General features: G+C 62.9%; 51 protein-coding genes (1 of these 51 running past the window's edge). 29 read left to right on the plus strand and 22 right to left on the minus strand.

Annotated features, from left to right (window positions below; genetic code table 11):
• A protein-coding gene (mnmC, locus tag AB6809_RS19640; RefSeq protein WP_371027005.1) for a bifunctional tRNA (5-methylaminomethyl-2-thiouridine)(34)-methyltransferase MnmD/FAD-dependent 5-carboxymethylaminomethyl-2-thiouridine(34) oxidoreductase MnmC crosses the window boundary here: on the minus strand, positions 1–821 show its start. The gene continues 1189 nt to the left of window position 1, outside the view; the window shows 821 of its 2010 coding nt (coding positions 1–821); its start codon is at positions 819–821; the stop codon falls past the left edge of the window.
• A gap of 414 nt (positions 822–1235) precedes the next feature.
• On the opposite strand from mnmC, the gene AB6809_RS19645 reads away from it, so the two are divergent.
• A complete protein-coding gene (locus tag AB6809_RS19645) occupies positions 1236–1514 on the plus strand; it encodes an HU family DNA-binding protein (protein ID WP_006050811.1) in 279 nt (92 codons plus the stop codon).
• A gap of 132 nt (positions 1515–1646) precedes the next feature.
• Here AB6809_RS19645 and AB6809_RS19650 read toward each other — a convergent pair whose 3' ends face one another.
• The gene (locus AB6809_RS19650; RefSeq protein WP_371027006.1) at positions 1647–3014 is read right to left on the minus strand and encodes a GTP-binding protein; all 1368 of its coding nucleotides are present in this window, start codon (positions 3012–3014) and stop codon (positions 1647–1649) included.
• A gap of 144 nt (positions 3015–3158) precedes the next feature.
• Entirely contained in the window at positions 3159–3605 is a 447-nt protein-coding gene (locus tag AB6809_RS19655; RefSeq protein ID WP_006050809.1) for a lytic transglycosylase domain-containing protein, read from the minus strand.
• 519 nt (positions 3606–4124) lie between these two features.
• On the opposite strand from AB6809_RS19655, the gene gspD reads away from it, so the two are divergent.
• The 3 genes from gspD to gspF are packed head-to-tail and all read left to right on the plus strand — an operon-like array spanning position 4125 to position 9248.
• Positions 4125–6470 (plus strand): type II secretion system secretin GspD, encoded by a 2346-nt coding sequence (gene gspD / locus AB6809_RS19660; protein WP_114156633.1) that lies wholly within the window; start codon positions 4125–4127, stop codon positions 6468–6470.
• Entirely contained in the window at positions 6467–8026 is a 1560-nt protein-coding gene (gspE, locus tag AB6809_RS19665) for a type II secretion system ATPase GspE (protein WP_053858917.1), read from the plus strand. The genes gspD and gspE overlap by 4 nt, the downstream gene beginning before the upstream one ends.
• 4 nt (positions 8027–8030) lie before the next feature.
• Positions 8031–9248 carry a type II secretion system inner membrane protein GspF gene (gene gspF, locus AB6809_RS19670; RefSeq protein ID WP_006050806.1) on the plus strand — a complete coding sequence of 406 codons (1218 nt, stop codon included), beginning with the start codon at positions 8031–8033 and terminating at the stop codon, positions 9246–9248.
• A 60-nt stretch (positions 9249–9308) separates the two neighbouring features.
• Here the strand turns inward: gspF and AB6809_RS19675 are convergent, their stop codons facing one another.
• Positions 9309–9722: a type II secretion system protein N gene (locus AB6809_RS19675; protein WP_006050805.1), complete on the minus strand. Its 414-nt coding sequence runs from the start codon at positions 9720–9722 to the stop codon at positions 9309–9311.
• A gap of 157 nt (positions 9723–9879) precedes the next feature.
• Between AB6809_RS19675 and gspG the strand changes: the two genes are divergently transcribed.
• The 8 genes from gspG to AB6809_RS19715 are packed head-to-tail and all read left to right on the plus strand — an operon-like array spanning position 9880 to position 15909.
• Positions 9880–10344, plus strand: coding sequence for a type II secretion system major pseudopilin GspG (gene gspG / locus AB6809_RS19680; RefSeq protein ID WP_006050804.1), 465 nt, complete (start codon positions 9880–9882; stop codon positions 10342–10344).
• Positions 10335–10874, plus strand: coding sequence for a GspH/FimT family pseudopilin (locus AB6809_RS19685; protein ID WP_371027008.1), 540 nt, complete (start codon positions 10335–10337; stop codon positions 10872–10874). The genes gspG and AB6809_RS19685 overlap by 10 nt, the downstream gene beginning before the upstream one ends.
• A gap of 1 nt (position 10875) precedes the next feature.
• Complete coding sequence (gene gspI / locus AB6809_RS19690) at positions 10876–11310, plus strand: type II secretion system minor pseudopilin GspI (protein WP_029971197.1); 435 nt, start codon at positions 10876–10878, stop codon at positions 11308–11310.
• Positions 11288–11995, plus strand: coding sequence for a type II secretion system protein J (locus AB6809_RS19695; protein ID WP_371027009.1), 708 nt, complete (start codon positions 11288–11290; stop codon positions 11993–11995). Before gspI ends, AB6809_RS19695 begins: the two co-directional genes overlap by 23 nt.
• A gap of 1 nt (position 11996) precedes the next feature.
• On the plus strand, positions 11997–13157 hold the full coding sequence (gene gspK / locus AB6809_RS19700; protein ID WP_006050800.1) for a type II secretion system minor pseudopilin GspK: 1161 nt from the start codon (positions 11997–11999) through the stop codon (positions 13155–13157).
• 28 nt (positions 13158–13185) lie between these two features.
• Positions 13186–14607: a type II secretion system protein GspL gene (gene gspL, locus AB6809_RS19705; RefSeq protein WP_006050799.1), complete on the plus strand. Its 1422-nt coding sequence runs from the start codon at positions 13186–13188 to the stop codon at positions 14605–14607.
• The gene (locus AB6809_RS19710) at positions 14604–15107 is read left to right on the plus strand and encodes a type II secretion system protein M (RefSeq protein WP_006050798.1); all 504 of its coding nucleotides are present in this window, start codon (positions 14604–14606) and stop codon (positions 15105–15107) included. The genes gspL and AB6809_RS19710 overlap by 4 nt, the downstream gene beginning before the upstream one ends.
• Positions 15108–15129: 22 nt before the next feature.
• Entirely contained in the window at positions 15130–15909 is a 780-nt protein-coding gene (locus AB6809_RS19715; protein WP_371027011.1) for a type II secretion system protein N, read from the plus strand.
• Between the two features lie 522 nt (positions 15910–16431).
• Here the strand turns inward: AB6809_RS19715 and AB6809_RS19720 are convergent.
• On the minus strand, positions 16432–18021 hold the full coding sequence (locus tag AB6809_RS19720; protein ID WP_371027013.1) for an efflux transporter outer membrane subunit: 1590 nt from the start codon (positions 18019–18021) through the stop codon (positions 16432–16434).
• A 177-nt stretch (positions 18022–18198) separates the two neighbouring features.
• Positions 18199–18624, minus strand: coding sequence for a hypothetical protein (locus tag AB6809_RS19725; RefSeq protein ID WP_371027014.1), 426 nt, complete (start codon positions 18622–18624; stop codon positions 18199–18201).
• A 217-nt stretch (positions 18625–18841) separates the two neighbouring features.
• Here AB6809_RS19725 and AB6809_RS19730 point away from each other — a divergent pair, with 217 nt between their 5' ends.
• Together AB6809_RS19730 and AB6809_RS19735 are read left to right on the plus strand one after the other, a co-directional pair.
• On the plus strand, positions 18842–19402 hold the full coding sequence (locus tag AB6809_RS19730; protein ID WP_371027015.1) for a MarR family winged helix-turn-helix transcriptional regulator: 561 nt from the start codon (positions 18842–18844) through the stop codon (positions 19400–19402).
• Between the two features lie 131 nt (positions 19403–19533).
• Entirely contained in the window at positions 19534–21132 is a 1599-nt protein-coding gene (locus AB6809_RS19735) for a DHA2 family efflux MFS transporter permease subunit (protein WP_006050793.1), read from the plus strand.
• Between the two features lie 19 nt (positions 21133–21151).
• Here AB6809_RS19735 and AB6809_RS19740 read toward each other — a convergent pair whose 3' ends face one another.
• The 4 genes from AB6809_RS19740 to ada form a co-directional block, all read right to left on the minus strand.
• Positions 21152–21685, minus strand: a complete 534-nt coding sequence (locus tag AB6809_RS19740; RefSeq protein WP_371027047.1) for a hypothetical protein — start codon at positions 21683–21685, stop codon at positions 21152–21154.
• A gap of 136 nt (positions 21686–21821) precedes the next feature.
• Positions 21822–23438: a glutamate--cysteine ligase gene (gene gshA, locus AB6809_RS19745; RefSeq protein ID WP_371027017.1), complete on the minus strand. Its 1617-nt coding sequence runs from the start codon at positions 23436–23438 to the stop codon at positions 21822–21824.
• A 318-nt stretch (positions 23439–23756) separates the two neighbouring features.
• Positions 23757–24674 carry a DNA-3-methyladenine glycosylase gene (locus AB6809_RS19750; RefSeq protein ID WP_371027018.1) on the minus strand — a complete coding sequence of 306 codons (918 nt, stop codon included), beginning with the start codon at positions 24672–24674 and terminating at the stop codon, positions 23757–23759.
• Positions 24671–25846 (minus strand): bifunctional DNA-binding transcriptional regulator/O6-methylguanine-DNA methyltransferase Ada, encoded by a 1176-nt coding sequence (ada, locus tag AB6809_RS19755; RefSeq protein ID WP_371027019.1) that lies wholly within the window; start codon positions 25844–25846, stop codon positions 24671–24673. The genes AB6809_RS19750 and ada overlap by 4 nt, the downstream gene beginning before the upstream one ends.
• Before the next feature lie 417 nt (positions 25847–26263).
• On the opposite strand from ada, the gene AB6809_RS19760 reads away from it, so the two are divergent.
• A complete protein-coding gene (locus tag AB6809_RS19760; protein ID WP_371027020.1) occupies positions 26264–26689 on the plus strand; it encodes a VOC family protein in 426 nt (141 codons plus the stop codon).
• A gap of 36 nt (positions 26690–26725) precedes the next feature.
• Here AB6809_RS19760 and AB6809_RS19765 read toward each other — a convergent pair whose 3' ends face one another.
• Entirely contained in the window at positions 26726–27280 is a 555-nt protein-coding gene (locus tag AB6809_RS19765) for a YaeQ family protein (RefSeq protein WP_107710105.1), read from the minus strand.
• Between the two features lie 141 nt (positions 27281–27421).
• Complete coding sequence (locus tag AB6809_RS19770) at positions 27422–28399, minus strand: LysR family transcriptional regulator (protein WP_371027021.1); 978 nt, start codon at positions 28397–28399, stop codon at positions 27422–27424.
• Positions 28400–28546: 147 nt separating this feature from the next.
• On the opposite strand from AB6809_RS19770, the gene AB6809_RS19775 reads away from it, so the two are divergent.
• From AB6809_RS19775 to AB6809_RS19795, 5 genes are all read left to right on the plus strand, one after another.
• Positions 28547–29995, plus strand: a complete 1449-nt coding sequence (locus AB6809_RS19775) for an aldehyde dehydrogenase family protein (protein ID WP_371027022.1) — start codon at positions 28547–28549, stop codon at positions 29993–29995.
• A 145-nt stretch (positions 29996–30140) separates the two neighbouring features.
• The gene (locus AB6809_RS19780) at positions 30141–31145 is read left to right on the plus strand and encodes an arabinose ABC transporter substrate-binding protein (RefSeq protein ID WP_006050617.1); all 1005 of its coding nucleotides are present in this window, start codon (positions 30141–30143) and stop codon (positions 31143–31145) included.
• 91 nt (positions 31146–31236) lie between these two features.
• The gene (araG, locus tag AB6809_RS19785) at positions 31237–32805 is read left to right on the plus strand and encodes an L-arabinose ABC transporter ATP-binding protein AraG (RefSeq protein WP_371027023.1); all 1569 of its coding nucleotides are present in this window, start codon (positions 31237–31239) and stop codon (positions 32803–32805) included.
• A gap of 99 nt (positions 32806–32904) precedes the next feature.
• Positions 32905–33909, plus strand: coding sequence for an L-arabinose ABC transporter permease AraH (gene araH, locus AB6809_RS19790; protein ID WP_006050615.1), 1005 nt, complete (start codon positions 32905–32907; stop codon positions 33907–33909).
• A 39-nt stretch (positions 33910–33948) separates the two neighbouring features.
• On the plus strand, positions 33949–35682 hold the full coding sequence (locus AB6809_RS19795; protein ID WP_029971179.1) for an IlvD/Edd family dehydratase: 1734 nt from the start codon (positions 33949–33951) through the stop codon (positions 35680–35682).
• 275 nt (positions 35683–35957) lie between these two features.
• On the opposite strand, the gene sap1 is transcribed toward AB6809_RS19795, so the two are convergent.
• A complete protein-coding gene (gene sap1 / locus AB6809_RS19800) occupies positions 35958–36296 on the minus strand; it encodes a surface attachment protein Sap1 (RefSeq protein ID WP_006050613.1) in 339 nt (112 codons plus the stop codon).
• Between the two features lie 467 nt (positions 36297–36763).
• Here sap1 and AB6809_RS19805 point away from each other — a divergent pair, with 467 nt between their 5' ends.
• A complete protein-coding gene (locus AB6809_RS19805) occupies positions 36764–36976 on the plus strand; it encodes a hypothetical protein (RefSeq protein WP_006050612.1) in 213 nt (70 codons plus the stop codon).
• Positions 36977–37040: 64 nt separating this feature from the next.
• Here AB6809_RS19805 and AB6809_RS19810 read toward each other — a convergent pair whose 3' ends face one another.
• Positions 37041–37466: an HIT family protein gene (locus AB6809_RS19810; protein WP_107710107.1), complete on the minus strand. Its 426-nt coding sequence runs from the start codon at positions 37464–37466 to the stop codon at positions 37041–37043.
• A 257-nt stretch (positions 37467–37723) separates the two neighbouring features.
• On the opposite strand from AB6809_RS19810, the gene AB6809_RS19815 reads away from it, so the two are divergent.
• Positions 37724–38056: a hypothetical protein gene (locus AB6809_RS19815; RefSeq protein WP_006050610.1), complete on the plus strand. Its 333-nt coding sequence runs from the start codon at positions 37724–37726 to the stop codon at positions 38054–38056.
• A 104-nt stretch (positions 38057–38160) separates the two neighbouring features.
• Here the strand turns inward: AB6809_RS19815 and AB6809_RS19820 are convergent, their stop codons facing one another.
• From AB6809_RS19820 to mnmE, 3 genes are all read right to left on the minus strand, one after another.
• The gene (locus tag AB6809_RS19820) at positions 38161–38322 is read right to left on the minus strand and encodes a hypothetical protein (protein WP_006050609.1); all 162 of its coding nucleotides are present in this window, start codon (positions 38320–38322) and stop codon (positions 38161–38163) included.
• A 243-nt stretch (positions 38323–38565) separates the two neighbouring features.
• A complete protein-coding gene (locus tag AB6809_RS19825; protein ID WP_371027024.1) occupies positions 38566–39777 on the minus strand; it encodes a tyrosine-type recombinase/integrase in 1212 nt (403 codons plus the stop codon).
• Between the two features lie 171 nt (positions 39778–39948).
• Positions 39949–41343 carry a tRNA uridine-5-carboxymethylaminomethyl(34) synthesis GTPase MnmE gene (gene mnmE, locus AB6809_RS19830; protein ID WP_371027026.1) on the minus strand — a complete coding sequence of 465 codons (1395 nt, stop codon included), beginning with the start codon at positions 41341–41343 and terminating at the stop codon, positions 39949–39951.
• 384 nt (positions 41344–41727) lie between these two features.
• On the opposite strand from mnmE, the gene AB6809_RS19835 reads away from it, so the two are divergent.
• Positions 41728–42135, plus strand: coding sequence for a transcriptional regulator (locus tag AB6809_RS19835; protein ID WP_006050606.1), 408 nt, complete (start codon positions 41728–41730; stop codon positions 42133–42135).
• A gap of 108 nt (positions 42136–42243) precedes the next feature.
• On the opposite strand, the gene yidC is transcribed toward AB6809_RS19835, so the two are convergent.
• The 4 genes from yidC to rpmH form a co-directional block, all read right to left on the minus strand.
• A complete protein-coding gene (gene yidC / locus AB6809_RS19840) occupies positions 42244–43902 on the minus strand; it encodes a membrane protein insertase YidC (protein WP_371027027.1) in 1659 nt (552 codons plus the stop codon).
• Between the two features lie 30 nt (positions 43903–43932).
• Entirely contained in the window at positions 43933–44163 is a 231-nt protein-coding gene (gene yidD, locus AB6809_RS19845; protein WP_006050604.1) for a membrane protein insertion efficiency factor YidD, read from the minus strand.
• Between the two features lie 112 nt (positions 44164–44275).
• Positions 44276–44773 (minus strand): ribonuclease P protein component, encoded by a 498-nt coding sequence (locus tag AB6809_RS19850; protein ID WP_006050603.1) that lies wholly within the window; start codon positions 44771–44773, stop codon positions 44276–44278.
• Between the two features lie 14 nt (positions 44774–44787).
• The gene (gene rpmH, locus AB6809_RS19855; protein ID WP_004198824.1) at positions 44788–44922 is read right to left on the minus strand and encodes a 50S ribosomal protein L34; all 135 of its coding nucleotides are present in this window, start codon (positions 44920–44922) and stop codon (positions 44788–44790) included.
• Positions 44923–45304: 382 nt separating this feature from the next.
• Between rpmH and dnaA the strand changes: the two genes are divergently transcribed.
• From dnaA to gyrB, 3 genes are all read left to right on the plus strand, one after another.
• Positions 45305–46933, plus strand: a complete 1629-nt coding sequence (gene dnaA, locus AB6809_RS19860) for a chromosomal replication initiator protein DnaA (RefSeq protein WP_029971174.1) — start codon at positions 45305–45307, stop codon at positions 46931–46933.
• Between the two features lie 236 nt (positions 46934–47169).
• Positions 47170–48273: a DNA polymerase III subunit beta gene (dnaN, locus tag AB6809_RS19865; protein WP_006050601.1), complete on the plus strand. Its 1104-nt coding sequence runs from the start codon at positions 47170–47172 to the stop codon at positions 48271–48273.
• Between the two features lie 113 nt (positions 48274–48386).
• Positions 48387–50858 (plus strand): DNA topoisomerase (ATP-hydrolyzing) subunit B, encoded by a 2472-nt coding sequence (gyrB, locus tag AB6809_RS19870; protein WP_006050600.1) that lies wholly within the window; start codon positions 48387–48389, stop codon positions 50856–50858.
• Between the two features lie 158 nt (positions 50859–51016).
• Here the strand turns inward: gyrB and AB6809_RS19875 are convergent, their stop codons facing one another.
• Positions 51017–52072 (minus strand): DUF4365 domain-containing protein, encoded by a 1056-nt coding sequence (locus AB6809_RS19875; protein ID WP_371027034.1) that lies wholly within the window; start codon positions 52070–52072, stop codon positions 51017–51019.
• Positions 52073–52581: 509 nt separating this feature from the next.
• Between AB6809_RS19875 and AB6809_RS19880 the strand changes: the two genes are divergently transcribed.
• Genes AB6809_RS19880 through AB6809_RS19890 form a run of 3 tightly spaced genes read left to right on the plus strand, consistent with a single transcriptional unit; the run spans position 52582 to position 56226 of the window.
• Entirely contained in the window at positions 52582–53280 is a 699-nt protein-coding gene (locus AB6809_RS19880) for a TnsA endonuclease N-terminal domain-containing protein (protein ID WP_371027035.1), read from the plus strand.
• Positions 53261–55249 (plus strand): Mu transposase C-terminal domain-containing protein, encoded by a 1989-nt coding sequence (locus AB6809_RS19885; RefSeq protein ID WP_371027036.1) that lies wholly within the window; start codon positions 53261–53263, stop codon positions 55247–55249. The genes AB6809_RS19880 and AB6809_RS19885 overlap by 20 nt, the downstream gene beginning before the upstream one ends.
• Positions 55246–56226: a TniB family NTP-binding protein gene (locus AB6809_RS19890; RefSeq protein ID WP_371027038.1), complete on the plus strand. Its 981-nt coding sequence runs from the start codon at positions 55246–55248 to the stop codon at positions 56224–56226. Before AB6809_RS19885 ends, AB6809_RS19890 begins: the two co-directional genes overlap by 4 nt.
• Positions 56227–56523: the final 297 nt, after the last annotated feature.

A 56523-nucleotide genomic window follows, 5' to 3' on the forward strand; every position in this document is an offset into this window, starting at 1 on the left:
GCGAGACCGCCGCCGATCACGACCGCATGCCGTTCGCCAGGCGTGAGCGCTCCGAGCGGTCCGAGCGGTCCGAGTGGCGAGGGCGGCTCGTGACGACGCACGCGCCAGCGAGGCGCGAAGCGGCCGACCAGCATCGCGCGCTTCCAGCCGAAACCTTCGACCTTGCGATACTCGAAGCCGCATTGAGTCAGCGCCCGCTTGATGTCGCCGGCGCTCGTGTAAGTGGCAAAGGTCGCGCCGTCGTCCGCGAGCCGCGCAAGCGACTTGAAGATGGCGAGCGTCCAGAGCTCCGGGTTTTTGGCGGGCGAGAAGCCGTCGAGGTAAAACGCATCCGCGCGCAGCCTGAGATTCGGCAAGCTCTGCTCTGCGTCGCCGAAAACGAGTGTGAGAACCACGCGCCCGTCCTCGAATTCCAGCCGATGCGTGCCCGGCACGAGCATCGGCCACTCGCTCGCGAGCGTGTCGGCGAGCGCCGCAATCGACGGATCGGCAATGGTCGCGGCATACGCGCGGCGCAGATCGGCGAGCGCGAACGGATGCTTTTCCGTCGAGACGAAATGGAGCCGCTCGCAACGCGACGGGTCGGCGCGCCAGGCGGCCCACGTCGTGAGGAAGTTGATGCCCATGCCGAAGCCCGTCTCCAGCACCGTGAAAACGCGCCGGCCCTGCCAGCGCTCCGGCAGCGCGTTGCCGCGCAAGAAAACATGATCGGCCTGCTCGAGACCGCCGACGGCGCTGTGATAGATGTCGTCGTAGAGAGGCGAAAAAGGCGTGCCGTTGTCCCGGAACGAGAGGACGGCTGGGATCAGCGGATCGGTCATGCGCGACGCAAAGTGAGGCCCCAACAAGCGGGTCCAACGTTACCGCCAGCGCGCGCGGCTCGCCGGGCGGCGAAATAGACGCGCCGAGCGTTGGCAAAAACCAACGTCAAAGCCCCGTCCACACTGGGTTTCGGGCTTCTCAGCGAGGCCGGATCAGCAAAAAGTGCCGTTTCCTTGCTGTATCTGTTCCAAAACCGCGTAATTCTTCGAAACCCTTGTCCTGATTGGGTTTGCGCTGCGCTATCATAGCAAGCGCCGCGAAGGGAGCGGCAGCACGGCCGACGGACACTCGCTGTCCGGCGCTTTTGATCTGGAGGGGCTCCGGAGCCGTAGCTGCTCGATGGCGCGGCGCGCGCACGTATAATCGGCGCGTTCGCGCTGTTCGTGTCAACCTAAACTCAGAAAGGAACCTTAATGAACAAACAGGAACTGATCGACGCTGTCGCAGGACAGACGGGCGCCAGCAAGGCTCAAACCGGTGAAACGCTGGACACGTTGCTTGAAGTGATCAAGAAGTCTGTGTCGAAGGGCGACGCGGTCCAGTTGATCGGCTTCGGCAGCTTTGGTTCGGGCAAGCGCGCAGCGCGTACAGGTCGCAACCCGAAGACGGGCGAAACCATCAAGATTCCGGCCGCAAAGACCGTCAAGTTCACGGCAGGCAAGGCGTTCAAAGACGCAGTCAACAAGCGCTAAGCAGATTACTGCCAGGCAGTTGACACCCGCCAACGGCGGGTTTTTTTTTGTCTTTTGCGTTTGGAGGGGGCGCGCCGCGGCGGAGAGTGCGGCGCGCGTGGTTGCTACTGTCGAGGCGGTTGAAAGAGCCGCTTAGTCGTGGCGATGTGCTGTTCCGCCGTGGCCGTGGCCATCGTGATCATGGTCGTCGTGGTCGTGACCATGATGATGACCGTGATCATGATCATGATCGTCGTCGAAGTCCCACGCCGGAAACGGATCGGCGAACTGTTGCCAGTCTTGCGGTCCCACGGCGTATTCGTCGTCGGTCAGCAGGCACGCGTCGAACTTCGCCGACCACAGCGCCGGGTCGATGCCCACGCCGATCATCGCCAATTCCTGGCGACGGTCGCCAATACTGACGTCGTCCGGCGCGCCATACCAGTCGGCGGCAATTTCGGCGGCGAGCTCGTCATCGGCATCGGGCCATTCGCTGCGGTCCTGAGCCGCCCACCACATGCCTGCGGGACCGTGCCGGCAAGCGCCGCCCGCCTGCGACAGCGAACCGGCGATGTCGTTACGCGTCGCGAGCCAGAAGAAACCCTTGCTGCGCAAGACGCCTTTCCATTCCTCGTGCAGCAGCGCCCACAGCCGCTCCGGATGGAACGGACGGCGCGCGCGATAAACGAAGTTGCCGATGCCGAACTCGTCCGCTTCGCTGTGATGGCCGTGGCCGCGTTCGTCTGCGTGCTTCTCGGCCTGGTTGAGCAACGCGATCGCGCCGGGAGCGTTCGCCGTCTCGTCGAAATCGAAGCGGTCGGTGTTGACGATCTGCTCGAGCGGCACGGCGCCGAAGCGGCTCACCACTTGCACCGCGCGCGGATTGATGCGCGCGAGGATGCGTTGCAGGCGCGTCAGCTCGTCGGCGGTCACGAGGTCGGCCTTGTTCACGACCAGCACGTCGCAGAACTCGACCTGCTCGATCAGCAGTTCCACGAGAGTCCGGTCGTCTTCGTCGCTCGCGGCGATGCCGCGTTCGGCGAGCGCATCCGCGGAGCCGTAGTCGTGCAGAAAATTGGACGCGTCGACCACCGTGACCATCGTATCGAGCCGCGCGAGCTCGGCGAGCGGCGCGCCGTCATCGTCATCGTCGGCGAAGGCGAAGGCGAAGGCGAAGGCGAAGGTCTCGGCGATCGGCATGGGTTCCGCCACACCGGCCGACTCGATCAGTATCGCGTCGAAGCGCTTTTCGGCGGCCAGCCGTTTCACCTGGGCGAGCAGATCGTCGCGCAGCGTGCAGCAGACACAGCCGTTCGACAGCTCGACCATGTTTTCTTCGCTATGCGACAGCGCGGCCGGATCGCGCAAAAGCGTCGCGTCGATCTTGACGGCGGCGAGATCGTCGACGATCGCGGCGACGCGCAAGCCGGCGCGATTCGCGAGGATGTGATTCAGGAGCGTGGTCTTGCCGGCGCCCAGAAAACCGGAGAGCACGGTGACGGGCAGTGGCGGCTGGTTCATCGCAGTACGGAAAATCGGGAGGATTGGAAGGCGTGCCGGGCGCCGCATTGCTGCGCGAGTCTAGCCGCGGTCCAGCGGACGCTCGAGCGCCGGCGGCAGCACGAAGCCGCATTGTGCATCAAATCGGAAACGGCGAGCGGTCGATCAGCGTGACGCCGGCATCAGGTTCCACTTGCGTAGAATTGCGGCGATCTGTTGAGCGTACTTGTCGCGCAGCGCGGGCGTCTCGGAGTGATAAGCGCCGATGGCTTGCCACGTATTGCCGTACTTGTTCATCTGCCGGCGCAGATGCCACGCGGCGATGTACACGTTCTTGCACGGCTCCATCAGCGTGCCTTGCGAGATGCCGTATTGCGCGAGCGTGGGCAGATGAATCGAGTTGATCTGCATTACGCCATAGTCGGTCGAGCCGTTTGCGTTTTTGTGCTGCGCGTCCGGACGGTTATGCGACTCCTGCCAGGCGATCGCACGCAGAATCAGCGGGTTCACTTTCTGATATTTCGCGGCTTCGTCGAAGCAATCGGCGCGTGCCGTCCCGGCCGAAGCCAAGATGGTAATTCCTGCCAGAAAGGTGACGAAGCTTCGTTTCATCGGTCAAGACGACTGGGGCAAACCGCAAGGGTAAGGGATCGTAAGGGCTCGTATCAGCCATTGTTCAGCCGGGACTAGCCGGTGGGCGCAATCTGGCCGGGGCATTGACGGAAGATGCGGGAAAACCCGTGTTCGCAACGGCGATCCGACGGCTTGAACGGCTCGTATGATACCGGCAGGCCGTGACCCGTCAAGTTGGCTAACAGACATAAGAGCGCGGAAACACTAGGTTTTCTTGCCGCTTTCAGTCCGCAGTGCTTTCGCTTTCAAGGCCCGCCGAGCGGGCCCGAACGTTTAGGGAAACTCACTGAGGCTTTCCTTTTGTGACAAATCCGACATGAAAAACTGTTACTGTTCCTTCTTTTCGGACATCGGATGGCCAGCATTTTAGGGCGGCTTTCGCCCACCTGGCCCGCCGGCAGACCGACCGACCGGCGGTTTGCTCCCGTGTCCGCGCTGCATGACCGCCGGCGGCCTGCGCTGCCGGCATCGACATTACATTCCATGAGAAGAAATCGTATGGCTTTGCGTCGCGTCGCAACGGCGTTGTTGTTGGCTGGCTTGATCACTGCGCAGACCGCACAGGCGCAGGTGACATTGAACTTCGTCAACGCCGATATCGACCAGGTCGCGAAGGCGATCGGCGCGGCGACCGGCAAGACAATCATCGTCGACCCACGAGTCAAAGGTCAGTTGAATCTCGTGTCGGAAAACGCGGTGCCCGAGGATCAGGCGCTGAAGACGTTGCAATCCGCGTTGCGCATGCAGGGCTTCGCGCTCGTCCAGGATCACGGCGTACTGAAAGTCGTGCCCGAGGCCGACGCCAAGCTGCAAGGCGTGCCGACCTACGTCGGCAATTCGCCAAGCGCGCGGGGCGATCAGGTCGTCACGCAAGTGTTCGTGCTGAAGAACGAATCGGCGAATAACCTGTTGCCGGTGCTGCGTCCGCTGATCTCGCCGAACAATACCGTGGCCGCTTATCCGGCCAACAACACGATTGTCGTCACCGATTACGCGGACAACGTGCGCCGTATCGCGCAGATCATCGCCGGTGTGGATACGGCGGCCGGCCAGTCGGTGTCCGTCGTACAACTGAAGAATGCCAACGCGCTCGACATTGCCACGCAACTGAACAAGATGCTGGACCCAGGCGCGATCGGCAGCACGGACGCCACGCTGAAAGTGTCGATCACCGCCGACCCGCGCACGAACTCGCTGCTCATCCGCGCGTCGAACGGCGCGCGTCTGGCCGCCGCGAGAACGCTCGCGCGCGAACTCGACGCGCCGACCAGCATGCCGGGCAACATGCACGTCGTGCCGCTGCGCAACGCCGAGGCAAGCAAGCTCGCGAAAACCTTGCGCGGCATGCTCGGCAAAGGCGGCGAAGGCGGCTCGGCGGGCGGCGGCAACGAGGCCAACGCGTTCAACCAGAATGGCGGCGGCGGCGGAATTGGCGGCAACAATTCGACGGGCACTTCGGGCACCCCGCCGCTGCCCTCGGGCGGACTGAACAACAGTTCGTTGTCCTCGCCGATGGGTGGCGGCGGCGGCGCGGGCGGCTACGGCGCGAACGGCGGCGGTCAATCCGGCGGCCTGCTCGGCGGCGACAAGGACAAGAACGAGGACAATCAGCCGGGCGGCATGATCCAGGCAGACTCGGCGACGAACTCGCTGATCATCACAGCGTCGGAGCCGGTTTACCGCAATCTGCGCGCGGTGATCGACCAGCTCGACGCGCGCCGCGCGCAGGTCTACATCGAGGCGCTCATCGTCGAGCTGAACTCGAACACGAGCGGCAACCTCGGCATTCAATGGCAGGTCGCGAACAACTCGATTTTTGCCGGCACGAACCTCGCCACGGGTTCGAGCAACAGCATCATCAACCTGACGGCGGCTGCTGCGGCGGCGGGCGCAGCGGGCGCGACCGGCGGTCTCGCCAACGCGCTCGGCTCAGGTGTTCAGCAGGGCTTGAACGTCGGCTGGATTCACAACATGTTCGGCGTGCAGGGACTCGGCGCGTTGCTTCAGGCGCTCTCGCAGACCGCGGACGCCAACGTGCTGTCCACGCCTAACCTGATCACGCTCGACAACGAGGAAGCGAAGATCGTCGTCGGTACGAACATACCGATTCAGACCGGTTCGTATTCGAATCTGACGAGCGGCAACGCGAGCTCGGCGTTCAACACGTACGACCGCGTGGACGTCGGCCTGACGCTGCACGTCAAACCGCAAATCACCGACGGCGGCATCCTCAAGCTTCAGCTTTACACTGAAGATTCCGCCATCGTGAACGGCACGACCAACGCGACGACCAACCCGGCCGGCCCGCAGTTCACCAAGCGCTCGATCCAGTCGACCGTGCTCGCCGACAACGGCGAAATCATCGTGCTCGGCGGCCTGATGCAGGACAACTACCAGGTCAGCAACAGCAAGGTGCCGCTGCTTGGCGACATCCCGTGGATCGGTCAGTTGTTCCGTTCCGAGCAGAAGAACCGCAACAAGACGAACCTGATGGTGTTCCTGCGTCCGGTCATCATCGGCGATCGCGATACCGCGCAGGCTGTCACGTCCAATCGCTACGACTATATTCAAGGTGTGCAGGGCGCGTATCGTCAGGACAACAATCTGATGAAGGACAACGACGATCCGGTGGTTCCGCCGAAGCCCGTCGGCCCGAGCCAGGGCGGTTCGACGTTGAACCTGTTCGACCTCGACCAGATGCGCCGTCAGCAGATGCAGCCGCCGCAGCAGCAAACTCAGCCGGGCTCGGCCGCGCCGACAACGCCGCCCGCCACGAACGGCGCTGTGCAAAGTAATCCGGTGCCGGTCGCACCGTCCACCGTATCGCCAGGAGCCAAGCCGTGAGTACGCCGTCCATGCCGCCGTCAGCCTCAACGTCGCCGGCATCGTCGCGAGCCGCCGAGATTGCCTCGGCGGCGATGACAGAGCACGCGGACCACGCCGAACGCGCGGCGCCGTCGGCGATTGCCGCGCGGCTCGTGCCCTACGGCTTCGCGCGCAGCGGCCAGATTCTGGTCGCGCATCAGCACGCCGACAGCCTCGAAGTCTGGATCAGCGAGCGCACCAGCGAGGCCGCGCTCGCCGAAGTCGCACGCAACTTCGGCGCGGTGTCGGTGGTGCGTCTTCCCGCCGACGAACTCGCGCAGGCGATCAACCAGGCTTACGCGCGCCAGGACGGCAGCGCGGCGCAGGTGGTCGGCGAAGTGGAAGGCGAAGTCGATCTCTCGCGTCTGATGCAGGACATTCCCGAAGTGGAAGACCTGCTGGAATCGGAAGACGACGCGCCGATCATCCGCATGATCAACGCGCTGCTCACGCAGGCCGCGCGCGAGCACGCGTCGGATATTCACATCGAGCCGTTCGAGACTTCTTCTGTGGTGCGTTTTCGCGTCGACGGCACGCTGCGCGACGTCGTGCGTCCGAAGAAAGCGCTGCATGGCGCGCTGATTTCGCGGATCAAGATCATGGCGCAGCTCGACATTGCCGAGAAACGTCTGCCGCAAGATGGCCGCATCACGCTGCGCGTGGGCGGTCGTCCGGTCGACGTGCGGGTGTCCACGCTGCCGACAGGTCACGGCGAGCGCGCCGTGCTGCGTCTGCTGGAAAAAGACGCGTCGCGCCTGAACCTCGAAGCGCTCGGCATGGGCGCGGACACGCTCGTCAAGTTCGACAAGCTGATCGGCCGGCCGCACGGCATCGTGCTCGTGACCGGCCCGACGGGTTCGGGCAAGACGACCACGCTGTATGCGTCGATGTCGCGGCTCGAAACCGCGACGACCAACATCATGACGGTCGAAGACCCGATCGAATACGACCTGTCGGGCATCGGCCAGACGCAGGTCAACGAGCGGATCGGCATGACGTTCGCGCGCGCGCTGCGCTCCATTCTGCGGCAGGACCCGGACATCATCATGATCGGTGAAATCCGCGACCTCGAAACCGCGCAGATCGCCGTGCAGGCTTCGCTCACCGGCCACCTCGTGCTGGCGACGCTGCATACCAACGACGCCGCCTCCGCCGTCACGCGTCTGACCGACATGGGCGTCGAGCCGTATCTGCTGGCGTCGTCGCTGCTCGGCGTGCTGGCGCAGCGGCTCGTGCGGCGGCTGTGTCCGGTATGCCGCGAAAAGCGTGTCGAGGAAGACGGGCGCGTGCATTGGCATCCGGTCGGCTGCGACAAGTGCGGTCAATCGGGCTATGCGGGCCGGCGCGGCGTGTATGAACTGCTGCTGATCGACGACGAAATCCGCGCGCTGATTCACCGCAATGCATCGGACGCCGAAATTCTCACGGCCGGCCGCGCGCAAGGCATGCGCACGCTGCGCGAGGACGCGGATCGCTGGCTCGCTTCCGGGCTGACGTCGCTTGAAGAAGTGATTCGCGTGACGGGCGGAGCTTAAGCGCATGCCGGCATTTCGTTTCGAAGCGATCGACGCGGCGGGCAAGGCGCAAAAAGGCGTGCTCGACGCGGACAGCGCGCGCGGCGCCCGCACCAATCTGCGTTCGCAAGGACTCACGCCGCTCGTCGTCGAGCCGGCCGCCACGCGCACGCGCGGCGAGCGCAATCAGCGTCTTTCGTTGGGACGGCGGCTGTCGCAGCGCGAGCAGGCCATTCTCACGCGGCAACTGGCGAGCCTGCTGATTGCCGGCTTGCCGCTCGACGAAGCGCTCGCCGTTTTGACGGAGCAGTCGGAGCGCGACTACATCCGCGAATTGATGGCGGCGATTCGCGCCGAAGTGCTCGGCGGCCATTCGCTCGCGAATGCGCTCACGCAGCATCCGAAAGACTTTCCGGAGATCTATCGCGCGCTGGTCGCGGCCGGCGAACATACCGGCAAGCTCGGCCTCGTGCTGTCGCGGCTTGCGGACTACATCGAGCAACGCAACGCGCTCAAGCAGAAGATCGTGCTGGCGTTCACCTACCCGACCATCGTCACGATCATCGCGTTCGGCATCGTCACGTTTTTGCTGAGCTATGTGGTGCCGCAGGTGGTCAACGTGTTCGCGAGCACCAAGCAGCAACTGCCCTTCCTCACGATCATGATGATGGCGCTCTCCGGCTTCGTGCGGAACTGGTGGTGGGCCGTGCTGATCGCGGTCGCGGTGCTGTTCTATGTGGTGCGTTCGACGCTCAGGCAAGCGGGCCCGCGCTTCGCGTTCGACCGGTGGCTGCTCACCGCCCCGCTGCTCGGCAAACTCGTGCGCGGCTACAACACCGTGCGCTTCGCGAGCACGCTCGGCATTCTGACGGCGGCCGGCGTGCCGATTCTGCGTGCGCTGCAAGCCGCCGCCGAAACGCTCAGCAACACGGCGATGCGCGGCAACATCGACGATGCGATCGTGCGCGTGCGTGAAGGCACGTCGCTGTCACGCGCGCTCGGCAATACGAAGACGTTCCCGCCGGTGCTCGTTCACCTGATCCGTTCGGGCGAAGCGACCGGCGACGTCACGACGATGCTCGACCGTGCCGCCGACGGCGAAGCGCGCGAGCTCGAGCGCCGCACGATGTTCCTGACGAGTCTGCTGGAGCCGCTGCTGATTCTGGCGATGGGCGGCGTGGTGCTGGTGATCGTACTGGCGGTGATGCTGCCGATCATCGAGTTGAATAATCTGGTGCAGTGAGGCGTGGAATGCCGCGGCGCGATTGCGCAGCGGCGTGATGGCTGAACCTGGCGACCAGGCTTAACGCACGTAGATAGTAGGACCCGCGGCGTTCGCCGGCAGGAATACTTCGGAATGCGCGCCATTGCGGTCGATCACGATGGAGCGGGCGCGGACTTCGGAGAGTTTGGCGCCTTGCATCAGCGTGCTGCCGAGCGACACCGCACGCGGCGGCTCGCCACCCACGCTGACGATGGCCGCGGCGCCTTGGGTCAGCGCGAGAATGCCGAACAGATGCACGTCCTGGTTGACCGTGCGCGTGAGCTGTCCGCCGAACAGCGTGGCGGCCTGATCGGTCGAGACCTGCGCGTGCGCGGCGGCTGCGGGCACCGGCGCACCGGACATCGCGGTGAGTGTGATGGTCCAGTAGGTCAGCGTCGCGCAGAACACGGCGAAGAGCGCGAGCGACAGAAGGCGGATTTGGAGTGCGTTCATGCGCACATTGTACGGACTATTGTGAAAATTGCGTTGGGTTGAAAGCCTTCAACTGCATGACATTAAAATGACCGGCCGGGCACGTTCAATGGCACCGCGAGTGCCAGACCACCGAGTCCGCCCAGTCGATAATTCACCTGAAAAGAGGTAGCAAGCTATGCAACTGTCGACCATTCGCCGCACAGCAATTGCGGGTTCGCGCAGCCGTCGTCAACGCGGCTTTACGCTGATCGAAATCATGGTCGTGATCGCGATTCTCGGCATCCTGGCCGCGTTGATCGTGCCGAAAATCATGAGCCGTCCCGACGAAGCGCGGCGCGTCGCCGCGAAGCAGGACATCGGCACGGTGATGCAGGCGCTCAAGCTTTATCGTTTGGACAACGGCCGTTATCCGACGCAGGAGCAAGGTCTGCGCGCGCTGATCGAAAAGCCCGCGACGGACCCCGTGCCGAACAACTGGAAAGACGGCGGCTATCTGGAACGTTTGCCGAACGATCCTTGGGGCAACGGCTATCAATATCTGAACCCCGGCGTGCACGGCGAAATCGACGTCTTCAGCTACGGCGCGGACGGCAAGGCAGGCGGCGAAGGCAATGACGCCGACGTGGGCTCGTGGCAATAGACGATAGCAACGCACGTGTCGCAACGAACCCGCCGCCCCGCGCAGCGGGCGCGGCGTTGCGCGCGCGCGGCCTGCGCCGGCATCAGGCAGGTTTCACGCTGCTGGAAATGATGGTGGTGCTGGTGATTGCAGGCTTGCTGGTCTCACTGACCGCGTTGACGATGACGCGCAATCCGCGCACCGACCTGAACGAGGAAGCGCAGCGTCTCGCGCTGCTGTTCGAATCGGCCGGCGACGAAGCGCAGGTGCGCGCGCGCCCGATCGCGTGGCAACCGTTCGACGGCGGCTTTCGTTTCGACTTGCGCACCGAGGACGGCTGGCGTCCGCTGCGCGACGATCTGCTCAAGCCGCGTCAGTGGGAAGGCGGCGTGAGCGGCGTGACGATCGACTATCCGGGCTCGAATTCGAAGGCGAATCGCGTCGTGTTCGGCACCGAGGCGATCGACGTGCCCGTGCGCGTCACGCTGTTTTCCGCGGCGGGCAGCGCGACGATCGCCGGCACCGGCAATGGCCGCTACGAGGTGCACTGACATGCGCCATCGCAGCAGCAGCAGTAGCAGAAGCAGCAGCACGGCGGCTCGCCGGGCCGTCCACCGCGAGCGCGGTTTCACGATGATCGAAGTGCTGGTCGCGCTCGCGATCATCGCCGTCGCGCTTGCCGCATCGCTGCGCGCGGTCGGCTCACTCGCGACCGGCGAGGCCGATCTTCATCGGCGCTTGCTGGCCGGGTGGAGCGCGGACAACACGCTCGCGCAATTGCGCCTCACGCATGCATGGCCGAATGTCGGCTCGACGAGTTTCGATTGCTCGCAAGGAAATTTGCAGTTGATCTGTACCGAGCAAGTGTCGGCGACGCCGAATCCGGTGTTTCGTCGGGTGGAAGTGATGGTGACGATGCCCGGACGTTCCGGCAATCTCGCCCAGATGGTCACGGTGGTCGCGAATGAAACGAATCGTTCGCTCTGAGCGCCGCCGCGAGCGCACCAGCGGCAGCCGTAGCCGCAGCCGCGCGGGCGTGCATGGCTTCACGCTGATCGAACTGCTCGTCGCGATTGCGATCATGGCGGTGATCGCGGTGCTGTCGTGGCGCGGGCTCGACCAGATCATCCGCGGCCGGCAGACCATTACGAACGCGATGGAAGACGAGCGCGTGTTCGCGCAACTGTTCGACCAGATGCGCATCGACGCGCGTCAGGCCGCTTCCGACGACGAATCCGGTCAGCCGGCGGTGTCGCTCCTCGGCGGCGCATTGCAGATCGTGCGGCAGATGAGCTTGCCCGGCTCCGCGCCGCGCTTGCAGGTCGTGCGTTACCGCGTCACGGAAGGCCGCGTGATCCGCTATGCGTCGCCGCCGCTTGCCAGCGTCGGCGATCTGCGCGCGGCGTCGCGCGGCAGCGAAGGCGAAGGCTGGTCGGCCGTGCCGTTGATGGGCGGCGTCGGCGCAATTTCCGCGCGGCTCTACGTGCCGCGCGTCGGCTGGACCACGCAGATGAAGGACGTGCAAGGCGCGATCACCGAGGCCGACAACAATCTCAAGGTGCCGCAGCTTGGCAATGCTCCGCTGCCGCGCTCGGTGACGGGGCTCGAAGTGAGCGTGGGCGCGAAGTCGCTCGCACGGCCCATCACGGGCGTTTTTTTGATTGGGGAATGAGATGAGATTGTTCTCCTTCAGCGCGGGACGCTCGACGGGTTCTTTGTGTGTAACGCGCGGCTCGCGTAACGCACGGCACACCCATTCCACCCATCAGCGCGGCGCGGCCATCATCAGCGCGTTGCTCGTCGTTGCGCTCTCGGCGATTCTCGTCTCCGGCATGTTGTGGCGTCAGCAAGTCCAGATCCGCCGGATCGAGAACCAGCGTCTGCTCGCGCAGGCGCAATGGGTTGCGCGCGGCGCGCTCGACTGGACGCGTCTGATTCTTCGCTCCGAAGGCGATACGTCCGCGGGCATCACGTATCTCGGCGGCGTGTGGGGCGTGCCCATCGCGAAGACGCGGCTTTCCGACTTCCTCGGTCAGATCGGCGAGGTGCGCGCGCAGCAAGGCGCCGCGACCTACCTGTCGGGTTCCATCGAAGACGCTCAGGCCAAATTCAATCTGCGCAATCTGGTCGCGAGCCCGGCGCCCGGCGTCATGCAACTCGACGTGGAGCAGATCGGCGCGTATCAGCGGCTGCTGGTTTCGCTCGGCGTGAACAGCCAGCTCGCGAAGAACACCGCGGTCCAGGTGCGCGCGAGCCTGATGCAATCGGCGACGCGCTTTCAGACCGTCACATCGACGTCCGGCACGCCGTCGACGCCGGCGATCCAGGGCGGCGCCGCAGGTGGCGCAACAGGCGGCGGCTTCACGGACAAACCGGGCATCGAAGACGGCGAGGACAGCGCCGCGCACGCGCCGCTGCAAATGACGAGCGTCGATTCGCTGCTCGACATTCCCGGCTACACGCCGGAGATGGTCGCGCGCTTGCGGCCCTTCGTGACTGTGCTGCCGACCGTGTCGGCGATCAACATGAACACGGCGCCCGCCGAAGTGATTGCGGCCGTTGTGCCGGGCATGAATCTGTCTTCCGCGCAGGCGTTCGTCGCCCGGCGGCAGACCGTGTTTTTCCATAATGCCGGCGACGTGACGCTCGCGTTGCGCGGCGCGGGCGTTCAGCAGACTTCGATCGATCCAAACCAGTTCGACGTCAACACGAACTACTTTCTGATTCATGGCCGCGTGCAGCACGAGCGCGCCGAAGTGGACCGCACGACGCTCGTCTATCGCGATGCTTTGACTCACACTACGCGTATCGTGCGGGTGCAAGACCAACTATGAACAACGCCTTTCCCAGAGAGAGTGGCCTTTGAGCACGCTGATCGTCTTATTGCCGCCGCGTGATCCGGCGGTGCCGTCGCAGGAATGGCAGTTGCCGGACTTGCCGTTCGTGCTGCTCGACAAGTCGGGACGCACGCAGCGCGCCGGGCGCTCGGCACTTGCGCTGTTGCCGCGCGCGACGTCGACGGTGCTGATGGTCGCCGCGCGCGACCTCCTGATGATGCCCGCCACGCTGCCGCCGCTGCGCGGTCCGAAGCTGCGCCAGGCGCTGCCGAACATCGTCGAGGATCAGCTGATCCAGGACCCGCAAACCTGCCATATCGCCGTGGACCCGCAACCGGCGGCGGGCGGACGGCAAGTGCTGGCGATCATCGACCGAGGGTGGTTCCGCTTTATCTACGAAGCGTTTTCCGCTGCTGGGCACCGCAGTCTGCGTGCGGTGCCGGTTACACGCTGCCTGCCGGAGGCGCGGTTATCCGCGGCGCCGGTCGACGTTGCCGAAACGGTGAGCGCGGCCGAGCCAGCATTGGCGGGCGCCGACGCTTCGCCACGCCGCGATGCCGCCCCGGTGGCAAGCGCGACTGATGCATTGTCCGACGCCGCAACTGGAGCCATGCCGATGGTCGCGGCGGTGCTCGGCGCAGTCGTTCAAACCGCGCCGGCACTGCTGCTGGAAGGCGCGGTGGAAACCGGCACGCCGCGCGTCGAACTGGCGATTGCCCGCGGCGCGCAAGGCGAAGGGCTCGCGGTGCCGGCGAACGCGGTCAACGCGACGCTCGCCGCGCTCGCCGGCGCGATGCCCGTGTCGCTCTATATGCTCACCGAAGTGCCTGGCAACGAGCCGAGTCTCGGCGCAAGCAGCCCGGCGCGGCTTGCCGCGCATGTGCACGGCGCGAGTCCGCTGCCTTTCGAGCAGCTCGCGCGGCGCGCGCTCGCGTGCCGCTTCGATCTGTGCCAGTTCGAATTCGCGTCGCAGCCGTGGCGGCTCGACCGCGCGACGCTGCGCCGCCTGCGCCTGCCCGTGCTGCTCGCGGTCGGCGCGCTGCTGGTCGCGATCATCGGCGCGAATGTGCAGTGGCTGATGCTGTCGCGCCAGCGCGACGCGATCAACACGCAGATGACCGAACTGCTGCTCAACGCGTTCCCGAAGACGACGGTCGTGCTCGATGCGCCCGATCAGATGTCGCGTCAGTTGCAGCAGTTGCGTGTGGCGGCGGGCGAGCTTTCCCCGGACGATTTCCTCTCCATCGCCGATCGTCTCGCGCGCGCGCTGCCGCCCGTGCCCGTCAACGGCATTGCCGCGCTCGATTATCACGACCGGCGGCTCGACGTGACCTTTAAGCCGGAGGTGAAGCTCGATCCCGATTTCGCCGCGCGCCTCGCGCGCAACGGACTGAATGGCGCGATCGACAGCAATACCGGCAAGTGGACCATCAGGAACGGACAATGAAAGCTCAACTCGCGCAAACCTGGGCAGGCTTCTGGGAGCAGCGGACCGACCGCGAAAAGGGTCTGCTGACGTGGGGCGGCGGCGTGCTCGCGGTGGTGATCGCGTGGTCGGTGCTGTGGGCGCCGGCGCAGGAGGGGCGCGCGCGTCTGCGTCAATCGCTGCCCACCTTGCAGCGCCAACTCGCGCAGATGACGGCGCAGGCCAACGAAGCGCGTCAGCTTTCCGGCGCCGCTCAGGGCGTGGCGCCGACCGGCGGCGCGCTGAAGGACGCGCTGTCCGCGTCGCTTGCCGATCATGGCCTCGCGGCCACGCAGGTTCAGGTGATCGGCAACGCGGTGCAGGTGCAGATGAAGAACGCGTCGTTTCCCGTGTGGACGGGTTGGGTCGACGACGTGCGCCGCCAGTTCAAAGTGCAGGTCGCCGAAGCGCACGTGACCGCGCTGAAAGAAGACGGCCAGGTGGACGTGACGGCGTCGCTCCAGCCATCGACGGCGAAATGAGCGCGCTGCCACGGGATCTCGCATGACTTACTGGATGCGGCGCCTGCGCGCCGCGCTGCCTTGGCTCGTGGTCGCGGTGTTTTCCAGCGCGGCAGTGATGCTCGCGATGTTGCCGGCCGCCTGGATCACGCCGCAATTCGCCCATCAGAGCGGCGGGCACGTGAACCTCGTCGACCCGGCCGGTTCGCTGTGGCACGGCTCCGCCACGCTGATGCTCGCCGCGGGCTCCGATATGAGCGCCGCGACGCTGCTGCCTGGACGCATCGAATGGCGCACGGCTTTCTGGCCGCTCTTCACGGGCCGCGTGCGCATGACCATGCGGCAGAGCGAGGCAATGCCGGAGCCGATCACCGTCGACGCCACGCCGCGCAGCGCGAATGTGACGCCCGGCGCGATCGCGGTGCCGGCTTCGCTGCTGAGCGGTCTCGGCGCGCCGTTCAATACGCTGGATCTACAGGGCGACGTGCGGCTCTCGTGGTCCGACTGGCGCAGTTTCAACCGTCAGGCGTTCGGCCAGTTGACGGTCGCGCTAAACGACGTCAGCTCGCGTGTCTCGCCGGTGAAGCCGCTCGGCTCGTATCAACTGGTGTTTCAGGCGGAAGGGGCGTCGTCGACGCTCGAGCTGCGAACCGTCAAGGGGCCGCTGATGCTTAATGGACGTGGGGTCGTGTCGCCGGCTTCGACGTCGTTTCATGGCACGGCGACATCGGCGCCCGAGGCACGCGACAATCTCGCGGGACTGTTGAACCTGCTCGGACGACCGAGCGGACCGGATACGGTTGCGTTGTCGTTCGTGCATTGAGGTTGGTGGGCGGCGGGGGTGGTGATAGACCCGCCGCGCCGAGCCTTTGAGGTCGCGGCAAAAGGGGACGCGGTCGTCGCGTTGCTGCCGCTCGCGCGTTAGTTTGACGCGCGGACGCGCGGATGCTGATAAAGCCGCGGTGCGGTGTTTCGAGCTAGCGACTAAACGAGACTGGTCAACGTCGTCGCTCGGACGTCGAGCTGGACCCGCAGATGCGTCGCGTGGATGCTGCAACGCGCGGAGCGGCGCGTTTGAGCTAGCGGCAAAACGAGACTGGTCAAGGTCGTCGCTCGCACGTCGAGTTCGACGGGCGGATGCGCGGCGCGGGTGCTGACAAAGCCGCGGAGCCGCGTTTTAAGCTGGCGGCAAAACGAGCGGCTGAACGTGCCGCTCGCATGTCCAGTCGGACCCGCGGCGGGTCGTACAGCGCTAGATGCAAAAAAGGCATGACGGGTTTCGTTGGCCCGTCATGCCTCCTTCGCATCTGAACGCTGCACGGCGCGGTGCGCCCCGCTCGCCCGCCTACTTGCTTTGCACTTCCATCTGCGCAGACGTCGCCGTCTGCGCAACTCCTCCCTGCGCGACAGGCGTCGCCGCCGATGACGACGCCGACGCCGGCTCCGGCGCCGCCACCCCACCAGTTTCCCGGTTCATCTGCGACACATCCCAGCCGCCGCCCAGCGCCTTCACCAGTCCCACCGACGACACCATCCGCTGCCCCGCGATGGTTTGCAGCTTCTGCTCGGCCGTGAACGCCGTGGTCTGCGCGGTCAGCACGTTGACATAACCGACCGTGCCCGCCTTGTATTCGTTCGTCACGATGGCAAGCGCCTGGCGCGCCGACTCCACCGCCTGCTGCTGCACCACGATTTCGCGCTCCAGGATGCGTTGCGACGCGAGATTGTCTTCGACGTCCTGAAACGCCGTCAGCACCGTCTGACGATACGTGGCGACGTTCTGGTCATACGCGGCGCGCGCCGCTTCGGTTTGCGCGCGGCGCAGGCCCGCGTCGAAGAGCGTCGCCGCGAGTTGCGGGCCGACCGTCCAGAAGCGCGACGGCGCCGTCAGCAATTGCGAGAACACCGAGCTTTCGAAGCCGCCGCTCGCCGACAAGGTCAGCGACGGAAAGAACGCGGCGATGGCGATGCCGATCTGCTCGTTGGCCGCCGCAGCCTTGCGCTCGGCGGAAGCGATGTCCGGCCGCCGCTCCAGCAGCGCGGACGGCATTTGCGCGGGCACGGCGGGCGGCGTGGCGGTGAGCGGCATCGGCGGGATCGAGAAGGTGGAGGCCGGTTCGCCGACGAGCACCGCGATCGCGTGTTCGTCCTGCGCGCGCTGCACGCCGTTGTCGATCGCGGATGCCTGCGCCGATTGCAGTTGCGTTTGCGCCTGGATCACATCCGAACGCGCGGCCACGCCCGCGGCGTACTGGTTCTGCGTGAGTTGCAGCGAGCGCTGATAGGCGGCGACGGTTTCGTCCAGCAGTTTTTGATTTGCGTCGAGCGCGCGCAGCGCGAAATACGTCTGCGCAAGCGTGGCCTGCGCGGACAGCCGCGCGTTCGCCAGATCGGCCGCGGCGCCTTGCTGGCCGGCCTTCTGCGCATTCACCGAGCGGCCCACGGAGCCCCACAGGTCGGGCTCCCAGCTAGCGTCGAGTTGCAGGTCGTAGCTGTTGCTGACGCCCGAGCGGCTGACGCTCGTCGATCGCGTACTCGACGAAGCACCGCTGCCCGAGCGCGTCGCGCCCGCCGACAAACCGAGGGTCGGGAAGTACGCCGCGCGCGCCTCGCCGACCAGCGCGCGAGCCTGCCGATAGGCGGCCGCAAATTGCGCGATGGTCTGATTGGCGGCGTTCAGCTTGTCTTCGAGCGCATCGAGTTGCGGGTCCTGATAGATCGTCCACCATGCGCCGCGGTCCTCGTGATCCGCCGGTTGCGCGACTTTCCAGCCGGGCGCGGCTTCCTTGTATGAAGCCGGAATCTCGGCGGCGGGGCGCTGGTAGTCGGGGCCGACCGCGCAGGCTGCGACGAGGCCCGCGGCGGCCAGCGCGACGGCGAGGGTCAGGACGCGAGGCGCATAGGTCCGCGCGGACGAGGTTCGGTCAGACTGCATGCATTTTTCCTTCTGGACGCCACGACGCCGCCAATGACGGACGGCGCCGGCTACGATGTGCCGGCATGTTAGCGTATGAGCCCGCTGGGCGCGGGAAACAGAAAGGTTAATGCGGGCAGCGGCGAAGGTGTGTTACTGACGGTGTCGCGAAGGTTACGCGCTGTTACTGGCTGCCGTTCAAACGCGGGCGCCGGTGCGCGAATCGATCCGCGATTCCGTCGATGTCGTCTTGCGCGCGAGCTTGCCGGCTGCGGCCCGGCACGGTGCTTCGCCGCGCGACTGGCAGGCGCTTGCCGCGCCGTGGGCGATGACAGGTGCCGCGCTCTTAACGCCTGACACGCTTGCCGCGTTCGCGAGCGCCGCCGCGCTGTCCACCGACACCGCCTTCGCACCTTTGATGTCCGCGATGCCCTTCAAACCCTTGCGCGCCCGACGATGCTCGAACCACGCCAACACCGCGACTCCCACCGATCCGCCGGGCAGCACGAACAGCACGGCGAACAACGCGAGCTTCCACCAGCGATGCGGGCCCTGGAAGCTGTGCAAAGCGGAATCGGTCAGAGAGCGGCTAAGGCCGCCGAGGGTATTTTTCAGGTACAGCATGGGAGGGACATCCTTGGGTCACGCCGGCCTGGCGGCGGACAAAAAAAGCGGTCAGAACATAGTCTCGGGTGGCGCGGATCGCGTAACTCGTTGCTTAATATAATATTGACTATGCAAGTAAATTTCAAGATACTGTGCGCGATACGTGGCCGCGTTGTTGTTTTTCGGTGTCGCGCGCGTCCAGAATGTGCGTCTGCTGCAATGTTCCTGTACCCAAATGACTGACGGCCCCTACAAAGCGGACGAGATCCGGCTCGATACGAGTCTCGGCTACTACCTGTCGAAAGCGCGCAACGTGCTGGTCGAGCGCACCGACCGCGCGGTCAAGCCGCTGGGGCTGACGGCGCAGCAGATCGGCGTGATCCTGTTGCTCGCTGCCGGGCGCGCGAACACGCCGTTCGAGTTGTCGCGCGTGATGTCCTATGACAGCGGCTCGATGACTCGTCTGCTGGACCGCCTTGAAAAGAAAGGCTTTTTGCAGCGCACGCGTAGCGATGCCGACCGTCGGATGGTCAAGCTGGAGTTGACGCCGCAAGGGCATGAAGCGGCGCAGCAGTTGCCCGGCATCGGCGCGGCCGTGCTGAACGAGCAGTTGCGCGGCTTCTCGGACGCGGACCTCGCGACGCTGATCGAACTGCTCAGCCGTTTCATCGCCAACGGTATCGACTCGGGGACGAACACAGGCTGCGGTTTGTGTGCGGAAGCTGAGCCGCCCGACGACGCAACGGCCGACGACGCACCGCCCGATGATTCATCGCCGGAGAAGGGCGAGCATTAACCGCAGAGCGCCTTCTAGGGGCGCAGTTGTAAAACAATATCTGTCTGGGCAGAGTGTGATGCAGCATGCAAATGCCCGGAGAAACGCGACAAGCCAGGCACGACACACTTCCGCGCTGAGGAGAACAACACATGGCCGCTACGGCTTCCAACGCTGACGAACCCGCAGCTCAACCTGCACACCAGCCCGCCACCCCGCCCGCGGCCGAACCGGCGCCGCTCAAAGGCGGCGCGCTCGCGCTGCTGACCGTCGGGCTCGCGCTCGGCACGTTCATGGAAGTGCTGGACACGTCGATTGCCAACGTCGCCGTGCCGACCATCTCCGGCAGCCTCGGCGTGGCGACGAGTCAGGGCACGTGGGTGATCTCGTCGTATTCGGTGGCCTCGGCGATTGCGGTTCCGTTGACGGGCTGGCTCGCGCGGCGCGTCGGCGAAGTGCGGCTCTTCACGCTGTCCGTTCTGCTCTTCACGATCGCCTCAGCGCTGTGCGGCTTCGCGCATAACTTCGAGTCGCTGATCTTGTTCCGGCTCGTGCAAGGGCTTGTGTCCGGCCCGATGGTCCCGCTGTCGCAAACCATTCTGATGCGCTCGTATCCGCCCGAGAAACGCGGGCTCGCGTTGGGGTTGTGGGCGATGACCGTGATTTGCGCGCCGATCTTCGGCCCGGTGATGGGCGGCTACATCACGGACAACTACACCTGGCCGTGGATCTTCTACATCAACGTGCCGATCGGCCTTTTCTCCGCGGCCTGCGCGTTCGTGCTGTTGCGCGGGCGCGAAACCAAGACCACGCAGCAGCGTATCGACGCAATCGGCCTTTCGCTGCTCGTGATCGGCGTGGCGTGTCTGCAGATGGTGCTCGACCTAGGCAAGGATCGCGACTGGTTCAACTCCACGTTCATCGTGACGCTCGCGGTGATCGCGGTGATTTCGATTGCGTTCATGCTCGTGTGGGAGATGACCGAGAAAGAGCCGGTCGTCGATTTATCGCTCTTTAAGGACCGCAATTTCGCGCTCGGCGTGCTGATCATCTCGTTCGGCTTCATGGCGTTCTTCGGCTCGGTGGTGATTTTTCCGCTGTGGCTCCAAACGGTGATGGGTTACACGGCGGGCCTCGCCGGTCTCGCAACCGCGCCGGTCGGTATCCTCGCGCTGTTCCTCTCGCCGATGATCGGCAAGAACATGCACCGGCTGAATCTGCGGGTGATCGCGAGCTTCGCGTTCATCGTGTTTGCGTTCGTGTCGTTCTGGAACTCGACCTTCACGCTCGATGTGCCCTTCAATCACGTGATCTGGCCGCGCCTCGTGCAAGGCATCGGCGTGGCCTGTTTCTTCGTGCCGATGACGACCATCACGCTCTCGAGCGTGTCGGACGATCGGCTCGCGAGCGCGTCGGGCTTATCGAACTTTTTCCGGACGTTGTCAGGCGCAATCGGCACCGCCATCAGCACGACGTATTGGGAGAACGACACGATTCGCCATCACGCGATGCTGGTCGATAACGTCAACGTCTACACGGCGAACACGAACGCGTACACGAGTGCGCTGGCCGGCGCCGGCCTTTCCGGCGACAGCATCACGGCGCAGCTCAACCAGGTGGTGACCGCGCAGGCTTATATGCTGGCCACCAACGACTTCTTCCGCATTTCGTGCGCGGGCTTCCTCGTGCTTGCCGTGCTCGTGTGGATCACGAAGCCGCGCAAAGGCGTCGGTCCGTCGATGGGGCATTGAGCGGCGCGCAACGCGTCGCTCACTGACTCACGGCTTCGCCAGTGGATGGCGTGACCGACTGTCCTTGCTGCATATCGGGATGCAGGGCGGGATGCACCGCGGCGGACGCGGGCTGCGCCGGCTTGGCATCGGTTCCCTGTGTGCCTGCCGGCGTGCCGCGCACATATTGCTTGAAGTCCGCGCCCGCTTCCCACGGGTTCGGCTTGCAGCCGAGCGAGCCGTCACAATGCGCGGCGAAGCCGATCGTCGCGGTGCCGTCCGGATTCTGCGTGCGGGTGATCTGGTAGGCGAGCGCGCGCTTGCCGCCGTCCGGGCCGGCGGTCTGGATCAGCGTGCTGGTCGCGGCTTCGATCTTGTACTTCGAGTTATTGGCGACCCACGTTTGCGCGCGCTGCCACCAGAGGTCGCACTCGGCCTTGCTCGAACAGGTCAGCGGCGTGGTGGCGATCTGCATGACGTCGGGATCGACTTGTCCCTGCGTAGAGCATGCGGTCGCGGCAACGGCAACGGCAGCCGCGGTAACGCACAGTACGGACAACAGACGTTGCTTCATCACGTTGATCCTCCCTCTTGTTAGCGTGTCCTATCAGTTTGGACCGCGTCGTGTAGAGGGTGTTTCCTTCAGATCAGAGAAACGTGCAAATGCGTGGACAATTTACCGATGCGTGCCGATGCGGCAGCCGCTTCGCTCACACGCTGAAGCGGTTCAACGTATAAGCCCGATAAGCGGCGACGAACGCATCGAACGAGCCCACTTCTTCCCGCTCGAGTTTCGCCTGTTCCTCCAGCGATTGCGTGGCCAGCTCCTCAAACTCCTTTGCCACGTCTGCAGGCAGCGGACGCGCGCGGAAGTGCGCCGCATGCGCTTCGCTCTGTTCAAGACCGAATTCGAGGAAGCTCTGCTGCTTCTCGCGCATGGTCTGCAATACGCGTGCGGACGGCGTCAGCGACGCATCCGCCAGCTTCGCGCGCTGAACCGCAACCGAGCGCGCATGCGCGTCGCCGCCGTTCAGCGCGTCGAGCGCGGCGGCTGCCGCTTCGATCTTGACGAACAGTTCGTCGGCCCATTCAGTCATCGCGATGGTCTGCCCGTCGCGCGTGAGTTCGAGGCCGGGCTTGCGCCCTTCGGTCGTCACGCGCGCGAAGTTCTGGTTCGCCTCGCAATAGGCGGGCGGCGGCAGCGGCGCGCTGTCGTCGAGCGCACACACGAGCAGATAGGCGTCGAGAAAGCGCGACGTTTCGAGCGAAATACCGACCGGCTCGAAGGGATCGATGTCCATGCAGCGCACTTCGACGTATTGCACGCCGCGCGCGGCGAGCGCGTGCAGCGGCCGCTCACCGGGATACGTGACGCGCTTCGGACGGATCGTCGAATAAAACTCGTTTTCGATCTGCAATACGTTGGTGTTGATCTGCACCCACTCGCCGTCGCGCTGCGTGCCGATTGCCTCGTACGCAGGATACGGCTGGCTAACCGCCTTCGCGAGCGCGTCGAGATAACCGGGCAGCGTGTCGTAGTCGGCGTGCAGCGCGGCTTGCGCGGTGGTGTTCGAGTAGCCGAGATCGCTCATGCGCAGGCTGGTCGCATACGGGCGATACAACGTGTCGGCGTCGAAGGTTTCGAGCGTATGTTTGCGCTCGCGCAAGAAGCGGCGGTCGAGCGCGGGCGACGCGCCGAACAGGTACATCAGCAGCCAGTTCGTGCGGCGGAAATTGCGGATCAGCGCGAGGTAACGGTCGGACTGAAAATCGACCGCGTTCGCGGTGGATTGCTGCTCCGCGTGCAACAGCCGCCACACTTCTTCGTTCAGCGAATAGTTGTAGTGAATGCCCGCGATGCATTGCATCGTGCGCCCGTAGCGTAGCGCGAGGCCGATGCGGTACACGTACTTCAGCTTGCCGATGTTCGACGAGCCGTAATCCGCGATCGGAATGCCTTCATCGGTGTCGGGCAATAGGCCCGGCATCGAGTTATTCCACAGAATCTCGTCGCCGAGGTTCGCGTAGACGAAACGATGCAGCGTGTCGAGCTTCTCGAGCGTGAGCACGACGTCGTGCTCAGCGGGCGTGATCAGTTCGATTAGCGCTTCGGAATAGTCGGTGGTCAGCGAAGGATGCGTGAGCGCGGAACCGAGCGCGCGCGGATGCGGCGTCAGCGCGAGCTGGCCCTCGTGCGTCACGCGCAGGCTTTCTCTTTCGATGCCGCGCAGGCCGCGTAGCAGCGCGTCGCGCTGCGGCCCTGAAGTCAGCACGGACAGGCGGTGCAGGAACGCGTCGGTCGTGCGGGATGAGGTCGTGTTTGGCATTGATGCGAGTCGGGCGTTGTCGGCCGCCATGTGCCGCCTGGCTGCTCGCGGGCAGCATGTTGCGGTTGACAACGTTCGGCGGAATTTTCAGTAGCGGGCACTTTAACATCTCGCCACCGCGCCTGCTTGAGGCCGCTTCGGCGGGCGATTGCAGGCCGCCGGGGCGTCTGTTGGCCGGTCTGTTTTCACGCCGGATTCGCGGATTTGGCCACACGGATTCCAGGTTATTGCGGCCATTGCAGCCGCGTTTTTTTAGTGAGCGTGGCGACACGGCATGGCGTGTCGCCACCTTCGCCTTAGACGGCTAGCTCGCGAGCACTAACCGCCGCGCGCGGCCCCGGCCCGATCCGCCACCTCGTTCCACAGATGCATCGCCGCATAAGCGCGCCACGGGCGCCAAGCGTCGGTGCGCGTGCGCTGCTGCGTGGGCCGCACGAGCGACGGGTCGCGCGCGCAGATCGACTGCATCAGCACGAGATCCCACGCGGGCCAGGCGTCGGGGTCGCGCCACGCGCGCATCGCGACATACTCGACCGTCCAGGGGCCGATGCCCGGCAGCGCGAGCAAGGCCGCGCGCAGTTCGCTTGCGTCCGCCGTGGCGCTGTCGAGCGGCACATCGCCCGTCGCGACCGCGTGCGCGAAGCCTTGCAGCGCGGCCACGCGCTTGCCCGGCATGCCGATTTGCGCGAGGTCGACGGCTGCCAGCGCTTGGGGCGTTGGAAAACGCCACGCCGTATTGTCATGCGGATGCCCGTCGATACGCTCGCCCGCCCGCTGCACCAATCGTCCGATGATAGTGGTCGCCCCCTTCACGCTGATTTGCTGGCCGACGATCGCGCGCACCACCAGTTCGAAGCCCGACCACGCGCCCGGCACGCGCAAGCCGGGCGCGGCGTCGATCAGCGGCGCAAGCCAGGGGTCCGCGGCGAGCGCGGCGCCGATCTTCTTCGGATCGGCGTGCAGATCGAACATCTTTGCGATGGGCCCGGCGAGCGCGTCGACGTGACGGCTCACCGGGCCTTCTATGCTCGCGACCAGGCAGCGCTTGCGCGGATGCTCGCGCACGCTGAGCGTGCCGCTGTCGCCGGCCCATTCGATCGCGCGGCGATACGCGCCGTCTTCGACGGTCTCGACGCCGGGCGTCGCGCGTCCGCTGAAAAAGCGCAGCAGGCGCCGCCAGTCGAACGGCGCTTTGTACGGGAGTTCAAGAGTTGCAACGTCGTCGAGCGTGCTCACGCGGCGTGGTCCAGTTTGGTGGCGAGGGGTTGAACAGGCGTCGTTTCGGGGCGGGCGGTTTCGTCGGCGGAAACGCGGTGCGCGTGCTGCGCCTCGTTGTCGAGCAGCGCGGCTTTGCGCGGCAAGCCCCAACGATAGCCGGCAAGCGCCCCGCCCTTTTGCACGACGCGATGACACGGAATGGCAAGCGCAACCGGATTCGTCGCGCAGGCGCTCGCGACCGCGCGCACGGCACGGGGCGCGCCGACGGCTTCGGCGATCTCCGTGTAGCTGCGCGTCTCGCCGTAGGGAATGTGCCGCAGCGCGTCCCACACGCGCTGGCGGAAGGCCGTCGCCGCGATATCGAGCGGCAGGTCGAAATGCTGACGCGTGCCGCGCAAATAGGCGTCGATCTGCGCGACGAACGGCGCGAGCCGCTCGGCATCTTCCAGGAGATCCGCGTTGGCGAATTCGCCGCGCAGTTCGTCGACGAGCAAGGCGGCGTCGTCGCCGAAACCGATCTTGCAGATGCCCTTGGCCGTCGCGGCCACCAGCACGAAGCCGAGCGAGGTCGGCGCGCTGGCGTAGCGCACGGTCAGCCCGGCGCCCTTGCGGCGATATTCGGACGGTGCCATGCCCAGTTCCGCCGACGCACTCTCGTACATCCGCGAAGGCGAATTGAAGCCGGCGTCGAGCGTGGCGCGCGTGACGTCGGCGCCGCGCTTGAGCGCGTCGCGCAACGCGGCGCCGCGCCGCGCAGCCTGATACTGGCGCGGCGACACGCCGACGACCCGCTTGAACAGGCGCTGAAGGTGGAACGGGCTCAGGTGCACGGCGTCGCTCAATTGCGCGAGCGTGAGACGTTGCTGCGGATCGGCGTCGAGCGCGGCGCACGCGCGGTTCACGATGTCGAGTTCGCGCGGCAAGCCGCCCGGCTGACAGCGCTTGCAATCGCGAAAGCCGGCGGCGCGGGCCGCGGCGGCATCGGCGAAAAATGCGACGTTCTCGCGGCGCGGCTGGCGCGACGCGCACGACGGACGGCAGAACACGCCCGTCGTCTTCACGCCGTAGAAGAAAGCGCCGTCCGCGAGCGGATCGCGACGGGCGACGGCTTCCCACCGTTCGTCGTCGGAATGCCAGGCTGCGGTGCGGGCGGTCGTGTCGGTCTCGGCGGGATAATGGGTGCGGTTCATGATGGTCCCGGATGGGTGCTGTCGATGCTCACCAATGTAGGCCGCATCCCGACACACTACGCTCCGGTTCTTGCTCTGTCATTGCGCTTCCTCGTAGCCGGCAGACGCCCGGCCGGCGCCGCTCGGCGTCATCTGACGGCTCGTTTTGCCTCCAGGTGCGACAATTTTGCACGATGTCGGGTTTTCCCCTAAAAAGTTATTGCGTCGCACCAAGCGCATGTGTATATTAGTACCTGTCTCCTCCATGTCTCCTCCTGATATGGATTCAGCCCGCTCCACATAGAGCGGGCTTTTTTTCGTCTATACGTTTTGCGTGCCGGCCGACGCTGCTCGGTATCTAGCCCGTCAACACCCGCCCCGCTTTCCCATAAACTGGCTGTTCTCCGTTTAATAAATCAGCCACGGGAGGCGCTCAATATGAAGATTCATATTCGCGAGATCGACCATGTTGTGATTCGGGCGACCGACGTTGCGTCGATGGCGCGCTTTTACTGCGACGTGCTCGGTTGCAGCGTCGAAAAAGAGCAGCGCGAGCTGGGTCTCACACAGTTGCGGGCGGGGCGCTCGCTAATCGACCTGCTGCAAGTAGGTGCGAAGATCGATCGCCCGGAAAACGGCACGCCCGGCGCGGGACGCAATATGGATCATCTGTGTCTGCGCGTCGAGCCGTTCGATGCCGAGGCGCTCAAGGCGCACCTGGCCGCCCAAGGCGCGCGGATCGGCGAAGAAGGCGTGCGTTATGGCGCGGACGGCTACGGGCCGTCGCTGTATCTGTTCGACCCCGAGGGCAACATGGTCGAGCTCAAAGGACCGCCCGAAGCGGCGCGCGTGACGTCGCTCTGAAGCTCGCGCGGCGCGGGCGGGCGGCTCGCGGCAAAGTCAGGCGTTCGCGGGCGCCTTCAACACCGTCCACTCGATTTTCACGGCGTCGGCTTCAGCGCTACCGAGCCACGCTTCGCCGTCCTGCACGGTGCATTGCAGCCGCATCGTGCGCTCCGCGAGCGAGCCGAGTTCGGCCGCGATGTTTTCGCCGAGCGACCACACCGTCACATTGCGCATGCGCTCGACCTTGTTCCGCACGCCCTGCCACCAGATGTCCGAAGTTCGCCCGCCGTAGGCGATCACAATCACCTCATTTGAACGGCCGCTCGCCTTGGCGATGCGCCGCTCGTCGGGCTGGCCGACTTCGATCCACGTTTCGATCGCGCCGGTCAGGTCCTTTTGCCAGAGATCCGGTTCGTCGACATCCGATAAACCCTTGCAGAATTCGAGCCGTTCCTGCGCGAAGAGCGCGAACGCGGCGACGCGGACCATCATGCGCTCGTCGGTTTCGGACGGATGACGCGCGATGGTGAGCGAATGGTCGGCGTAATAGTGCCGGTCCATGTTGGCGATCTGCAGTTCCGCCTTGTAAATCGTCGATTTGAGAGCCATGCCGTTGCTAAACCAGACGCTCGCCCCACCGGAGCGAACGGAAAATGAATCGTCGACGGCGCGTTGCCGTCTTCCGTGTTTGTTGTACATTTTGCGTCCCTCCCTGCCGTCAGCCGGCCATCTCATGAAGGGAGGAAGCATTTATCGAACCATGGCCGCCTCCGACGGCGCGCCGTACACCTCGCCCGCGGCCTCGCGCAGCGCTTCCAGCACGACCGACGCGGCCGGCGAAAGCAGGTGCGACTGGCGCGTGATGATACCGAAAGTGTCCATCCTGCATGGCAAATCGATCGGCAGGCGCTTCAGCACGCCGTACTGTTGGTACTGGCCCGCCACTTCGTTCGGCAAAACCGCCAACATGTCGCTCTGAAGCAGCAGGCTCGAAATCGCCAGAAAGTTGTTGGTGTTGACCACGTTCTGCGGCGGATTCAGGCCGATCTGCGAAAACATCAGATCGAAACGATGCCGCAACACGCTGCCCGGCGGATGCAGCACCCAGCTCGCGTTGACGATTCCCCGCAGCGTCAGCCCGCTCTCGTTTTCCAGCGGATGGCCCGGCCGCGCGACCACGCACAGCGGTTCGTCGGCGAGCGGTTCGTAGCGGACTTCGGTCTTGAACTGATTTTGCCGCTCGAGCACCCGGCCGATCATGATGTCGAGTTCGCCTTCGGCGAGCCGCGGCAGCATCACGTCCGACGTTTCGACTTCCGCCCAGATCTGCAATTGCGGATAACGCTCCTTCACGCTCGCGATCGCGCGCGGCACCATCGTGGCCGCCGCCGCCGCGATCACGCCGATGCGCACCTGCCCGGCGAGTCCCGCGCGCAGCGCCGAGATTTCGTCGTGTGCGTGGCTCAGATTCGAGAGCACCATGCGCGCATGACGGATCATCACCTCGCCGTACAGCGTCGCGTGCATGCCGTGCGGCGTGCGGTCGAAGAGGCTCACGTCCAGCATGTCCTCCAGTTCCTTGAGGAGCCGCGAAGCCGCCGGCTGCGTCATGCCCAGCACGTCGGCGGCGCGCCGCACGTTGCCTTCTTCCTCCATCGCGGCCAGCAGCAGCAACTGCCGCGTCTTCAGCCGCGCACGCACGAACCAGTTCGAGTAGCTACGCGTCATGGCCTGTCTCCAACATCATTATCGTTGGCGCCATGATGCCATACCGGAATTGTTATCGGGATAGCCTAAAAAGGGATTGGAAAGTTATTGCGCCCGCTCATACCATTCGTGGACTTTCCAGGCTTCTCCCATGGCGCCATTCCGTCGATGAACCGCGATCCGCTCGTCCCGCTCGTTGCCAGCCCGCTGCGCCATTACATCAATGGCGGCTGGGAGACGGGCGCGACCACGGGCGTTTCGCTGAATCCGTCGGATCTCGACGACCCGGTCGGCGAATATGTTCGCGCCGACGTGCGGCAGACCGACAGCGCGATTGAAGCGGCCAATGCGGCTTTCGGCGAATGGTCGCTGAGTTCGGGCCAGCGCCGCGCGGACGCGCTCGACGCAATCGGCAGCGAAATGCTCGCACGCCGCGACGAACTCGGCCGTCTGCTAGCGCGCGAAGTGGGCAAAACTTTGCCCGAGGCGCTGAGCGAAGCCACGCGCGCTGGCCAGACCTTCAAGCTGCTCGCCGCCGATGCACAGCGCGCGTACTCGGAGCCGGTGGCGTCGGCGCGTGCCGGCGTCGAAATCGACATGACGCGCGAGCCGCTCGGCGTGGTCGGCATCATCGCGCCGTGGAGCGCGCCGCTCGCGACTGCGGCGGCCAAGATCGGCGCCGCGCTGGCGCATGGCAATTGCGTCGTCTTCAAGCCGGCGGAATCGACGCCGGCTTGCGCGGCGGCACTCGCTTCCATCGTGAGCCGCGCGGGTTTGCCGGCGGGCGTGTTCAATCTGGTGATGGGCAGCGGCCGGCAGGTCGGCGCGCGGATCGTCGCGCATCCGCTCGTCGCGGGCATCAGCTTCAGCGGATCGGCGGAAACCGGCACGCGTGTGCTGCAAGCCGCGGCGGCGCGTCAGGCGCGCGTGCAACTGGAGATGGGCGGCAAGAACCCGTTCGTCGTGCTGGCTGATGCCGATCTCGACATCGCCGTCGATGCCGCGTTGACCGGCGCCTACGGCTCGACCGGCCAGCGCAGTACGGCAGCGGCGCGTCTGATCGTCGAACGCGCGATCTACGAGCCGTTCGTCGACGCGTTGCAGGCAAGGCTCGCGAAACTCACCGTCGACCATGCGCTGAAGCACGGCACCGACGTGGGCCCCGTCGCGAACGCCGCGCAACTCGAGCGCAATCTCGACTACGTGCGAATCGCGGCGCAGGAAGGCGCGCAACTGCTGCACGGCGGCCGGCGGCTCGAACGCGCGACGCGCGGCTACTTCTTCGAACCGGCGCTGTTCGCGGGCGAAGCCGAGCATCGGATTGCGCGCGAAGAAATCTTCGGACCGCTTGCGGTCGTCTTGCGCGCCGACGATTACGAGCACGCGCTGACTCTCGCGAACGACACCGCCTATGGTCTGTGCGCCGGCATCTGCACGCGTTCGTTGAGCCGCGCCCGGCATTTTCGCCGCCATGTGCATAGCGGCCTCGTCACGATCAATCTGCCGACGACGGCAGTCGAGCATCACGCGCCTGGCGGCGGGCGCAAGGCGTCCGCGTATGGCTCGACCGACGCGGCGTTCTGGACGGCCGTGAAAACGGCCTACGTCGCGAGCTGATCCCGGTGACTCATATGAACGTCGCCGCCCGCATCGATTCCGCATCGGATTTCCTGGCTCACTTTTCAAGTTCCGGCTAACGCCGTGTATCGCCTCGCTGCACATAAACGAAATCAATGCAGCTTTTCAACCTCAGGAGACAGACATGACCAGCAAGCTTCGTCGTTTGACGCTCACCGCGATCGCCGCGGCCACCCTCGCCGCGCCCTTTGCGATGCAACTTTCCGCGCATGCGGATCAGCCGCTCAAAGTCGGCTTCCTTGTGAAGATGCCGGAACAGGCATGGTTCATCAACGAACAGAAAGCCGCGACGGCGCTCGGCCAGAAGGACGGCTTTTCGGTGGTGAACATCGGCACGCCGGACGGTGAAAAAGTGCTGTCCGCCATCGACAATCTCGGCGCACAAGGCGCGAAGGGCTTTGTGATCTGCGCGCCCGACGTGCGTCTCGGACCGGCGATTCAGGCGCGCGCGAAGCGCTACAACATGAAGTTCGTCACCGTCGACGATCAGTTGGTCGACTCGAGCGGCAAGCCGCTGCCGAACGTGCCGCATCTGGGCATGTCCGCGTTCAAGATCGGCAATCAGGTCGGCACGGCCATCGCCGAGGAAATGAAGCGCCGCGGCTGGAAGCCGGAAGAAGTCGGCGCGCTGCGCATCACGAACTACGAGCTGCCGACCGCGAAGCTGCGCACCGACGGCGCGACGCAATCGCTGCTCGCCGGCGGCTTCAAGAAAGAAAATATCTTCGACGCCCCGCAAAAGACGACCGACGACGAGGGCGGCTTCAACGCTTCATCGCCGGTGCTCGCGCAGCATCCGAACATCAAGAAGTGGGTGATCTTCGCGCTGAACGAGGAAAGCGTGCTGGGCGGCGTGCGCGCCACCGAGCAACTGCACATTCCGGCGGCGGACGTGATCGGCGTCGGCATCAACGGCGCGGGCGAAGCCTTTGCCGAATTCCAGAAGAAGGAGCCGACGGGCTTCTACGGCACGATCGCCGTGAGCTCGACGATGCACGGCCGCGAAAGCACCGAGAACCTCGTGCAGTGGATCAAGGACGGCAAGCAGCCGCCCGCCGATACGCAAACCACCGGCAAGCTGATGGTGCGCGGCAACTGGCAAGACGTGCGCAAGGAACTCGGCATCTAAGCCGCGTTCGACCTTGCACGCGGCGGGCCGCGTCTCATGCGCTGAAGCGCGCGCGGCCCGCCCAGCCTGATCACTACCGAGGTTTTTTTCGATGACGTCCACACACACTGCGCCTTCCACCGGCGGTGCTTCTGTGCCGGTGCAAGCGCCCTCGCCTGCCGCGGCGCTTGCGTCGAGCGAGCCGTATCTGCAACTCGACGGCATCACCGTGCGCTTTCCCGGCGTGCTCGCGCTCGACCAGGTGTCGCTGGAAGTGCGGCGCGGCGAAGTGCATGGCCTGATGGGCGAAAACGGCGCGGGCAAATCGACGCTGCTCAAGGTGCTGTCCGGCGTGAATCAGCCGGCGGCGGGGACGTTGTCGCTCGGCGGCGTCGAGCAGCAGTTCACTACGACGAAGGCCGCGATTGCCGCGGGCGTCGCGATCATCTATCAGGAATTGCATCTGGTGCCCGAGCTGACGGTTGCGGAAAACCTCATGCTCGGCGCGCTGCCGAATCGCTTCGGCATCCTTGACGAAAAGGCGCTGGTTGCGCGCGCGCTGCGCGAACTCGAACGGCTCGGCGAAAAAATCGACCCGTCGCAGCAGGTAAAGAATCTGTCGATCGGTCAGCGGCAGATGATCGAGATCGGCAAGGCGCTGATGCGCGACGCGCGCGTGATCGCATTCGACGAACCGACGAGTTCGCTGTCGTCGCGCGAAACGACGCAACTGTTTCGGATCATCCGGGCGTTGCGGGCCGAAGGCCGCGCGATCATCTACGTCACGCATCGGATGGACGAGGTCTACGAACTGTGCGATCGCGTGACCGTGTTCCGCGACGGCCGCCGCATCGATACGTTCGATGCAGGCGCCGGGCTCGACCGCGATCGTCTGATCAGTTGCATGGTGGGCCGCTCGATCGCCGACGTGTACGGCTATCGCACGCGCGAACTCGGCGACGTGCAGCTCGACGTCAAGGGACTCATGGGTAAGGGGCTGCGCGAACCGGCCACGTTCTCCGCGCGCAAAGGCGAGATAGTCGGCTTCTTCGGGCTCGTCGGCGCGGGGCGTTCGGAGTTGATGAAGCTCATCTACGGCGCGGTCAAGCCGACCGCCGGCGACATCACGCTCAAAGGCAAGCCGGCGCGTTTCGCCACGCCGCGCGACGCGGTGCGCGCGGGTGTCGCGCTGTGTCCGGAAGACCGCAAACAGGAAGGCATCGTCTCGATCGCTTCGGTATCGGACAACCTCAACATCAGTTGCCGCCGCCATTTCAGCCGTTTTAACGTGCTCAACGGCCGCAAGGAAGCGCAGACCGCGAAGGAGTTCATCGGCAAGCTCGCGATCAAGACGCGCAACGGCGAGACGCCGATCGGCACGCTCTCCGGCGGCAATCAGCAGAAGGTGATTTTGTCGCGCTGGCTGGCCGAAGAGATCGACGTGTTTCTGATGGACGAGCCCACGCGCGGCATCGACGTCGGCGCGCGCAGCGAAATTTATGGGCTGCTATATGGGCTCGCCGAAGCGGGCCGCACGGTGATCGTGGTGTCGAGCGATCTCGCGGAAGTGATCGGCGTGGCCGACCGCGTGATCGTGATGAAGGAAGGACGCCTCGTCGGCGATCTGCCCAAGGCGCAGGCCACGCCCGATGTGCTCATCAAGCTCGCCCTGCCCCGCTAGCCGCACACAACCGAACGAACGCAACCGAACGAACGCAACCGAACGCAACTGAGTCGCGCCGCTGAATCGAAACCGCGGCATTGAAACGGAACACACATCATGAACACACCTTCAACCGAATCCTCCACGCCGGCCGTCGCTTCCGCGGGCCTGAGCGCGCGCGCGGCGCGCACGTGGGATCTGATCAACAAGTCCGGCATCGTGATGGTGTTCATCATTCTGTTCGCGGTGCTGTCGTTCACCGTGCCGGACTTTCTGAGCTCGCGAAACATTCAGGGCCTGCTGCTTTCCGTCACGCTGATCGGCTCGATCTCGGTGACGATGATGTTCGTCCTCGCGCTCGGCGAAGTCGATCTGTCGGTGGCGTCGATCGTGGCCTTTGCGGGCGTGGTGGCGTCCACGCTCATCACGGCGACGCATAGCGTGATGCTCGGCGTGGCCGCGGGCGTGCTCGCGGGCGGCGCGGTCGGGCTTGTCAACGGCGTGCTGGTCGCGCGCTACAAGATCAACTCGCTGATCGTCACGCTCGCGATGATGGAAGTCGTCCGCGGTCTCGCCTACATCACGTCGAGCGGCGACGCGGTGATGATTTCGGAAGAACGCTTCTTCGATCTTGGCGGCGGCTCGTTCCTCGGCATTTCGTTTCCGATCTGGAGCAACATCGTCGGCTTCGTGCTGTTTGGTTTTCTGCTGAAGAAGACCGTGTTCGGCAAGAACGTGCTGGCTGTCGGCGGCAATAGCGAGGCCGCGTTGCTTGCCGGTCTGCCCGTCACGCGCATCAAGATCACGGTGTTCGTGCTGCAAGGTCTCGTGACGGGCTTTGCGGGCGTGATGCTTGCGTCGCGTATGAGTCTCGGCGATCCGAAAACCTCGGTCGGCCTGGAACTCGGCGTGATTTCCGCGTGCGTGCTCGGCGGCGTGTCGCTGACGGGCGGCGTCGCGACGATTTCCGGCGTGCTGGTCGGCGTGCTGATCATGGGCTCGGTGCAGGACGCAATGAGCCTGATGAACGTGCCGACTTTCTATCAATACCTGATTCGCGGCGGGATTCTGCTGCTCGCGGTGCTGTTCGACCAGTTCCGCCGCAGCAAGCGCGTGCACTGACAGGCGCCCCGCTCTACACGTTTGCCAACAGGAGATTTCATGGCTGATTCCAACCAGACTAAAAAGCCGCTGCGCAGCCAGGCGTGGTTCGGCCTCAAGGACCGCGACGGTTTTCTGCATCGTTCGTGGATGAAAAACCAGGGCATTCCGCACGACGAATTCGACGGCCGCCCGGTCATCGGCATCTGCAATACGTGGTCGGAACTGACGCCTTGCAACGCGCATTTTCGCGAGCTCGCCGAGTACGTGAAAAAAGGCGTGCATGAGGCCGGCGGCCTGCCGCTCGAGTTTCCCGTGATGTCGCTCGGCGAAACGAATCTGCGGCCGACGGCGATGCTGTTTCGCAACCTCGCTTCGATGGACGTCGAGGAATCGATTCGCGGGAATCCGATGGACGGCGTGATTCTGCTCGTCGGCTGCGACAAGACTACGCCCGCGCTGCTGATGGGCGCGGCGTCGTGCAATCTGCCGTCGCTCGCGGTGTCGGGCGGACCGATGCTGAACGGGCGCTTTCGCGGCAAGCATATCGGCTCGGGCACGGGTGTCTGGCAGATGTCCGAGGAAGTGCGCGCCGGCACGATGACGCAGGAAGAGTTCACCGAAGCCGAGTCGTGCATGAACCGCTCGCGCGGCCATTGCATGACGATGGGCACGGCTTCGACGATGGCTTCGATGGTCGAATCGCTCGGCATGGGCTTGCCGCAGAACGCGGCGATTCCGGCTGTCGACGCACGCCGTCAGGTGCTTGCGCATCTGGCCGGCCGGCGCATCGTCGACATGGTTCGCGAAGATCTGACGATGGACAAGATTCTCACGCGCCAGGCGTTCGAAAACGCGATTCGCACGAACGCCGCGATTGGCGGCTCGACCAATGCGGTCGTGCATCTGATCGCGCTTGCCAAGCGCATCGGCGTAGAGCTTTCGCTGGAAGACTGGGAGCTCGGTTCCAACGTGCCGTGTCTCGTCAACCTGCAGCCGTCGGGCGAATACCTGATGGAAGATTTCTATTACGCCGGCGGTTTGCCCGCTGTTCTGAAGCAGCTCGGCGAACAAGGTCTGCTGCATCGCGAAGCCCTGACCGTGAACGGCAAGACGATCTGGGACAACGTGCGCAACGCGTCGAATTACGACGAGAAAGTCATCACGACATTCGCCGAGCCGTTCAAGGCAAAGGCGGGCATCGCGGTGCTGAAGGGCAATCTCGCGCCCAATGGCGCGGTGATCAAGCCGTCGGCGGCGACTGCCGAGCTGCTCAAGCATCGCGGCCGCGCGGTGGTGTTCGAGAACATCGAGGAACTGCACGCGAAGATCGACGACGAAGCGCTCGACATCGACGAAAACTGCATCATGGTGCTCAAGGGCGCGGGGCCGAAGGGCTATCCGGGCTTTGCTGAAGTGGGCAATATGCCGTTGCCGAAGAAGGTGCTGCAAAAAGGCATCACGGACATGGTGCGCATTTCCGATGGACGCATGAGCGGCACCGCGTATGGCGCGGTCGTGCTGCACGTCTCGCCGGAAGCGGCCGCGGGCGGCCCGCTCGCGCTGGTGCAGACCGGCGACATGATCGAACTCGATGTCGAAGCGCGGCGCCTGCACCTCGAAGTCAGCGACGAGGAACTCGAGCGCCGGCGCGCTGCATGGCAGGCGCCTGAGTCGCCCAAGCGCGGCTACTACAAGCTCTACGTCGAGCACGTGCTGCAAGCGGATCAGGGCGCGGATCTCGACTTCCTCGTCGGCTCGAGCGGCGCGCCGGTGCCGCGCGATTCTCACTGAACGTCACGAGCGATTCCGACGAGATAAACGGTTGTTCCTGCGCTTTGCGAGAAGGCGTACTGCCGATGCGGATCGACATGCCGCATCGGCTTTTTTTCGCGCTCTGCGTAAATCGCTTCGCGCAAAAAATAAAAACCGGTTGGACACTCGAAATGTCCAACCGGTTTTTTTTAATCGCAAGCCCAGCGTCTCCGGCGTTTAAAGCCAGAGAATTTGCTTAAGCCAATTGCGTCCCGGCGATTTACCGGAACGTGCGCATACTGGCGTGCTGCAGATTATTGCTTGATGAATCGATCGTTCGCCCAAAGGCCTTGCGTGTCGCTATTGCCTGCATTCACGAATTCGAAATCGTGGCCGACAACGCGCACGACGCGGAAGCTCGAATTCTCCGGCGTGGAAACGCATTGATATCCGGAGAAGAACTCCTGCATTTTCTGCTGTTCGCCGGCTTGCGCGTGCTGACTGACGGCGTCGAGCTTGTCTTTCGACAGACAACCGTACGCGTTAGCCTTGAACTGAATGGTTTGCTGCGGCTTGATCACGGCGTCTTGCGCCTGAACGGTTGCGGCAGCCAGACTTGCAATGGCGAAAACAAGGGCGAGTCGAGCTTTCATAGGTTCCTCCGGTGCGGGCCAAATGCTCAGGTTAGCTATGTGTTTAACTCCATCGTCTAACCCGCACCTTGCACTCTAGGAGAACTGGGCAGAACAACAAGCACATCTTGTGTGCGGTTGCAACAGTGGCGAATTGTCGCACCGCGCGCCGCATGTGCTCAAACCTTAGGCAGCGCCGTAAACCAGTGGAAATACGACGGATACCTAAGCGACTTATGTCGTGCAGCGCTTTAACCAGTAAAGCTTTGCGACGCGGCATTAGCGTAAACGCGATATTCGATTTAAGCGGATTACTACAAGCGGGAATGCGCTTGGTGCATTGCACACAAAGTCGTTTGCTTACTCGCGTCGAAATTGGGAAATAACGGTGCACGTGTAGAAGATAAACGATGCCAGGCGACGTCGCGCGTTATGCGCCAGAGTTAATGCGCGGTGGCCGGCAGCGCAGGTACGTGCGCTGCTCTAAAATGAATTCGATGCTCGTGCAAACGGAGGCCACCGTGATCGAGAACCTGATACTGGGCGTTTTCCTCGTCCTTCCGCTCCTCATCGTCGCGTTTCTTTTCTCCGACGAATTGTGGCAAGAACACCGGCATCTGCACGACATGCGACCCATGCACGCGAAGCCGCGGCGGCTCGACTGGCGTCATCCGCTGCGTCGTTCGCGGCATCGGCTATAAGCGGTGTTCGTCTAGGGCGATGACGGTGCAGCGGCGTCGTACTCGAATGCGCAAGCGCAGTTCGTCAGTCCGCGCGCCAATGCGCGCGAATGCGTTTGGCGAGCGCTTCGAGCGTGTCGGCGTCGGCCATGTCGCGAGCATGCATGCGTAACGGCTGTCCTTCCCAACGCGGAATCACGTGGAAGTGCACATGCGGCACCGTCTGACCGGCTGCCGCGCCGTTGAACTGGCCGATGAATACGCCATCCGGACGCAACGCCGCACGCACGGCGATGGCCAGCTTTTGCGTCATGCGGATGCACGCGACCGTCGCCGCGTCCGAGAGATCGAAGATTTCCGCGACCGCTTCCTTCGGCACGACGAGCAGATGGCCGTCGGCTTGCGGCATCAGATCCATGAAGGCGAGCGCCGCATCCGTTTCCGCGACCTTGATGCACGGTAGTTCGCCACGCAGAATCTTCGCGAACGGGTTGCTGTCGTCGTAGGTCATCGCATTTTTCTCCATATCGATCATTGCAGATTGGGGCGGGCAGGGCTTTCGCGCCTATTGTCCGCCAGATCGGCGTCAGTTCGATTTTCGACGGCGTCACTTGACCGCGTTCGCTCGCGATATTCCCCGCGCCGCTTCGCGCGCACCGACAGGCACCGTTCGAAGTTACACAGGTAATGTGTCGTTACCACTTGCAGCATCTATTTCCGTGCGGCTCGCCGACAATTCGTTCCATGCCTCAACGGCGGGAGCGAAAAATGAAAAAGTTGGCAGTGGCTTTGATGATGGTGGGCAGCCTGAGCGTCGCGGGACAAGCGTCGGCTCATGGCCATGACGGCGGCGATCTGGTCGGCGCGCTGATCGGCGGCGCCGTGCTCGGCGCGGTGGTGACGTCGGTATTGAATCCGGCGCCGGCGGTGGCTTATCAGCAGCCCGTCTATGCGCAGCCGGTTTACGCGCAGCCGGTGTATCAGCCGGCGCCGGCCTACGACGGCCCGCCGCCGGGCTACTGCTACGACCAGTACCAGCGCGCGTATGTGGCATGCGGAGCGCAGCCGCGGCAATACGAGTATGCGGACCCTAGGTGGTAGCTCCCAGCGCGCCATGACGGCGCGCCGCAGACAGAAAGGCCGTCGCCACACTGCGACGGCCTTTTTCATTTTGAGCTACGCGTGGCGCTGGGTCGCGCCGCCGCTCAGTGCCTGTGATGCAGCCACTCCGCGTAATGCGTATCGAGCCAGCGCTCAAGCCTGGGTGGCTCCGCCTTGTGGAAATAGCGGGACGTCGCCCAGATTGCCGCGCCGACCAGCAGCATCACGGTAGGCCCAAGCAGGTAAGCGATCAACGATTCGGACATGGCAGCCTCCTTGGAAAGGTTGCATCGTTGCTCCAGTGTAGGCGATCAATTGCAGGAGAAAAGTGCCGCGTGACGCTATGGCCGCCAGGGTGCTTCGCGGCTCGGAGCAGTGTTTTAGTAACCTGATGAACGCACACGGTTTCTCCTTACGGACAACGCGTTACCGCGTGGCGTGGTGGCGCTGTGTACCTAAAATGAGGGCTTGCGACCACTGCATGTCCGCGCGTGGCGCTGCGGCGTTCGTTAGCCCGTGCGGCTCGCGCTTTGCCGCGCTGCGTCAAGCTGGGCGTCGACAAAGTCTGCCCAACGCTGTGCGATTTGCCGCTGTTCCGCGGCATCGCGTGAGCTGTCCTCGCGTGACGCGCTTTGTCGCGTTTTCGCTGAAGTTTTGTCCGTTTGCGCGTGCTCCGTCATCTCCCGCAGATGTGCGGCCGCTGTTCGCCGGAAGTCGTGCAGAACGAAATGCTCGACGTCGAGGCCGAGCGCCTTCACGGCCTGGTTGAGCGTGCTCTTCGCGATCGGCCGGTCGTCGCCCCTCACGCTCGGGAAGACGAACGTGGCGCTCGCCCGCGTGCGATGCAGTTCGCGCAGCATCGTCACCGCTTGCAGCGGCAGGTAGACGAGCTGATCGGCGTCCTTCTTCAGGCGCGCGGCGCCGATGCGCCACAGCGCTTTATCGAGGTCGAACTCGTCCCACGTCGATTCCACCAGGTCCGATTTGCGAACCATCGTCAGCACGAGCAGATGCAGCGCGATTTTGAGCGGCCGGCGGATGCTCGATGTTTCGATCGAATGCAGCATGGCGCCGATTTCATCGCCGGACAGCACGCGCGTGCGGCTCTCGAAAGTCGCGATGGAGCGCGCCGGCACGACTTCCGCCGGGTTGGCCGTCGCGAGCTGACGCGCGATCAGATACTCGTACAGGCGCTTGACGACGTTGCGGGTATGCAGCGCCATTTTGGGCGAACCGCGGCTTTTGATCCTGTCGCAGATGGCGACGACGTGCTCCGCGGTGACGGCCTTCACCGGCAGGCCGCCAATTGCGGGCAACACGTCTTTGTCGAGCGCGCGACGCGTGGTGCGGCGATATTCGTCCGACTTGCCCGCCATTTCGGTCGCCATGTAGAGCTCCGCGGCTTCGCGCAAGAGCTCGGCTTTCGCTTCGGCGCCGCGATCGCGGCGCGCAGTGGCGACCGGCGAAATGCCTTGCGCGACCAGTTCCGCGTACTTTTGCGCCTTGGCTCGTGCGACGCGCAGCGAAATCATCCGGTAATCGCCGATGGTGGCGAGCGGCTGGCGCTTGCCGTTCAGCGAATAGCGAAAGCGCCAGACTTTGGTGCCTGTGGTCATCACTTCGATCACGAGGCCGTTGCCGTCGGCGAGGCTGTAGCGGGCGGCGCGCGGTTCGAGCGCGCGCACTTGGGATTCGGTGAGGGGAACGGCTCGGCGGGGCATGCTCGGAGGGCTGAGAGGCGACAGCGCGAGTTTAAACTGTTTGGCGTTGTGTACCAAGTAATCGCGGCGTTGATGGTCTACAAACGCGGCTGGCGCGCTTGGCTCGCAATGGCGGAGTTCCCTCGTGCGCCACCGTTTACAGTGCCTCTATAGGTGCATTCGACTTCGGCTTCACTTGCCAATACAGAACCTGCTAAAAATCACTCCCAGCAGATCATCCGAACTGAACTCGCCGGTAATCGAGTTGAGCTGATCCTGCGCGAGCCGCAGTTCCTCGGCGAACAGATCCAGTGCCTGCGAGTTCTGATCGGCATGGGCGGCGGCCGTCGCCAGGTGTTCCTGCGCCGCGCGCAACGCGATCAGGTGACGCTCGCGCGCAAGGTAGACGCTCTCGGCGCCCGCCTGCCAGCCGGCGATGCGCAGCAACTCATCACGCAAAAGGCTCACGCCGTCGCCCTGTTTCGCCGACAGCCGGACTTCGCTGAGTTCAAGGTCGGCGTCGAGCGCGCGCGTGTGCGGCGGCAAGCCAACCAGATCCGTCTTGTTCAGCACGCGCACGACTGGCACGCCCGAGGGAAAGCGCTTTGCGATGGTTTCATCCTCGGCGGTCATGCCGGTGCGTGCATCGAGCAGATGAAGCACCACGTCCGCGCGCTCGATCTCGCTCCAGGTGCGCGCAATGCCGATCTTCTCGACCTCGTCTTCGGTATCGCGCAGGCCGGCGGTGTCGATCACATGAAGAGGAATGCCTTCGATCTGGATGGTCTGCGCGACCTTGTCGCGCGTGGTGCCCGCGATCGGCGTGACGATGGCGAGCTCGGCGCCCGCGAGCGCATTCAATAGCGACGATTTGCCGACATTCGGTTGCCCCGCAAGCACCACCGAAAGCCCCTCGCGCAGCAGCGCACCTTGTCGCGCCTCGGCGAGCACACTCGCGAGGCGCTCGCGAATGCGAGCGAGCTTGCCGCGGGCGTCGGCGGCCTCGAGGAAGTCGATCTCTTCTTCGGGGAAGTCGAGCGTGGCCTCGACCAGCATGCGCAGCGTGATCACTTCTTCGACCAGAGCGTGGATGTCGCGCGAGAACGCGCCGTCGAGCGAACGGCCCGCCGAGCGCGCGGCGGCCTCTGTACTCGCCTCGATCAGATCGGCGACGGCCTCGGCCTGCGCGAGATCGAGCTTGTCGTTCAGAAACGCGCGGCGCGTGAATTCGCCGGGCTCGGCGAGCCGCAGACCGAACGCGCGCCCGGCGTCGATGCAGCGTTGCAGCGCCAGTTGCAGCACGACCGGGCCGCCGTGACCCTGCAACTCGAGCACGTGCTCGCCGGTGTACGAATGCGGCGCGGGAAAGTACAGCGCGATGCCGCGATCGAGCGGGTTGCCGTTGTCGTCGAGAAAAGGCACGTAGCTCGCGTGGCGGGGCGCAAGCGCCTGGCCGGTGAGCGCCTGCATCAGCGGCTGCGCGGCAGCCTCGCCCGCGCGCCCGAACGAGATTCGCACGACGCCGATGCCTCCACGGCCGGGCGCGGTGGCAATGGCAACGATGGGATCGGAGTCGGTGGTCAGCATGAGAGAAGGGCGGCGAAATCGGAGAACGGGGAGGGCGGCGCGCACAGCCGCGCGGCGCTGGGCATTGTAACGCGGGGCCTGCGCAAGCCTGCCGAGGAGCCGCCTACTGGTCGCCTACCGGTCGCCGCGCGCGCTTTTTTTGCCCCGCGTAAGATTGATCTTAATCAAGCTAGGATTGTTACTGCGGCATTAGGACAAATCCACACATTCGACGCGATACGCGAATCGCACGAACTCAAGCCGAGCATGGAAAATTCGCAAATTTTGACATCGCGTCGAACTGCCGATGCCTTGGGCGCGTCAAGCTAAAAGTATCTCAAATACGCTAAACATGAACTTGTTTGGTTGTCAACGGGGAGGACGCTGAATTGCACAATCTGGCCCATGCCAACCCCAAAAGAAAAAGCCGCCTTCGCCAAGAGGCTGAAGGACAGCCTGGAGCCGCTGAAAATTCGCGGCGGAACCAAACTCGCCGAGCAATTTAACCTTCGCTATCGCGGCGATCGTCCGGTCACGCCGCAAACCGCGCACAAGTGGCTGACGGGCACGACCATTCCGAAGCCGGACAAGTTACGCACGCTGGCCGAGTGGTTGAACGTGAAAGAGCATTGGCTCCACTATGGACCTTCGCCCGGTGCGAGCGCCAGACCCATGGCGCGCGGCGAGAAGTATCCGCCATCGCCGGAAATCATTGAACTCGCTTCCAAGATTCAGTCGCTGACGCCGAAGGACCGCTTTCTCGTCGAGGAAATGATTGTGCGCTTCTACGGTGAGGATAACGAAGAAGAGTAGCGGACGCGCCGCATGCGCACGCAGCGTCTATGAAAAAAGCCGCCCGGTTCGTTGAACCGGGCGGCTTCGTTTTTTCGGCTACGTTTGCTGCGTCTTTTCAGACCGGCGTCAGGCCGGCTTTGCCTTCGACTGACCCATCATGCGCGTGATGTAGTACTGCTGCGCGATCGACAGCACGTTGTTCACCACGTAGTACAGCACGAGACCCGCCGGGAAGAAGAAGAACATGACCGAGAACGCGATCGGCATGAACATCATCATCTTGGCTTGAACCGGATCGGGCGGCGTCGGGTTCAGCTTCGTTTGCAGGAACATCGAGACGGCCATCAACACCGGCAGGATGAAGTACGGGTCCTGTTGCGACAGATCGTGAATCCACAGAACCCACGGCGCGCCGCGCATTTCCACCGACGACAGCAGCACCCAGTACAGCGAAATGAACACCGGAATCTGGATCACGACCGGCAGACAGCCGCCGAACGGATTCACCTTCTCGGTCTTGTACAGTTCCATGAGCGCGGCGTTCATCTTCTGCGGATCGCCCTTGAAGCGTTCGCGCAGCGCCTGCATGCGCGGCGTGATCGCCTTCATGCGCGCCATCGACTTGTAGCTCGCGGCCGACAGCGGGAAAAACACCGCCTTGATCAGCAGCGTGAGCAACACGATTGCCCAGCCCCAGTTGCCGACATAGCTGTGGATCTTTTCGAGCAGCCAGAACAGCGGCTTCGCGATGATCGTCACCCAGCCGTAGTCCTTCACCAGTTCGAGGCCCGGCGCGATGCCTTCGAGCATGCGCTCTTCTTCGGGACCGGCGAAAAGACGCGCGGAGACGTCCACGGTCTGGCCCGGCGCGATGGCCGCAACCGGCTGCTTCACGCCGACGCGATACAGCGCCGGATCGATCTTCTCGACGTAGATGTCGCGCTTAACGCCCTGCTGCGGAATCCACGCCGACGCGAAGTAATGCTGCACCATCGCGATCCAGCCGTTGTCGGCCTGCTTTGCGTAGTCTTCCTTGTTCTTGTCGATGTCGCCGAACGTCATCTTCTGGAAGTGATTCTGTTCGGTGTAGACAGCCGGGCCGATGAACGTGTGCGAGAAGCGCGGCGTTTCGACCGGCTGGTCGTCGCGCACCAGTTCCATGTACACCGACGGGCTGACCGGCGCGGTGCCGACGTTCTGAATCTTCGTGTCGACGCCGATCACGTAGCTGCCGCGCGTGAACGTGTAGGTCTTGATGACCTTCAGCCCACCCTTGACCGGCGACTCGAAGCTCAGGCTGAACGATTTCTGATCGCCCTTCAGCTCGGTCTGCTGATTCGGCATCAGCGTGTAGATGTCGTTGTGATTCGGGAAATCGCCGCCGAGCAGGCCCGTGCGCGCGAGGTACGTGTGATTGCCCGCGCGGTCGAACAGCGTAATGACGAGATCCGGCTGCTTGCCGTCGCCTTGCTTGACGAGCGACAGCTTCGACAGCGTGCCGCCCCGCGTGTCGATTTCGCCGCTATAGACGTCGGTGCTGAACTTGACGAGCTGCGATTGCGTGGCGGCCGGCGTGGCGGCCGGCGCGGCTGCGTTGGTGGCCGGCAAATCGGCGGGCTGGGTTCCCGGCGTCGTGGTTCCCGGTGCGGCGCTGCCGGCCGTCTTGGTCGGCGTGGCGCTCGGGAAGAACATCGACGGGCGTCCGTGGTCGCGTTGCCAGTTGTCGAACAGCATGACCGCTGACATGAAGAAGATGACCCATAGGACGGTGCGTTTAATATCCATGCGTTGTCTCAGTGTCGATGGAACGGCGCATCAGCGCTTTTCAGAAGTGGGAGGCGGGACGAGATCGATGCCGCCCGCGGAAAACGGATGGCAGCGGCAAATACGCCTGGCGGCGAGATAAGTCCCGCGCGCGGCGCCATGATACTGGATTGCTTCGCGCGCGTAATCAGAGCAGGAAGGGTAAAAACGGCACCGGTTGCCGAGCATGGGGCTGACGGCAAGCTTGTAAAAGCGCAATAAAGCGATGAGTACGGTTTGCATGGCTCATGCGGCCGGACGGCGCCGCGCAACGTGAAATACCGGACGACGCCCGCTGGCCGTGGCTGCCGAAGCTGTGGCGGCACGAGCGAAAAGGCGGGCGGTCATCTGAACGTCATTCCGTCCTGGGCGCTTCCGCGGGCGGCGCCTGACGACGGGTGATTTCGCGCGCTGCCTTGTCGAGCAGCGCCTCGATTTCGCTGCGGCACAGCGCCTTCAACGGCGGCGACGCGGCGCTCGGCAAAGCCTTCTTGTCAAAGCGCGTGTGCAAACGCAGCAGCACATCCCAACCGCCGAATTCCGCGCGACGCAACCGGAAGGCTTCGCGCGCGATCCGGCGCACCAGATTACGCGTGGCCGCGCGCGGCGCATACTTCTTGCCGATCACGAGGCCGAGGCGAGCGTCATTGCCGGTGGGCCGGCCGTACACGACGAAGTGCGCGGTGCGGCGCCAGGGGCGCAAACGAAAAACGGATGAAAATTCATCCGTTTTCAGTAGCCTTGCGGCTTTGGGAAAGGCGGCTTGCGCTCGCAACGGTACGGAGCCCTGCTGCGGCGCCTCTGCCGATTCCGCTTCGCCGCGGTTGTCGCCTGGCACGGACAGAGCGCGCAATCCGCTCGCCTGCCTTAGATGGCGAGGCGCTTGCGGCCCTTCGCGCGACGTGCGTTGATGACCTTGCGGCCGCCAGCGGTCTTCATGCGAACGCGAAAGCCGTGGGTGCGCTTGCGACGGGTAACGGAAGGTTGGTAAGTACGTTTCATGTTGCTCTCACTTGATCGAAAAAAAACCGCGCGATCATCGCTGAAAGCGCAATGGCCGGAGGTTTACTGAATTGGTTTTCGCGGAACCCGCTATTTAAACCCGTTTTTCGTTGACCGTCAATAGTTTAGCCGGCGCGGCGCGAGCGCGCGGCCCGCTTCGGCGGATGATCCGTCCCTGTGGATAACTCCCTTTCGCCTCCGATTTGGCGTTAGAATCTCGCCTTACTTCCCAAAAATATTGCACGCCGCTCCGGCTCGCTTGTCCCGCAAACCCTTGTGGCGCAAGCGCCTGGAGCTGTTACGCCTGGCTGCTCCGGGCCTTGTTGCGTGCGCGCGACGGGGGCTGCGGCGAACCGCGTGCACACCATAACGACAGCACTCGATGAACGAATTCTGGCAACACTGTTCCGCATTGCTGGAGCGTGAGCTCACGCCCCAGCAGTACGTGACGTGGATCAAACCGTTGGCCCCGGTCGCCTTCGACGCCGCTGCGAACACGCTCAGCATTGCCGCGCCGAACCGCTTCAAGCTTGACTGGGTCAAGAGCCAGTTCTCCGGTCGCATCGCTGATATGGCCCGCGATTTCTGGCAGGCGCCTGTCGACGTGCAATTCGTACTGGACCCGAAAGCCGGCATGCGCGCCCCTGCGGCAGCCGCGCCGGCTGCGGCGCGTCCGGCTTCCGCGCCGAATTCCATGGGCGGCAGCGCGGGCAATGCCGCTGCCGTGGACGCAGCCGTTGGCGCCGTGCAAGCGGCGCAGGCCACGCGCGCGAACGGCCCGAACAGCGCTAACAGCGCAATGGCCAACCTCAACGCGAATGCCCGCGCGGCAGCCGAGCACAATGCCAACGCACGCGCGGCGGCCGAAGATGCCGCCGACCTCGATCTGCCGAGCCTCGACGCGAACGAAGCCGCAGCGGCGCGCCGCACATGGCGTCCGGGCCAGAGCGCGAGCTCCAACGGCAACGGCGAAAACGACTCCATGTACGAGCGTTCCAAGCTGAACCCGGTTCTGACCTTCGACAACTTCGTGACCGGTAAGGCGAACCAGCTGGCGCGCGCCGCGGCAATCCAGGTCGCGGACAATCCCGGCATCTCGTACAACCCGCTGTTCCTGTATGGCGGCGTGGGCCTCGGCAAGACTCACCTGATCCACGCAATCGGCAACCAGTTGCTGATGGACAAGGCCGGCGCGCGCATCCGCTACATCCACGCGGAACAGTACGTGTCCGATGTCGTGAAGGCTTACCAGCGTAAGGCGTTCGACGACTTCAAGCGCTACTACCATTCGCTGGATCTGCTGCTGATCGACGATATTCAGTTCTTTTCGGGCAAATCGCGCACGCAGGAGGAGTTCTTCTACGCGTTCGAGGCGCTCGTCGCGAACAAGGCGCAGGTGATCATCACCAGCGACACGTATCCGAAGGAAATTTCGGGTATCGACGACCGTCTGATCTCGCGCTTCGACTCCGGCCTGACGGTCGCCATCGAGCCGCCCGAGCTGGAAATGCGCGTCGCGATTCTGATGCGCAAGGCGCAGTCGGAATTCGTGAGCCTGAATGAAGATGTGGCGTTTTTCGTCGCGAAACATTTGCGCTCGAACGTGCGGGAACTGGAAGGCGCGCTGCGGAAAATTCTCGCGTACTCGAAGTTCCACGGCCGCGAGATCACGATCGAACTGACGAAAGAAGCACTGAAAGATCTGCTGACGGTGCAGAACCGGCAGATTTCGGTGGAGAACATTCAGAAGACCGTCGCTGACTTCTACAGCATCAAGGTCGCGGACATGTATTCGAAGAAGCGTCCGGCGAACATCGCGCGGCCGCGGCAGATTGCGATGTACCTGGCGAAGGAGCTCACGCAGAAAAGTCTGCCGGAAATCGGCGAGCTTTTCGGGGGACGCGACCACACCACGGTGCTGCACGCGGTGCGCAAAATCGCCGACGAGCGCAGCAAGGACGCGCAGCTGAATCACGAATTGCACGTGCTGGAGCAGACGCTGAAGGGCTAGGCAAGGGCTAGGTGGTGGGCGGGAAAATCGACCTGTTTATTTCCAAAGTCGCCCCCAATTTAGTGAGGCGGTTCCTTTTTCAGGCACAATACAGGTTTAACCGCCCGGCGCGGCCGCGGGCGGATTTCACGCCGTGACGGGCGCTGCGTGGCGCCGGCGGGGAGCCACGGCAGCATGCCGGAAATGCCTTGAACGGCTCGAAGGCGCGCAGGCCGTTATATCAACGAAGGAACTCTATGCAACTGGTTAAGACCGAACGCGATAACCTCCTCAGGCCGCTGCAAACCGTGAGCGGCATTGTCGAACGCCGCCATACGTTGCCGATCCTCGCCAATTTGCTGATTACCAAGAACGGTCCCGACGTGTCGTTCCTGTCAACCGACCTGGAGTTGCAGATCACCACGCGCGCCGATTTCGGCGTGGGCGGCGATACCGTGGCGACCACGGTGGCAGCGCGAAAGCTCCTCGACATCCTGCGCGCCATGCCCGACGGCCAGGTCACGCTCACGCTGAACGACAAGCGTCTGACGGTGCAATCCGGCAAGAGCCGCTTCGCGCTGCAAACGCTCGCCGCGGACGAGTTCCCGACCGTCGCGCAAGCTAAAGACTACGGCGCGAACCTTGTGGTTCCCCAAAAGACGTTCCGCCAGTTGCTCGGCATGGTCCATTTTTCGATGGCCCAGCAGGACATTCGCTACTACCTGAACGGCATGCTGCTGGTGGTGGACGGCGACCAGTTGATGGCAGTCGCGACCGACGGCCACCGCCTCGCGTTTTCGTCGATGAAGATTGAAGGCTCGTTTGCGCGCCAGGAAGTGATCATTCCGCGTAAGACGATTCTGGAACTGCAGCGTCTGCTGGAAGACATCGACGACACGCTGAAGATCGACATCGCGCAAACGCAGGTGAAGTTCACGTTTGGCCAGGTCGAACTCGTGTCGAAGCTGGTGGAAGGCAAATTCCCCGACTTCCAGCGCGTGATTCCGAAGTCGCACAAGAATCAGTTCGTGATCGGCCGTGAAGAACTGCAGCGTTCGCTGCAACGCGCCGCGATTCTGACGTCGGACAAATTCAAGGGCGTGCGCTGCATCATCGAGCCGGGCCAGTTGAAGATCATGTCGACCAACGCCGACCAGGAAGAGGCGCAGGAAGAACTGGAAATCGCGTACGACGGCGACAGCGTCGACATTGGGTTCAACGTCACGTATCTGCTCGACGTGCTGGCGAACCTGAAGGTCGACACGCTGCAAGTGAGCCTTGGCGACGCCAGCTCGAGTGCGCTGATCACGATTCCCGAGAACGACGAATTCAAATACGTCGTGATGCCGATGCGCATCTAACGCGTCCAACACCAAGAACACACCAAGGGGCGCAGCGCCCCTTTGGCGTTTTTATGGTGTTTTGAAAAGTCCCGAGCAGCAACCCAGCAGTAATGCAGAACCGGAAAAAATCCATGACTGAAACGAACAATACGCAACCCGACAACAGCTACGGCGCCTCGTCCATTCAGATCCTCGAAGGTCTGGAGGCGGTGCGCAAGCGGCCGGGGATGTACATCGGGGATACATCGGATGGCACCGGTTTGCACCACCTCGTGTTCGAAGTGCTCGACAACTCGATCGACGAAGCGTTGGCCGGCTATTGCAACGACATCCAGGTGATCATTCACGCGGACAACTCCATCTCGATCACCGACAACGGCCGCGGCGTGCCGACCGGTCTCAAGATGGACGACAAGCACGAGCCGAAGCGCAGCGCCGCCGAAATCGTGATGACCGAGTTGCACGCCGGCGGCAAGTTCGACCAGAACAGCTACAAGGTGTCGGGCGGTTTGCACGGCGTCGGCGTGTCGTGCGTGAACGCGCTGTCGGCGTGGCTGCGTTTGACGATTCGCCGCGACGGCAAAAAGCACTTCATGGAATTCCACCGTGGCGTGCCGCAGAATCGCGTGATCGAAGAGATCGACGGCGTGGCTGTGTCGCCGATTCAAGTGGTGGGCGATACCGAAAACCGCGGCACCGAAGTGCATTTCATGGCCGACGAGACGATCTTCGGCAACGTCGAATATCACTACGACATTCTGGCCAAGCGCATCCGCGAACTGTCGTTCCTGAATAACGGCGTGCGGATTCGTTTGACCGATCAGCGCACGGGCAAAGAGGACGATTTCGCGTTTGTCGGCGGCGTGAAGGGTTTTGTCGAGTACATCAACAAGACCAAGAGCGTCTTGCATCCGACCATTTTCCACGTGAGCGGCGAGAAAGACGGCGTGGGCGTGGAAGTGGCAATGCAGTGGAACGACAGCTACAACGAAAACGTGCTGTGCTTCACGAACAACATTCCGCAGCGCGACGGCGGCACGCACTTGACCGGCCTGCGCGCGGCCATGACGCGTGTGCTGAACAAGTACATCGCCGATCATGAAGTCGCGAAGAAGGCGAAGGTCGAGACGTCCGGCGACGACATGCGCGAAGGGCTTTCGTGCGTGTTGTCGGTGAAGGTGCCCGAGCCTAAGTTCAGCGCGCAGACGAAGGACAAGCTGGTGTCGTCGGAAGTGCGCGCGCCCGTGGAAGACGTGGTCGCGAAGGCGCTCGAGGAATTCCTGCTGGAAACGCCGAACGACGCGAAGATCATCTGCGGCAAGATCGTCGACGCCGCGCGCGCTCGTGACGCGGCTCGCAAGGCGCGTGAGATGACGCGCCGCAAGGGCGTGCTCGATGGCGTCGGTTTGCCGGGCAAGCTCGCGGATTGCCAGGAGAAGGACCCCGCGAAGTCGGAGATTTATATCGTCGAGGGCGACTCGGCAGGCGGCTCGGCGAAGCAGGGGCGCGACCGGAAGTTCCAGGCAATCTTGCCGCTGCGCGGCAAGGTGCTGAACGTCGAGAAGGCGCGTTATGACAAGCTGCTTTCTTCGGAGCAGATCGTGACGCTGATCACGGCGCTCGGCTGCGGTATCGGCAAGGAAGACTACAACCTCGATAAGCTGCGTTATCACCGCATCATCATCATGACCGATGCTGACGTGGACGGCGCGCACATCCGCACGCTGCTGCTGACGTTCTTCTATCGGCAGATGCCGGAGATGATCGAGCGCGGGTATATCTACATCGCGCAGCCGCCGTTGTTCAAGATCAAGGCGGGCAAGGACGAGCGGTATCTGAAGGACGAGAGCGAGGTTAATGCTCACATCCTCAAGCTCGCGTTGCAGGGTTCCGAACTGTTGGCTTCTGAGAATGCAACGCCGATTACCGGCGATGCGTTGGGCGAATTGGCTCGGGCTTATTTGCTTGCGCAGGCGGTGGTGAACCGGTTGAGCCGCTTGTATGACGCGGGTGCGCTAGAGGCTGTGATGGACGGGGTCGTTATTGATCTTTCCAGCGAGGCGGCCGCTGAGACATCGGCAAAAGCGCTTGAGGCTAAGCTTCGCGATGATGCTCTGAAGCCCGAGGTTAGGGTTACGACCATGTATGACCCGGTGCGTGAATTGCGCTCGCTGAAGGTCGCGCGGACGCATCACGGCAATCAGAAAATCTCCGTGTTCGATGAAGAGTTTCAATTGACTGCCGACTATCAGCAGTTGGTGAATACCGCGAATACGTTTAAGGGGTTGATTGGCGCTGGCGCCGTTATCAAGCGGGGTGAGCGGAGTATGGCTGTTACTGACTTCAAGTCTGCGATGAAGTGGTTGCTGGCTGATGCCGAACGCAATATCTCGAAGCAACGCTATAAGGGGCTCGGTGAGATGAACCCCGGGCAGCTTTGGGAGACTACGATGGACCCGACCGTGCGTCGTCTTCTTCGTGTGCAGATTGAGGATGCTATCGCGGCTGATGGCATTTTCACGACGCTGATGGGGGATGATGTGGAGCCGCGGCGGGCTTTCATTGAGTCGAATGCGTTGAGGGCGGGGAATATTGATGTTTGAGTTTGTAGGTTGTCAGAGATAGTGAAAAACGTGTCGCTGAGATGAAAATTGTTTCTCAGCGATCGTGAAAATTAGGTCACTTCTATGGCCCGGTCGACTATCGATGTCTTCCGGGCTATGCTATTTCCGGCGTCTGCGAATCTGCAAGGGGCCAGGCCTCACACAAGTCGGCTGTTCCATGGAGCGACGCTCAGGAATGTTCGTTCTTCGTCGTCGGGTTCACGAACCTCCAGCAAACCCATCTTGACCAATGCGTGCACGTAGCCGCACAGTTTCTGGCCGTAGTCGTTTAGACGAGCGCCAAAAACGAATTCGCAGTATTCGTTCGCAGCGTTCGGACCGAAGACTTTCTCTCCGTTCTTCAGCGTATAGAACATGCCATCTTCGGCCCGTTCTTCCTCGCCCCAACGATTCATAAATGTCTCAGGCTCGTAGTCGTCGATGTTGAACAGGTCGAGATACGGGTAGCTCGCTTCGGGATCGATGCCGCCGTGTTCCCAGTGCTCATGCACGATGTCCCAGCCGTCGTCGGCATCGCCATCGAAATTCGCGGGGCGCTCGGCAATGCGTAGTTCGTGCCGCATCTTGCTGAGCCACTTCGTCCACAGCACACCGTATTCGACATCACGTTCGCCGGCCGTTCCAATGGCGTAGATCAGGTTGTAGTCGCGGTGAATCAACCGCGTGTCTTCTTGCTCAGTACCGAGCGCCTTCGCCCACTGAGCGATGTCGGCATAGCGGAGCAGGATTGCGAAAGCCTGCTCATCCAGCACACTCGACGCCGGAACGGTGACGCGGGCCGTCTTCTGGTCTAGTGCGAGGATGCCGCGCCCCCATTGATTGGTGATGTACTCCTGCAGGTTCATCACCAAGAACTGATCGGCCGACTCGACGTACACGACGAGGTGCGTGGGTTCCTTGTCGAGATACCAATGCCGCAAGTGTTCGATATCTAACGAAAGATGGATCGCCTTGTCTGCTTCAAACTGCTGCTTCGATAGCGTCGATGCCATCATGCCTTTCATCTGGAACCATACGAGCGCGTTGGTAACCTGCTTCTTGCCGGATTTCATGTCCTTGGTGAGGTGCACACCAATGTCACGCGCTGCCCTATCTCGCTCATACTTGACGAAAACACCGTAATTGGTGGCCAGTTGCTCGAACTTGGCCATGTAATTCTGCTCGAATGCATCGGTCTTTCCGACTACTAGCATGGATGACCTCCTTCGTATATTTGAGTGTCAGGAATTGGACGTTCGCGTAGATCTCAAACCAAGAATAATCCCAATGCAATAAATATTGCACATTGCACCAGTGAAAGTGACTTGGCTTAAATTCAAGCAAAATTATCTATATATTTCAATGCGTCGAGAGTGCTGGTTAGTGCGGCTAGTTCGGACTAGAAAAATACTGCAATAATCATTGACCGCGCGCCGACATTCAATAAAATAACGTCTTTGCTGGGAAAAGATGCTAATTTAAAGCAGGACTGTGCTCGCCCGATGAATTTGCGGCGAACAAAAAATGGAGGAAAGAATGTAAAAACGGAGCAAACCCCTTTATTAGAAGCTTGCCCCGCTAGTGGGAGCTGGCGCTACCCGATCTGGACAATCGAAGTATCGTCAATCCCCCGCCTGCGGTCAAGTTTTTGCGCCCAATTTTTTCTGATCTCGCAAGTCGAGAGGGTTTAATGCGCCCTTTTAATTTGCAAGCGGAGCGAATCATGCAGAACAAACCGCATGCCGCCGTCAGGCCGACGGCTAGGCAGGGGATTCATCACGTCCCCGCACGACAAGTCGTCCGGCCTACCGGTGGGATTTTCCGCGGCCGTTTTCCTTCCCAAAAGTCAGGCAGAACAGTGGCGTTCGAGTCATTGATCGAGCGTGACGCATTGCTTCTCTTCGAGTTCTCTCGCGGAGTCGTCAGTTATCGCGAACAACCCTACTCGATTTATTACTCGTTCGAAGAAAAAACGCGGAAGTACACACCGGACTTTGAACTTACTCTGGCCAGCGGCGCTGTACTCCTCATTGAGGTCAAACCAGAAGAAAAAGCGCTTGCGCCAGACGAAGAAAGACGGCTCCGGCGTATTGGGGAACATTTTTCCCAGCTTGGCGTACCTTTTCGGGTCTTGACGGACAGTCAGATTCGTGACGGCGCACTCCTGCCTAACCTGAACACATTATTCCCCTATCTAGGCAAACCGTTGTCCGGCCTGCAACGAAGACTGGCTGTCGCACCGCTGCTTGATGAGCAAATGCTTACCGTTGGACGCGCGAGCGCTCGTCTCGGTTCTACCGCGGCAGTTTGGCAATTCCTTGCTCAAGATCTGCTGACCTGCGATCTGCGTCAGCCATTGCGTGAATCGACCGCCTTGTTCGTTCAAATCCGCGAGCCGAACGATGAAGAACTATATTTTTAAAGTTGGGGTGTCCGTCGTAGTGGATGGTCAAGATCATAGGCTCGTGCAGCTCACGGCCGACGGACTAGCACACCTGACAGCGGCGTCCACCGGTGCCATAACAGTGACGTCAACTACCGAGTTGCAGAAGCAATATCAATCTGGCCGGCTCCGCTTTCTGAACGAGGCAACGAATATCGGCGATCCAGCGCAGTCACGACTCGGGCGTCCGCTATCAACCTTCCCTGACCGCGTCCGAGGAAAGGCTCTCCGAAAAAAGAAGTACCTGGACATGCTGCTCGCTCGAGGGCCGCTAGTCTCGACGCCGGCTGTACTTGCCCCGTTAATTCAAGAATGCGCGCAGGAGCTGAACGACCCTCATCCGCCAAGCCCTATTAGCGTATACAGATGGGCCCGTAGTGTCTCGCGCGCAGGTGGTGACAACCGCGCTTTGATCGATCGGTTCGATCGTCGAGGACGCGGGAGCAGGTTACCTCTTTCGAGCCTGAATTTGCTGCAACAGTCGATCGACTCTGTCTACATGACGCGAGAGCGTGCTTCCGCGAACGATGTTTACGCTGACCTTCGCTACCGGATAGATCGCGAGAATGAATTTCGAAGCGAGAGCGAGAAAGTTCCAATGCCGAGCCTTTCCACGGTACATCGTGCGGTCCGTTCACTGGACGCATACGATGTATCCGTGCATCGACGCGGCAAGCGCGTCGCGAATATTGATTTCCGCACAAGTGGCGCTGGCGTTCATGTTGAACAGATTCTCGAGCGTGTCGAAATTGACCACTCGCCATTAGACCTATTTGTAATCGACGAAAGGACGAGCCTACCTTTGGGCCGTCCGACGGTGACAGTTGCACTTGATCGGTATTCGAGGATGCCGGTCGGTATGCACGTTGGATTTCAAGGGCCTTCGGTTCACGCTGTACTGCGGTGCCTGAGGCACGCCATAGTCCCGAAAGCGGACCTACGTGACCGCTATCCCGATCTTCAGCACGACTGGCCGTGCCATGGGAAAATTCGGGAGCTTGTCTGCGATAACGGGTTGGAATTTCACAGCGAAGAGCTTAAAAGGGTTGCGTTCGAGCTGGGAATGATCGTGACGTTTTGCCCAAAACGCCAGCCTTGGTTCAAAGGCGCCGTTGAACGTTTCCTAAAGACGTTAAATTTTCAGTTTGCGCACGCGTTGCCCGGAACGAGTTTCGCTCGATGGTTTCATCGGGAGGATTACGATCCGCAGCAGCAGGCATTGATCACTTACGATCAGCTGCTACATGTTCTTACTCGCTGGATTGTTGACGTCTACGCCCATTCCCTCCATCGGGGAATCAAAACTACGCCGCACGAGAAATGGGTTACAGGTGCCGCGCGCTTTCCGCCTGTCCTCCCATCAAGCATCGAAGACATCGATATCAGGATCGGCGAAACGCATACCCGAACTTTGTCTCACCAAGGCATTGAACTCGACAATTTGCGCTACAACGATCCTGTGCTTCTGCAGATCCGCGGGAAACACGGCCCTCGAATCAAGGTTGATGTCATCTCATACTTCGATGATATTTCTCGCATTGCCGTCATCGATCCGGACACCAAGATCCCTTTCATTGTGTCGGCTCTTGATCAGGATTACGCAAACGGCCTAACGCGGGAACAACACCGTTTGCTTTGTGCTCGGGCACGCGAAACCGGAAAGGGGCTGGTTGACCAAAGCGCTCTTGCGCAGGCGAAGAGTGAAATAAGGGCACTGGTCTCTGAGTTTGCCCTGAGCAAATCACAACGGAAGCGGCAAAGGAGCGCCGCATGGCGGGGTATAGGAACGGAGGCGGCGGACATATTTGCCGCTCCGACTGAGAAGGCAGCCCGCACAAAACCGGAGACTCAAAGCAACAAGCTGTCTCCCGCCGTACCTGTGTCCGAGTTACCAAAGCTTACCGGGCTGTTGCTTGAAGGATCTCCGAACGGCAAGGTGCGGCCATGATTGAGCGACCGTTTGACGATGACGACTACGCCCGAGTGAGGGAAGTAGAGCGCATTCTTATCCCACATCGGCAGTTTGCGGCAGTAGTTGAGCGCTTGCAGCACGTCCTTGACTTGTCTCGAAATGGGGCTGATCCACGTCATACGTTTCTCGTCGGCGAGTCCGGCACGGGAAAGACATGGATAGCGCGCTATATCCGATCGATATTGCCAGAATCAGAAAGTGACGGTGTCCGCATCAAGCCGGTTCTTGTCCTCGAAACGCCAACGTCGCCGACGTTGAAGAGCTTAGCGCAGGCAATGCTTGTTGCGCTCGGTGACCCACTGGCGAGCCTTGGCACCGCTGAAGTGAAGAGGCTACGGGCACTCACGCTGATGCGTCAGTGTCAGGTGCAGATGCTCATCGTCGATGAGCTTCAACATTTCCTCGATCATGGCTCTCACAATTCGCCGCAATCGGTGGCAGATTGGCTCAAAAATTTTGTAGAAGATGCGCGGATACCGTGCCTGCTAATGGGTCTACCACGATCGACAGCGATTCTCGCGTTGAACGAGCAACTCCGGCGCCGATTCTCGGCTCGTATAGAGCTTTTGCCGTTTTCAATTGAGCGCGAAAGCGAAGAGCTTGAGTTCCGAACAATACTGAACACCTTGGATGAAATGCTTCCTTGTCAGCGCCGCTCAGCGTTTGCTGAGCCTGAAACCGCGCGCCGGATTTATATGGCGACCAACGGCCTTATCGGATATGTCAGGCGGCTTACCACGGGGGCCTTCGAGTTGATGGTGGCTGCGAAGGAGCCATGTATCGACAGATCCTTGCTACAAAAGGCATTCGTTCAGGAGATCTGGGACGGAGGCCTCGACGAGCTAAATCCGTTCCATAGGAAATTTTCCTTTCGTCGTTTAGATCAACCCGGCGAACCTTTCGCGCCAACGAGTCGTCGCGGGGAAACCCGTGGGGCGCGACGCCGGAATTGAAGGAGCAGTCGTGACCACGACGTTGATTAACTTGCCGGAGCCTCGTCCATTCGAGAGCGTCCAGGGCTTTCTTCTGCGATTGGCGGAAGCTAACGCTTGTCCTACCGTCGAATGGTTGCAGCTTGTTGACGGTCTCGACGCACATCTTCGCGCTCTCGTGGGTACATCCATTTATGGATTCGTACCAAAATGGCTCGGCATATTCGAAGCGCCCGCGGTAGTGCCGCAGGCGTTTGAACAAAAGTTTTGTCTTGGCTGGCGAGCGAGATGCTGTGTAGCTTGCTTGCTGGCAACGCC

The sequence above is a fragment of the Paraburkholderia sp. RCC_158 genome, assembly GCF_041355255.1.
Taxonomy (GTDB): domain Bacteria; phylum Pseudomonadota; class Gammaproteobacteria; order Burkholderiales; family Burkholderiaceae; genus Paraburkholderia; species Paraburkholderia graminis.

Excerpts from the sequence above, each read along its gene's own strand:
- AB6809_RS19710 (WP_006050798.1), top strand. The coding sequence starts at position 14,604 with ATGAAAGCTCAACTCGCGCAAACCTGGGCAGGCTTCTGGGAGCAGCGG.
- AB6809_RS19720 (WP_371027013.1), bottom strand. The coding sequence starts at position 18,021 with ATGCAGTCTGACCGAACCTCGTCCGCGCGGACCTATGCGCCTCGCGTC.
- gspI (WP_029971197.1), top strand. The coding sequence starts at position 10,876 with ATGCGCCATCGCAGCAGCAGCAGTAGCAGAAGCAGCAGCACGGCGGCT.
- yidC (WP_371027027.1), bottom strand. The coding sequence starts at position 43,902 with ATGGATATTAAACGCACCGTCCTATGGGTCATCTTCTTCATGTCAGCG.
- AB6809_RS19730 (WP_371027015.1), top strand. The coding sequence starts at position 18,842 with ATGACTGACGGCCCCTACAAAGCGGACGAGATCCGGCTCGATACGAGT.
- AB6809_RS19715 (WP_371027011.1), top strand. The coding sequence starts at position 15,130 with ATGACTTACTGGATGCGGCGCCTGCGCGCCGCGCTGCCTTGGCTCGTG.
- AB6809_RS19890 (WP_371027038.1), top strand. The coding sequence starts at position 55,246 with ATGATTGAGCGACCGTTTGACGATGACGACTACGCCCGAGTGAGGGAA.
- yidD (WP_006050604.1), bottom strand. The coding sequence starts at position 44,163 with ATGCAAACCGTACTCATCGCTTTATTGCGCTTTTACAAGCTTGCCGTC.
- gspG (WP_006050804.1), top strand. The coding sequence starts at position 9,880 with ATGCAACTGTCGACCATTCGCCGCACAGCAATTGCGGGTTCGCGCAGC.
- AB6809_RS19795 (WP_029971179.1), top strand. The coding sequence starts at position 33,949 with ATGGCTGATTCCAACCAGACTAAAAAGCCGCTGCGCAGCCAGGCGTGG.
- araH (WP_006050615.1), top strand. The coding sequence starts at position 32,905 with ATGAACACACCTTCAACCGAATCCTCCACGCCGGCCGTCGCTTCCGCG.
- araG (WP_371027023.1), top strand. The coding sequence starts at position 31,237 with ATGACGTCCACACACACTGCGCCTTCCACCGGCGGTGCTTCTGTGCCG.
- AB6809_RS19770 (WP_371027021.1), bottom strand. The coding sequence starts at position 28,399 with ATGACGCGTAGCTACTCGAACTGGTTCGTGCGTGCGCGGCTGAAGACG.
- AB6809_RS19815 (WP_006050610.1), top strand. The coding sequence starts at position 37,724 with ATGAAAAAGTTGGCAGTGGCTTTGATGATGGTGGGCAGCCTGAGCGTC.
- AB6809_RS19645 (WP_006050811.1), top strand. The coding sequence starts at position 1,236 with ATGAACAAACAGGAACTGATCGACGCTGTCGCAGGACAGACGGGCGCC.
- gspF (WP_006050806.1), top strand. The coding sequence starts at position 8,031 with ATGCCGGCATTTCGTTTCGAAGCGATCGACGCGGCGGGCAAGGCGCAA.
- AB6809_RS19825 (WP_371027024.1), bottom strand. The coding sequence starts at position 39,777 with ATGCCCCGCCGAGCCGTTCCCCTCACCGAATCCCAAGTGCGCGCGCTC.
- AB6809_RS19820 (WP_006050609.1), bottom strand. The coding sequence starts at position 38,322 with ATGTCCGAATCGTTGATCGCTTACCTGCTTGGGCCTACCGTGATGCTG.
- AB6809_RS19765 (WP_107710105.1), bottom strand. The coding sequence starts at position 27,280 with ATGGCTCTCAAATCGACGATTTACAAGGCGGAACTGCAGATCGCCAAC.
- AB6809_RS19775 (WP_371027022.1), top strand. The coding sequence starts at position 28,547 with ATGAACCGCGATCCGCTCGTCCCGCTCGTTGCCAGCCCGCTGCGCCAT.
- AB6809_RS19835 (WP_006050606.1), top strand. The coding sequence starts at position 41,728 with ATGCCAACCCCAAAAGAAAAAGCCGCCTTCGCCAAGAGGCTGAAGGAC.
- AB6809_RS19760 (WP_371027020.1), top strand. The coding sequence starts at position 26,264 with ATGAAGATTCATATTCGCGAGATCGACCATGTTGTGATTCGGGCGACC.
- AB6809_RS19655 (WP_006050809.1), bottom strand. The coding sequence starts at position 3,605 with ATGAAACGAAGCTTCGTCACCTTTCTGGCAGGAATTACCATCTTGGCT.
- mnmE (WP_371027026.1), bottom strand. The coding sequence starts at position 41,343 with ATGCTGACCACCGACTCCGATCCCATCGTTGCCATTGCCACCGCGCCC.
- dnaN (WP_006050601.1), top strand. The coding sequence starts at position 47,170 with ATGCAACTGGTTAAGACCGAACGCGATAACCTCCTCAGGCCGCTGCAA.
- gshA (WP_371027017.1), bottom strand. The coding sequence starts at position 23,438 with ATGCCAAACACGACCTCATCCCGCACGACCGACGCGTTCCTGCACCGC.
- AB6809_RS19740 (WP_371027047.1), bottom strand. The coding sequence starts at position 21,685 with ATGAAGCAACGTCTGTTGTCCGTACTGTGCGTTACCGCGGCTGCCGTT.
- AB6809_RS19885 (WP_371027036.1), top strand. The coding sequence starts at position 53,261 with ATGAAGAACTATATTTTTAAAGTTGGGGTGTCCGTCGTAGTGGATGGT.
- AB6809_RS19675 (WP_006050805.1), bottom strand. The coding sequence starts at position 9,722 with ATGAACGCACTCCAAATCCGCCTTCTGTCGCTCGCGCTCTTCGCCGTG.
- gyrB (WP_006050600.1), top strand. The coding sequence starts at position 48,387 with ATGACTGAAACGAACAATACGCAACCCGACAACAGCTACGGCGCCTCG.
- gspD (WP_114156633.1), top strand. The coding sequence starts at position 4,125 with ATGGCTTTGCGTCGCGTCGCAACGGCGTTGTTGTTGGCTGGCTTGATC.
- dnaA (WP_029971174.1), top strand. The coding sequence starts at position 45,305 with ATGAACGAATTCTGGCAACACTGTTCCGCATTGCTGGAGCGTGAGCTC.
- AB6809_RS19805 (WP_006050612.1), top strand. The coding sequence starts at position 36,764 with ATGAATTCGATGCTCGTGCAAACGGAGGCCACCGTGATCGAGAACCTG.
- AB6809_RS19695 (WP_371027009.1), top strand. The coding sequence starts at position 11,288 with ATGAAACGAATCGTTCGCTCTGAGCGCCGCCGCGAGCGCACCAGCGGC.
- AB6809_RS19650 (WP_371027006.1), bottom strand. The coding sequence starts at position 3,014 with ATGAACCAGCCGCCACTGCCCGTCACCGTGCTCTCCGGTTTTCTGGGC.
- AB6809_RS19880 (WP_371027035.1), top strand. The coding sequence starts at position 52,582 with ATGCAGAACAAACCGCATGCCGCCGTCAGGCCGACGGCTAGGCAGGGG.
- AB6809_RS19780 (WP_006050617.1), top strand. The coding sequence starts at position 30,141 with ATGACCAGCAAGCTTCGTCGTTTGACGCTCACCGCGATCGCCGCGGCC.
- ada (WP_371027019.1), bottom strand. The coding sequence starts at position 25,846 with ATGAACCGCACCCATTATCCCGCCGAGACCGACACGACCGCCCGCACC.
- AB6809_RS19735 (WP_006050793.1), top strand. The coding sequence starts at position 19,534 with ATGGCCGCTACGGCTTCCAACGCTGACGAACCCGCAGCTCAACCTGCA.
- sap1 (WP_006050613.1), bottom strand. The coding sequence starts at position 36,296 with ATGAAAGCTCGACTCGCCCTTGTTTTCGCCATTGCAAGTCTGGCTGCC.
- rpmH (WP_004198824.1), bottom strand. The coding sequence starts at position 44,922 with ATGAAACGTACTTACCAACCTTCCGTTACCCGTCGCAAGCGCACCCAC.
- gspK (WP_006050800.1), top strand. The coding sequence starts at position 11,997 with ATGAGATTGTTCTCCTTCAGCGCGGGACGCTCGACGGGTTCTTTGTGT.
- AB6809_RS19875 (WP_371027034.1), bottom strand. The coding sequence starts at position 52,072 with ATGCTAGTAGTCGGAAAGACCGATGCATTCGAGCAGAATTACATGGCC.
- AB6809_RS19725 (WP_371027014.1), bottom strand. The coding sequence starts at position 18,624 with ATGCTGTACCTGAAAAATACCCTCGGCGGCCTTAGCCGCTCTCTGACC.
- AB6809_RS19810 (WP_107710107.1), bottom strand. The coding sequence starts at position 37,466 with ATGACCTACGACGACAGCAACCCGTTCGCGAAGATTCTGCGTGGCGAA.